The 57,671-nt window shown below is 39.6% G+C and carries 51 protein-coding genes (1 of these 51 running past the window's edge); 26 read left to right on the top strand and 25 right to left on the bottom strand.

The window, feature by feature from the left end; genetic code table 11:
- The first annotated feature begins 26 nt into the window (after positions 1-26).
- The 17 genes from xrtA (at position 27) to BZA03_RS15880 (ending at position 19,067) form a co-directional block, all read left to right on the top strand.
- Complete coding sequence (xrtA, locus tag BZA03_RS15960; RefSeq protein ID WP_110289300.1) at positions 27-1,475, top strand: exosortase A; 1,449 nt, start codon at positions 27-29, stop codon at positions 1,473-1,475.
- A complete protein-coding gene (locus BZA03_RS15955) occupies positions 1,472-2,554 on the top strand; it encodes a glycosyltransferase (RefSeq protein ID WP_110289299.1) in 1,083 nt (360 codons plus the stop codon). Before xrtA ends, BZA03_RS15955 begins: the two co-directional genes overlap by 4 nt.
- A gap of 9 nt (positions 2,555-2,563) precedes the next feature.
- Positions 2,564-4,465 carry an XrtA/PEP-CTERM system amidotransferase gene (locus BZA03_RS15950; RefSeq protein WP_110289298.1) on the top strand — a complete coding sequence of 634 codons (1,902 nt, stop codon included), beginning with the start codon at positions 2,564-2,566 and terminating at the stop codon, positions 4,463-4,465.
- Positions 4,408-5,703, top strand: coding sequence for a TIGR03087 family PEP-CTERM/XrtA system glycosyltransferase (locus tag BZA03_RS15945; RefSeq protein ID WP_146212371.1), 1,296 nt, complete (start codon positions 4,408-4,410; stop codon positions 5,701-5,703). Before BZA03_RS15950 ends, BZA03_RS15945 begins: the two co-directional genes overlap by 58 nt.
- On the top strand, positions 5,687-6,721 hold the full coding sequence (locus BZA03_RS15940) for a dehydrogenase (protein WP_110289296.1): 1,035 nt from the start codon (positions 5,687-5,689) through the stop codon (positions 6,719-6,721). The genes BZA03_RS15945 and BZA03_RS15940 overlap by 17 nt, the downstream gene beginning before the upstream one ends.
- Positions 6,700-7,296 (top strand): SIS domain-containing protein, encoded by a 597-nt coding sequence (locus BZA03_RS15935; protein ID WP_110289295.1) that lies wholly within the window; start codon positions 6,700-6,702, stop codon positions 7,294-7,296. Before BZA03_RS15940 ends, BZA03_RS15935 begins: the two co-directional genes overlap by 22 nt.
- Positions 7,297-7,298: 2 nt before the next feature.
- Positions 7,299-8,024, top strand: coding sequence for a sugar phosphate nucleotidyltransferase (locus BZA03_RS15930; RefSeq protein WP_181417306.1), 726 nt, complete (start codon positions 7,299-7,301; stop codon positions 8,022-8,024).
- 5 nt (positions 8,025-8,029) lie between these two features.
- Positions 8,030-9,223 (top strand): glycosyltransferase family 4 protein, encoded by a 1,194-nt coding sequence (locus BZA03_RS15925; RefSeq protein ID WP_110289293.1) that lies wholly within the window; start codon positions 8,030-8,032, stop codon positions 9,221-9,223.
- Positions 9,220-10,422 carry a hypothetical protein gene (locus BZA03_RS15920; RefSeq protein ID WP_110289292.1) on the top strand — a complete coding sequence of 401 codons (1,203 nt, stop codon included), beginning with the start codon at positions 9,220-9,222 and terminating at the stop codon, positions 10,420-10,422. The genes BZA03_RS15925 and BZA03_RS15920 overlap by 4 nt, the downstream gene beginning before the upstream one ends.
- Positions 10,395-11,585, top strand: a complete 1,191-nt coding sequence (locus BZA03_RS15915) for a glycosyltransferase family 4 protein (protein WP_110289291.1) — start codon at positions 10,395-10,397, stop codon at positions 11,583-11,585. Before BZA03_RS15920 ends, BZA03_RS15915 begins: the two co-directional genes overlap by 28 nt.
- Entirely contained in the window at positions 11,572-12,513 is a 942-nt protein-coding gene (locus BZA03_RS15910; RefSeq protein ID WP_110289290.1) for a glycosyltransferase family A protein, read from the top strand. Before BZA03_RS15915 ends, BZA03_RS15910 begins: the two co-directional genes overlap by 14 nt.
- A gap of 94 nt (positions 12,514-12,607) precedes the next feature.
- Complete coding sequence (locus tag BZA03_RS15905) at positions 12,608-13,960, top strand: putative O-glycosylation ligase, exosortase A system-associated (RefSeq protein ID WP_110289289.1); 1,353 nt, start codon at positions 12,608-12,610, stop codon at positions 13,958-13,960.
- Positions 13,935-15,026 carry a glycosyltransferase family 4 protein gene (locus BZA03_RS15900; protein WP_110289288.1) on the top strand — a complete coding sequence of 364 codons (1,092 nt, stop codon included), beginning with the start codon at positions 13,935-13,937 and terminating at the stop codon, positions 15,024-15,026. Before BZA03_RS15905 ends, BZA03_RS15900 begins: the two co-directional genes overlap by 26 nt.
- Positions 15,023-15,913: a glycosyltransferase family A protein gene (locus tag BZA03_RS15895; RefSeq protein ID WP_110289287.1), complete on the top strand. Its 891-nt coding sequence runs from the start codon at positions 15,023-15,025 to the stop codon at positions 15,911-15,913. The genes BZA03_RS15900 and BZA03_RS15895 overlap by 4 nt, the downstream gene beginning before the upstream one ends.
- Positions 15,910-17,388 carry an oligosaccharide flippase family protein gene (locus BZA03_RS15890; protein ID WP_110289286.1) on the top strand — a complete coding sequence of 493 codons (1,479 nt, stop codon included), beginning with the start codon at positions 15,910-15,912 and terminating at the stop codon, positions 17,386-17,388. Before BZA03_RS15895 ends, BZA03_RS15890 begins: the two co-directional genes overlap by 4 nt.
- On the top strand, positions 17,381-18,052 hold the full coding sequence (locus BZA03_RS15885; RefSeq protein ID WP_110289285.1) for an SGNH/GDSL hydrolase family protein: 672 nt from the start codon (positions 17,381-17,383) through the stop codon (positions 18,050-18,052). The genes BZA03_RS15890 and BZA03_RS15885 overlap by 8 nt, the downstream gene beginning before the upstream one ends.
- Positions 18,053-18,056: 4 nt before the next feature.
- Positions 18,057-19,067 (top strand): acyltransferase, encoded by a 1,011-nt coding sequence (locus BZA03_RS15880; protein ID WP_146212370.1) that lies wholly within the window; start codon positions 18,057-18,059, stop codon positions 19,065-19,067.
- Here the strand turns inward: BZA03_RS15880 and BZA03_RS15875 are convergent.
- The 4 genes from BZA03_RS15875 to BZA03_RS15860 all read right to left on the bottom strand — a co-directional run bounded on the left by BZA03_RS15875 (position 19,064) and on the right by BZA03_RS15860 (position 24,313).
- A complete protein-coding gene (locus BZA03_RS15875) occupies positions 19,064-20,236 on the bottom strand; it encodes a glycosyltransferase (RefSeq protein ID WP_110289283.1) in 1,173 nt (390 codons plus the stop codon). The two genes, BZA03_RS15880 and BZA03_RS15875, sit on opposite strands and share 4 nt — an antisense overlap.
- Before the next feature lie 51 nt (positions 20,237-20,287).
- Complete coding sequence (locus BZA03_RS15870) at positions 20,288-21,064, bottom strand: hypothetical protein (RefSeq protein WP_146212369.1); 777 nt, start codon at positions 21,062-21,064, stop codon at positions 20,288-20,290.
- A gap of 9 nt (positions 21,065-21,073) precedes the next feature.
- Complete coding sequence (locus tag BZA03_RS15865; protein WP_110289281.1) at positions 21,074-23,161, bottom strand: DUF6077 domain-containing protein; 2,088 nt, start codon at positions 23,159-23,161, stop codon at positions 21,074-21,076.
- Positions 23,162-23,308: 147 nt separating this feature from the next.
- Positions 23,309-24,313 carry a glycosyltransferase gene (locus BZA03_RS15860; RefSeq protein WP_110289280.1) on the bottom strand — a complete coding sequence of 335 codons (1,005 nt, stop codon included), beginning with the start codon at positions 24,311-24,313 and terminating at the stop codon, positions 23,309-23,311.
- A gap of 151 nt (positions 24,314-24,464) precedes the next feature.
- Between BZA03_RS15860 and BZA03_RS15855 the strand changes: the two genes are divergently transcribed.
- Positions 24,465-25,316 (top strand): O-fucosyltransferase family protein, encoded by an 852-nt coding sequence (locus tag BZA03_RS15855; RefSeq protein ID WP_110289279.1) that lies wholly within the window; start codon positions 24,465-24,467, stop codon positions 25,314-25,316.
- A gap of 4 nt (positions 25,317-25,320) precedes the next feature.
- A complete protein-coding gene (locus BZA03_RS15850) occupies positions 25,321-26,556 on the top strand; it encodes a glycosyltransferase (RefSeq protein ID WP_110289278.1) in 1,236 nt (411 codons plus the stop codon).
- Between the two features lie 45 nt (positions 26,557-26,601).
- Here BZA03_RS15850 and BZA03_RS15845 read toward each other — a convergent pair whose 3' ends face one another.
- The 15 genes from BZA03_RS15845 to BZA03_RS15775 all read right to left on the bottom strand — a co-directional run bounded on the left by BZA03_RS15845 (position 26,602) and on the right by BZA03_RS15775 (position 43,268).
- Positions 26,602-27,603: a glycosyltransferase gene (locus BZA03_RS15845; protein ID WP_110289277.1), complete on the bottom strand. Its 1,002-nt coding sequence runs from the start codon at positions 27,601-27,603 to the stop codon at positions 26,602-26,604.
- Positions 27,593-28,900: a polysaccharide biosynthesis C-terminal domain-containing protein gene (locus BZA03_RS15840; RefSeq protein WP_110289276.1), complete on the bottom strand. Its 1,308-nt coding sequence runs from the start codon at positions 28,898-28,900 to the stop codon at positions 27,593-27,595. The genes BZA03_RS15845 and BZA03_RS15840 overlap by 11 nt, the downstream gene beginning before the upstream one ends.
- Entirely contained in the window at positions 28,893-29,867 is a 975-nt protein-coding gene (gene murB / locus BZA03_RS15835; protein ID WP_110289275.1) for a UDP-N-acetylmuramate dehydrogenase, read from the bottom strand. Before murB ends, BZA03_RS15840 begins: the two co-directional genes overlap by 8 nt.
- Positions 29,864-31,138, bottom strand: coding sequence for a UDP-N-acetylglucosamine 1-carboxyvinyltransferase (locus BZA03_RS15830; protein WP_110289274.1), 1,275 nt, complete (start codon positions 31,136-31,138; stop codon positions 29,864-29,866). The genes murB and BZA03_RS15830 overlap by 4 nt, the downstream gene beginning before the upstream one ends.
- A 68-nt stretch (positions 31,139-31,206) precedes the next feature.
- Positions 31,207-31,968 (bottom strand): glycosyltransferase family 2 protein, encoded by a 762-nt coding sequence (locus BZA03_RS15825; RefSeq protein WP_110289273.1) that lies wholly within the window; start codon positions 31,966-31,968, stop codon positions 31,207-31,209.
- A gap of 23 nt (positions 31,969-31,991) precedes the next feature.
- Positions 31,992-33,023 carry a glycosyltransferase family 4 protein gene (locus BZA03_RS15820; protein WP_110289272.1) on the bottom strand — a complete coding sequence of 344 codons (1,032 nt, stop codon included), beginning with the start codon at positions 33,021-33,023 and terminating at the stop codon, positions 31,992-31,994.
- On the bottom strand, positions 33,010-34,239 hold the full coding sequence (locus BZA03_RS15815; protein ID WP_110289271.1) for a glycosyltransferase: 1,230 nt from the start codon (positions 34,237-34,239) through the stop codon (positions 33,010-33,012). The genes BZA03_RS15820 and BZA03_RS15815 overlap by 14 nt, the downstream gene beginning before the upstream one ends.
- Positions 34,239-35,225, bottom strand: a complete 987-nt coding sequence (locus BZA03_RS15810; protein WP_110289304.1) for a glycosyltransferase family 2 protein — start codon at positions 35,223-35,225, stop codon at positions 34,239-34,241. Before BZA03_RS15810 ends, BZA03_RS15815 begins: the two co-directional genes overlap by 1 nt.
- A 9-nt stretch (positions 35,226-35,234) precedes the next feature.
- Positions 35,235-36,230, bottom strand: coding sequence for a glycosyltransferase family A protein (locus tag BZA03_RS15805; RefSeq protein ID WP_110289270.1), 996 nt, complete (start codon positions 36,228-36,230; stop codon positions 35,235-35,237).
- Positions 36,227-37,207, bottom strand: a complete 981-nt coding sequence (locus BZA03_RS15800; protein ID WP_110289269.1) for a hypothetical protein — start codon at positions 37,205-37,207, stop codon at positions 36,227-36,229. Before BZA03_RS15800 ends, BZA03_RS15805 begins: the two co-directional genes overlap by 4 nt.
- A gap of 87 nt (positions 37,208-37,294) precedes the next feature.
- Positions 37,295-38,296, bottom strand: a complete 1,002-nt coding sequence (locus BZA03_RS15795; RefSeq protein ID WP_110289268.1) for a glycosyltransferase — start codon at positions 38,294-38,296, stop codon at positions 37,295-37,297.
- Between the two features lie 71 nt (positions 38,297-38,367).
- Positions 38,368-40,101, bottom strand: coding sequence for an ATP-grasp domain-containing protein (locus BZA03_RS15790; protein ID WP_110289267.1), 1,734 nt, complete (start codon positions 40,099-40,101; stop codon positions 38,368-38,370).
- A gap of 2 nt (positions 40,102-40,103) precedes the next feature.
- Complete coding sequence (gene gmhB / locus BZA03_RS15785; protein ID WP_110289266.1) at positions 40,104-40,667, bottom strand: D-glycero-beta-D-manno-heptose 1,7-bisphosphate 7-phosphatase; 564 nt, start codon at positions 40,665-40,667, stop codon at positions 40,104-40,106.
- Positions 40,667-42,136: an oligosaccharide flippase family protein gene (locus tag BZA03_RS15780; protein ID WP_110289265.1), complete on the bottom strand. Its 1,470-nt coding sequence runs from the start codon at positions 42,134-42,136 to the stop codon at positions 40,667-40,669. Before BZA03_RS15780 ends, gmhB begins: the two co-directional genes overlap by 1 nt.
- Complete coding sequence (locus BZA03_RS15775; RefSeq protein ID WP_146212368.1) at positions 42,123-43,268, bottom strand: GNAT family N-acetyltransferase; 1,146 nt, start codon at positions 43,266-43,268, stop codon at positions 42,123-42,125. The genes BZA03_RS15780 and BZA03_RS15775 overlap by 14 nt, the downstream gene beginning before the upstream one ends.
- A gap of 91 nt (positions 43,269-43,359) precedes the next feature.
- On the opposite strand from BZA03_RS15775, the gene BZA03_RS15770 reads away from it, so the two are divergent.
- Together BZA03_RS15770 and BZA03_RS15765 are read left to right on the top strand one after the other, a co-directional pair.
- On the top strand, positions 43,360-44,613 hold the full coding sequence (locus BZA03_RS15770) for a hypothetical protein (protein ID WP_110289263.1): 1,254 nt from the start codon (positions 43,360-43,362) through the stop codon (positions 44,611-44,613).
- A gap of 88 nt (positions 44,614-44,701) precedes the next feature.
- Complete coding sequence (locus BZA03_RS15765; protein WP_258364653.1) at positions 44,702-45,571, top strand: ThiF family adenylyltransferase; 870 nt, start codon at positions 44,702-44,704, stop codon at positions 45,569-45,571.
- A gap of 120 nt (positions 45,572-45,691) precedes the next feature.
- Here BZA03_RS15765 and BZA03_RS15760 read toward each other — a convergent pair whose 3' ends face one another.
- The 5 genes from BZA03_RS15760 to BZA03_RS15740 all read right to left on the bottom strand — a co-directional run bounded on the left by BZA03_RS15760 (position 45,692) and on the right by BZA03_RS15740 (position 52,150).
- Positions 45,692-46,555 carry a PEP-CTERM sorting domain-containing protein gene (locus tag BZA03_RS15760; RefSeq protein WP_110289261.1) on the bottom strand — a complete coding sequence of 288 codons (864 nt, stop codon included), beginning with the start codon at positions 46,553-46,555 and terminating at the stop codon, positions 45,692-45,694.
- A gap of 196 nt (positions 46,556-46,751) precedes the next feature.
- Positions 46,752-49,409: an XrtA/PEP-CTERM system TPR-repeat protein PrsT gene (gene prsT / locus BZA03_RS15755; RefSeq protein WP_181417304.1), complete on the bottom strand. Its 2,658-nt coding sequence runs from the start codon at positions 49,407-49,409 to the stop codon at positions 46,752-46,754.
- Between the two features lie 117 nt (positions 49,410-49,526).
- On the bottom strand, positions 49,527-50,396 hold the full coding sequence (locus BZA03_RS15750; RefSeq protein ID WP_110289259.1) for a hypothetical protein: 870 nt from the start codon (positions 50,394-50,396) through the stop codon (positions 49,527-49,529).
- 142 nt (positions 50,397-50,538) lie between these two features.
- Entirely contained in the window at positions 50,539-51,324 is a 786-nt protein-coding gene (locus BZA03_RS15745) for a PEP-CTERM/exosortase system-associated acyltransferase (protein WP_110289258.1), read from the bottom strand.
- A gap of 43 nt (positions 51,325-51,367) precedes the next feature.
- Positions 51,368-52,150, bottom strand: a complete 783-nt coding sequence (locus BZA03_RS15740) for a YdcF family protein (RefSeq protein ID WP_110289257.1) — start codon at positions 52,148-52,150, stop codon at positions 51,368-51,370.
- A 72-nt stretch (positions 52,151-52,222) separates the two neighbouring features.
- Between BZA03_RS15740 and BZA03_RS15735 the strand changes: the two genes are divergently transcribed.
- The 5 genes from BZA03_RS15735 to BZA03_RS15715 all read left to right on the top strand — a co-directional run bounded on the left by BZA03_RS15735 (position 52,223) and on the right by BZA03_RS15715 (position 57,208).
- Positions 52,223-53,011 (top strand): serine protease, encoded by a 789-nt coding sequence (locus BZA03_RS15735; RefSeq protein WP_110289256.1) that lies wholly within the window; start codon positions 52,223-52,225, stop codon positions 53,009-53,011.
- 157 nt (positions 53,012-53,168) lie between these two features.
- On the top strand, positions 53,169-54,008 hold the full coding sequence (locus BZA03_RS15730) for a hypothetical protein (RefSeq protein ID WP_110289255.1): 840 nt from the start codon (positions 53,169-53,171) through the stop codon (positions 54,006-54,008).
- A gap of 233 nt (positions 54,009-54,241) precedes the next feature.
- Positions 54,242-55,114: an HprK-related kinase A gene (locus tag BZA03_RS15725; RefSeq protein WP_181417303.1), complete on the top strand. Its 873-nt coding sequence runs from the start codon at positions 54,242-54,244 to the stop codon at positions 55,112-55,114.
- On the top strand, positions 55,098-55,991 hold the full coding sequence (locus BZA03_RS15720; RefSeq protein WP_181417302.1) for a nucleotidyltransferase family protein: 894 nt from the start codon (positions 55,098-55,100) through the stop codon (positions 55,989-55,991). Before BZA03_RS15725 ends, BZA03_RS15720 begins: the two co-directional genes overlap by 17 nt.
- A gap of 200 nt (positions 55,992-56,191) precedes the next feature.
- Positions 56,192-57,208, top strand: coding sequence for an NAD-dependent epimerase (locus tag BZA03_RS15715; RefSeq protein WP_110289252.1), 1,017 nt, complete (start codon positions 56,192-56,194; stop codon positions 57,206-57,208).
- Between the two features lie 33 nt (positions 57,209-57,241).
- Here BZA03_RS15715 and BZA03_RS15710 read toward each other — a convergent pair whose 3' ends face one another.
- Positions 57,242-57,671, bottom strand: partial view of a patatin-like phospholipase family protein gene (locus BZA03_RS15710; protein ID WP_110289251.1) — the 3' portion only. It continues 455 nt past the right edge of the window; 430 of the gene's 885 nt are visible here — the last part of the coding sequence; its start codon lies off the right edge, out of view; its stop codon occupies positions 57,242-57,244.

Raw genomic sequence — 57,671 nt, 5'->3', positions numbered from 1 at the left:
GCTAATTTTTTCAGGATTATAAGTCAATGAGGCAAAATTCAGTAAATTTCTATTTGACTCTTGGGGGATTGGCGTTTTTAGTTTGGGCATTCGTTTATTTCCAAACACTACAACACATGGTTATGGTGTGGTCTCAGTCCGAAACCTATAAACATTGTTTCTTTATCATCCCTATAACAATTTATCTTCTATATGAAAAGAGGGCACTTCTCAAAAGCTTAGATTATCGGCCTACTTGGTTGTTAATTGCACCGTTGCTGTTCATTCAAGCGTTATTTGTTTTAGCACAGCAATTAAATGTACAACTTGTTGCTCATTTTTGTGCTGTTACTTCTCTTATAATAATTATCTGGACGCTGGTCGGAAATCATGTTTTCAAAGCCGTAGCGTTTCCTATTTTCTACCTTTATTTCGCCGTTCCTTTTGGCGAAGAGTTTGTTCCACATCTGCAAGTAATTACCGCAGATATAAGTTGCCAACTTCTAATCGCGGTAGGCATTCCGGTCTATCGGGAGGGATTGTATCTGTATTTACCAAACGGGACCTTCCATGTTGCAGAAGCTTGCGCTGGAATACGATTTTTAATAGGCACTTTTGCACTGGGCGTGCTCCTAGCGTATCTAAACTATCAGCGCGTATGGAAGCGGGTATTATTTTCATTGGTTTGCGCTTTTGTACCAGTAATCGCGAACGGAATTAGAGCATTTGGCATTATGGTTATAGGGCATGTTACTGACATGCAGCATGCGGTAGGAGCTGATCACTTGGTATATGGGTGGTTTTTCTTTTTATTTGTCCTAGTTATTTTGTTCTTTTTAGGAAATGTTGCTAACGATGCTCAAGCTAATTACTCAAGTAACGGAGAAGTTGGAAAAATAGAAGCTCGTTATCCCGTAGTTCTTACGTCCGTGTTAGTGCTTCTTTTGCCATTAGCGTCGAGCTTCAGCGCGAGTAAACACAGTTTATCAAAAGATATTAACGTCAGTCAGTTACTAGATTCCTATTATCAAGTTGGAGAGCAAGCTTCATTTAACTGGATGGAAGTTGGCGATGATACTATTCAACCGTCATGGACCGGTATTTTGAATGAAATCCCATTGAGATTAACCTATCGAGATGATAGCGACGAGCAGGAATTAGTCAGCTCTTTACATCGACCATTTAACGATGACGAATTCAGCCTTCTCAAAGCTAAAGAACTAATTCGAAGAAACAACGATTCTTTCGAAATAATTAAGATTCAAAACGTACATGGACATAGCAAGAGCCTATTGATTTGGTATCAATTGGAAAACCGTTCCGTAGCACCTGCTTTAACCGCAAAGTGGCAGCAGTTTCTCAATCGTATGTCTGGCAAAAGAGCCGATGGTTACTACGTCGTTGCAGAGATACCCGAAAACCTTTCAGTTGATATAGTATTAAAGCGGTTAGGCACTCTACCTCTACCTCCGACTGAAACAAAGGCTGCGCGATGACTAAGACTATTTTTCACGTAGTGTATGGACTTCACGTTGGTGGTCTTGAAAGAGTACTAATCAACACCGTCTCTCGTATGCCCAATAATTATGCACATACAGTAGTCTGTCTAACATCTTATTCTGACTCTTTTGCTTCACTCCTTCCTAGTAACGCAAACGTAATAGCGTTGGGAAAAAAAGATGGTCAAGACTTTGGACTTTTTTTTAAATGGTGGAAACTTTTGCGAGCTTACAAGCCGGACGTGGTTCACAGCTATAACCTCGCGACGCTTGAACTTCAAGTATTATCAGCCTTATCAGGCGTAAAAGTTCGGGTTCATGCAGAGCATGGACGAGACGTATATGATCCTTTTGGCGATAATAAAAAATATCAGTTGCTAAGACGGTTAGTTTCACCGTTCATTCACACTTGGGTTTCAGTTTCAACAGAGTTACATATGTGGCTAATGAATACTGTTGGTCTTCCTAATAGTAAAACAAAGTTAATTAGAAATGGTATCGATACTAAACTCTTCACACCTCAACACAAGCCGAGTGACGAGTTTGTCGTTGGTAATGTGGGTCGCTTGAACCCAATCAAAAATCAGACCCTCTTAATAGATGCGTTCTGCTTAGCGGCTTATCGTAACGCTGAGTTTGCGCAGAAAGCGAGACTGAGTATTGTAGGCGAGGGAGAAAGCGAATCGATTTTACATGACCACATTACTTCAAAGAATATGGCTAAAAAAATAAGCTTAATAGGGCTTCGAGAGGACATGCCTGACGTGTACCGAAGCTTTTCCGTATTCGTTATGTCATCTATCGGTGAAGGTATACCAATGACATTGTTAGAGGCCATGGCTAGTGGTGTACCCGCTATCGTTACGGACGTTGGCGGGATGCCTGAGGTCGTTACGGGAAAGGAAGGTATAGTTGTCCCTTCGCAGAACGCAGATGCGTTGGCCGATTCACTGATACTGCTTTTCGAGTCGTCGGATTTACTTAACAGTTTCGCAAATGCATCACGTGAAAGAATTTGTAAATATTTTGATGAAGATAAGATGGTCTCTGATTATTTATCGTTATACAACCAATGAGAAGCCGGTATGTGTGGAGTTAGTGGAATATTTAGTTTTAATAAAGAGCAACATGTATCTAAACAAGTGTTAGAATATATGAACAACGCTCAAATGCACAGAGGACCGGATGCTGAAGGTTACTTCTATGGAGACGGAGTTGCACTAGGGCACCGTCGTTTATCAATAATAGATATTACTGGCGGCGGTCAACCTATCTACAGCGAAAATAAGGATGTTGTAATTGTTTTTAATGGTGAGATTTTCAATCATCATGAAATTGCCGAAGAGCTTAAATTAAAAGGCTACTCCTACCAAACTCACAGTGATACTGAAACGATATTACACTCATGGAGGGAATGGGGAGTAAAGTGTCTAGATAAGCTGCGAGGAATGTTCGTCTTCCTCATATGGGACGAAGTAAAGCAACAACTTTTTGTGGCAAGAGATAGGTTAGGAATCAAGCCTCTACATTATTCTCAATTGGCTGACGGTAGTGTTATTTTTGGCTCAGAGCTGAAAGTTTTAAAAGCGCACCCTGAATTAGACCGAACACTAAATTATTCAGCAATCGAAGATTATCTTACTTTTGGTTATATACCTGACCCAAAGAGTATCTATTCTTCAGTTCAAAAGTTAGAAGCGGGCCATTACTTGTTATTTCAGCGAGGGAAATCAGGAACTTTGCCCAAGCCCGTGCAATATTGGGATTTACCCTGGGACCAACCACAATATGATGAACTAGACAAAGAAATTTTAACTGAGCGTTTTCGCGAAGCCGTGGATATCCGTTTAGAGTCAGAAGTTCCTTTGGGAGCGTTCTTATCAGGGGGGGTTGATTCAAGCGCGGTCGTAGCTATGATGGCCGGCCTGCAAAAGGAGCCTGTTACAACATGCTCAATAGGTTTCGATGTCCCTGACTATAATGAGTCCGAATTTGCGTCACTAGTTGCTAAGCAATATAAAACCTCACACCATTTAGAGGTAGTCAATCATGAGGATTTTACGTTGATTGATAAAATGGTTGAGTTATATGACGAGCCCTATTCTGACTCATCGGCCCTCCCTACCTACAAGGTTTGCGAGCTAGCAAGAAAACATGTGACAGTAGCGCTTTCTGGAGATGGCGGGGACGAGCTTTTCGCAGGCTATCGGAGGTATCGCCTTCACATAAACGAACAAAAAGTACGAGATGTTATTCCCGACGCGATTAGGCGACGCGTTTTCGGTTTTTTAGGCAGTATCTATCCCAAGCTCGATTGGGCCCCTCAATTCTTACGAGCCAAAACAACCTTTCAATCTTTATCAATGAGTTCTTCGGAAGCTTACCTGAATAGTGTAAGTAAACTGCGATTCGATGAGCGAAGAGCTCTTTACCATAAAGGCTTTAAGAGTCACATTGGAGAATACAACTCGAATCAAGTATTTGACAACGTACTTAAAGGTAAACGATTTAAAGATAAGCTTAAAGAAGCACAGTATCTCGATTATAAAACTTGGGTAACTGGTGACATCCATACAAAAGTAGATAGAGCAAGCATGGCGCATGGACTAGAGGTTCGAGTTCCAATATTTGACCATAAACTAGTAGAGTGGGGGTTCAGACTGCCCTCAAAGCTAAATTTGAATAACGGTGAAGGGAAGTTCAGTTTCAAAAAGGCGCTAGAGCCTTTCCTATCAAAAGACACTCTATATCGAGAAAAAATGGGTTTTAGCGTACCAATGGCTGATTGGTTGCGCGGGCCGTTGAAACAAAAAATGATGGATTTGTTATCATCTGAATGTGTTTCTAAACACGAAATTTTCGACAAAAATGCATTGTTAGAGAAAGCTCAACAGCACATTAGTGGAAAATACGACCATGCAGCTGCGTTGTGGACAATAATGATGTTGTGTCAGTTTTTAGTAAAAGAAGAAAAAGAGAGACATTAATGAAGCCTCCTTTGTTGTTCCTGTGCCACAGAATGCCCTTTCCTCCAAATAAGGGGGACAAGATTACCACTTTTAATCTTATGAATTATTTAAGCAAGCGTTTTGATCTTTATTTGGGAAGCTTTATTGATGATGAATTTGATAAGAAATTCATAGACGAGGTAAAAGCCTACTGTAGGGAAGTTAAATTTATCGACATCACGCGCAAACGATATCTAACCAGTGGTTTAAAATCCCTGGTGTTAGCCGAGTCTGTTTCTACTGCACATTACAGAAATGAAGAATTACAACGATGGGTTCACAAGGTTATTAATGAGCACGGTATAGACTATCTGTTTGTATATTCTTCAGGGATGGCTCAGTTTATTGACTTTCCAGAATACAAAGACAAAAAGCGTGTTTTAGATATGGCTGATGTGGATTCAGATAAATGGCGTCAGTACTGTGAAAACAAGCCCTTCTATTCAAAAATTATTTATGCACGAGAATATAAACTACTAAAAACACTAGAGCAAAAGATTCTTTCAGAGTTTGACGCAATAACGTTAATAACGGATGAAGAGCGAGACTTGTTTAAGTCACTTTCTCCAAAAGCTTATAGTGACAAGATAGTTACGCTTAGCAATGGTGTTGATACTGATTATTTTGACCCTTTAGCTAAATTTGATCACACTGACAGCCCATGTGCGGAGAGCTTGTCAATTTGCTTTACCGGCGCAATGGATTATTGGGCAAATGAAGATGCGGTGGTATGGTTCTGTGAAAAGGTGTGGCCGCTAATAATAGAAGAGCACCCAGCACTGATTTTCTACATAGTTGGTGGGAAACCCACGGAGCGTGTTAAAAAACTGGCCTCAATTAAAGGCGTTTTTGTAACAGGGAGAGTCGTAGATGTGCGTCCTTACATCGACAAAGCTCTAGTCGCCGTGGCAACTTTGCGTATCGCTCGAGGAGTCCAAAATAAAGTACTTGAAGCAATGTCTATGGCCAAGCCGGTAGTTATGACCTCTATGGCTCAGGAGGGAATAGCCTTACCCACAGAGCAAAAGAGATTAGTTATTGATGATGAAGCTATTATGGCTCAGACTATCCTAAATTTGGTCTCCGACAATGCGCGCTCTACCGCAATCGGCGAAAAAAATCGCAAATGGATAGTTGAGCGATATAGTTGGGAAGGTGCACTTAAGCCTCTCGATAAACTTTACCCAAGGAAAGATAGAAATGATAGTACGAGCTAAAGCGCCACTTCGTATAGGGTTAGCGGGAGGCGGCACGGATGTATCCCCATATAGCGATAAATATGGTGGTTTTATACTAAATGTCACACTCGACATGTTTGCTTACGCGACAATACAGACAAGGGATGACGATAAAATCTGTTTTGCAGCTCAAGATATAGAGCAAAAGTATACACAAAACATACAGGATGAGCTTATAGTTGAAGATGAATTAATTCTTCACAAAGCTATTTACAAACGAGTCATACAAGACTTTAACGGTGGCAAGCCTATAGCTCTTGATATTATAACGTTTTCAGATGCTCCTCCGGGGAGTGGCTTAGGCTCTTCTTCGACTATGGTTGTAGCTATTCTCGCTGCCTTTAGGGAACTACTTAAATTACCTCTTGGTGAATATGATCTAGCGCATCTCGCTTATGAAATTGAGCGAGAGGATTGCAAATTGTCGGGGGGTAAACAAGACCAATACGCAGCCACATTTGGTGGTTTCAATTTTATGGAATTTTACCAAGATAGAGTTCTAGTCAATCCGCTGCGTATCCGAAATGATATACAGAACGAGCTCGAGAGCCAGATCATACTTTATTTCACGGGGCTGTCTCGAGACTCTGGTAAGATAATAGATGACCAAATAAAAGCATCAACCAAAACAGATAGTGACAAGTCATTGGAAGCATTGCACAAGGTTAAGCAGAGTGCTTTTGAAATGAAAGAGTGTCTACTGAGAAATGATATAGAAGGTATGTCAAGAGTTTTAGAGGCTTCATGGTTGGCTAAAAAGTCAACGTCATCTTCAATCTCAAACTCCTACATTGAAGAGGTAGCTTCTATGGCTATCGAAAATGGTGCAAAGTCTCTAAAACTATCAGGGGCTGGGGGAGGTGGTTTCATGATGCTTTTTGTTGACCCTGTAGACAAGCAACCGCTCATAAAAAAGCTAAAGCAAACTTCAGGGCAAGTACATAATTTTCAATTTACAAATTTTGGGGTAAAAGCGTGGACGGTACACAATATATAAAAAGCCACTTTGAAAAGAGTATTGAGGTCAAACAGAAAATACTTGCTGATGGTGTATTGATTGAGCGAATTGTTAAAGCTAGCGAATTGTGTATCGAAGCGCTGCAACGTGGAAACAAAGTAATGTTTGCAGGAAACGGCGGCAGCGCTGCTGATTCTCAACATCTTGCAGCTGAATTTGTTAGCAGGTTCAACTTTGACCGCCCTGGTTTGCCTTCGATTGCTTTGACTACAGACACTTCGATGCTAACAGCTATTGGTAATGATTATGGCTTTGAAAATCTATTTTCTCGTCAAGTACAGGCGAATGGCAGAGAAGGCGATATATTTGTTGGAATAAGTACATCTGGAAATTCGGTAAATGTTGTGAAGGCAGTAGAACAAGCGAAAGAGATGGGCATACATACTATTGCTTTATGTGGTGATGCAGGAAAGTTACCTGAAATGTGTGACATAACGCTCAACGTACCTTCAACGTGCACGCCTTATATTCAAGAGTCACACATCATTATTGGTCACATTATTTGTGCTATTGTCGAAGAAACACTGTTTGCTAAATATAAACCTAAGGAGTAATTGTGGAAGCCATTCTTCTTGCCGGTGGTCTAGGGACTCGGTTGTACAGTGTGACTGGAGACAATTACCCCAAGTGTTTAGCGAAGGTAAATGATGTACCTTTTTTACACTACATACTCTGGAATTTTCGAAACCAGGGTGTAAAGCGATTTGTATTAGCAGTTTCTCATCTTTCTGATATGGTAGAACAAGAAGTTAGGCATCATTTCGCAGATTGGGATATTGATTTCTCTATTGAGCGAGAACCACTTGGGACCGGTGGAGCAATAAGGCAAGCGCTAGCGCTTTGTCGTAGCGAACATGTGATAGTTGCAAATGCAGATTCTTTTATTGAATTTTCTTTACTGAAATTCGTTCATGAAATGCGTGAAAACGAAAGCGAGCTTGGGCTTGTATGCACAGAAGTTGATGACCTGTCTCGATTCGGCGCTGCCAATATTGAACAAGGAAAGCTCATAGGTTTTTCTGAAAAAGGGAAGAGCGGCAAAGGGTTTATTAATGCAGGTATATATTGGTTGAACACTTCTAACGACGCCTTTTTAGGCCAACCGGAGTGTTTTAGCTTTGAAAAAAATGTACTAGCTAATAGAGAGTTACATATAAATGTGTTCAAAACGAAAGGTTTATTCTTCGATATTGGAACCCCTGGAGATTTTGCTGGTGCTCAACGCCTTGTAGATTTGAATAAGGGGCTCTTTTCCACATCACCTAAGATAGTAGAAGAGTAAAGCTGATGGAAATTGTCACCATTAGCACACTTTATCCAAACAAGAACGATCCGAAGCATGGTGTTTTTGTTCATACGCGATTAAAGCAACTTTTGCGTGCTTACCCAGAAATATCAGCTACCGTAATTGCCCCTGTGCCGTGGTTTCCTTTTTCATGGAAAAAGTTTGGAGAATACGCTAAATATGCCGGTGTTCCATACAGCGAAACCATAGACGGTATCACGATATTCCACCCCAAATATGTGGTCCTACCTAAAGTTGGAATGTATATAACTCCATTTTTCTTATCGAAAGCTATCAAAAAGACATTACAAAAGCTTCTAAAACGTAAAAATGTCGATTTGATTGATGGACACTACTTTTTCCCTGACGGAGTTGCTATTGAAAGCGTGGCAAGTAGATTTAATATTCCGTTTACCTGTACTGCTAGAGGTACAGATATCAATTTAGTACCCACATACCCAAAAGCTCGAAAAATGTTACATTCGGTTTTCGCAAATTCATCCCACATGATGAGTGTTTGCCAAGCACTTAAGGATGAAATGATGACACTAGGAGTTGAAGATAGCCGGGTAACTGTTGTAAGAAATGGAGTGGATCTATCACTTTTCAGTGCTAGTGATGATGATACTCAGAAAACTTTGAAAAGCTCCTTGGGATTAGATACTCCGCATTTAATTATCTCAGTCGGTTGGCTGATAGAGCGAAAAGGTCATCACTTAATCATTGAGTCACTAAAAAAGCTAAATGACGTAACTTTGGCAATCGCAGGAGATGGTCCCGATCTAAAGAAACTGCAATTACTTGCTAAAGAGTCCGGAGTGAGTGAAAGAGTTAAATTTCTAGGGGCGCTAAGCCAATCGAGTTTAAATGAATGGTTTCGAAGTGCGGATCTTTCAGTTCTTGCTTCAAGTCGTGAAGGCTGGGCAAATGTACTATTGGAGTCAATGGCATCAGGGACACCTGTTGTTGCAACGAAAGTTTGGGGGACGCCCGAAGTAGTTAAAACAAAAAGTGCAGGAATTTTAGTTGATCGTTCAAGTGATGCTATCGCAAAGGGAGTTCGTCAATTGCTTGAAGAGAAGCCTTCACGAGTCCAAACGCGTAAGTACGCTGAGCAGTTTTCATGGAGTGAAAGCTGCGATTCTCTTTATAGAATTTTTCTTTCGATTGTTGAAAACAAGGAAAGCCCATCATGAGCGTTAAAGAAAAGACGATCATCACGTTTAAAAGGTACTTTCTTATTACGGGCTTGTTAGGTCATATTGTGCTGATTGTATTTTTTGTATTGCGTCCAGACCTAGTTGATAAAGTCTCAAGCAAAGTTTTGAGCAAGTATTATGCGTCGGCAAAAGCTAGTGAGCGTAAAGAAATGCTCAAATTTCCGAACCTTCAACAAGAAATAGAAGCAGTTATTTCACCTTGGCAGCCAAGCAATGAATACAGTGTTTCTAACTTACACTTTGTTAATGGGAAGCCTTTCGAATCTCTCCAAATTGCACTCAAAAGCCTGAACGATGGTGACACACTCGAAATCGCACAAGGCGTATATTCTGAACCTTTTGAAGTACATCAAAATCGTCTTACCATCATTGGTAGGGGACATGTGGTTTTTGAAAAAGCAGCAATAAGAGGAAAAGGGTATATTGTTAATTATGCTGATGATTTAACGATTAAAAACATTGAATGCAGGGGGGTTACGGTAGGTGACCGTAACGGAGCTTGTATCCGCCAAGAAGGGGCAAATTTAACCTTAGAGCATGTGTATTTTCACAATAGCGAAAATGGAGTACTTGAAGCCACTGGCAAAAATAGCAAAATTCTTATTTACGATAGTCGTTTTGAACAGTTGGGGCGTCTTGGCCGGGCTCATGGTATCTATACTAACACAGCTGAGCTTTATATTTACGATAGTATGTTTATTGCTTCGAAGAGTGAAGGACACGAAATCAAAAGTAGGGGACCAGTTACCGAAATACATGGCAGTATTATAGCCTCTCTATCAGGTGTAGATAGCCGGCTAATTGATGTTCCAAATGGTGGTAAGCTCGTTTTAGATAAATCATTGCTTCAGCAAGGGGCTATGTCATCGAATGGACAAGCGATCGGTTACGCTCAAGAGGGGAGAAAGCATACCGAAAATAGCATCACACTTAGAGAGAGCGTCTTTATATTCGACAGAATTGGCTATGACAGTATGTTGGCAACAGACAACCAGTTTGTAGAAACCGCAATATCGCAAAATATTATAGTAGGTGAGGTTGACACACCGGATTTAGATACCTCAAATTTAATATATGAAAGTAGGGAGGAAATTGGTTTTCCTGAATACCCGTTTCTTCCAAATGCTTGGTGTGCTGAGCAAGATAAATGTCCAATAAGAACGCAAAGTCAATGAAGATACTCTATCACCACAGAGTTGCCAGCAAAGACGGGCAATATGTTCATATTGAGGAAATCGTAAATGCACTTCGCAAGCTAGGTCACAACGTTCACATCGTAGCACCGAAAATGACTGAACAGTCTAGTTTTGGTAGCAATGGTGGGTTGGTGAGTAAACTAAAGAACCATTTACCCCAAATGCTATATGAGTCTATTGAATACTCTTATAGCTTTTGGGCGTTTTTTAAAATGCTGTGGTCTATCTGGAAATTCAAGCCCGATGTAATTTATGAACGCTATAACTTGTTCTTTACGGGCGGAATTTGGGCAGCGAAACTTTGCAAAGTGCCTTTGCTGTTAGAGGTCAACTCTCCCTTGTACGAAGAACGGATTGACTATGGTGGCCTTTCTCTGAGGCGGCTCGCAAGGTGGTCTGAGTATTATGCTTGGCGTAATGCTGACGTTGTATTGCCAGTCACGCAAGTGCTTGCGGAATTCATATATGTTGCAGGGGTGCCTAAAGATCGCATTGAAGTAATTCCTAACGGGGTCGATGAGGCGCGTTTTAACCCGTCTTTGTATTCTCAACGGCTACCTAAATTAAAGAACAAATGTGTAGTAGGCTTTGTAGGATTCTGCAGGGAGTGGCACCACCTTGATAAAGTCATGAGATCGTTAGCTTCCCTTGATAGTCAAGATATTGTTTTTCTACTTGTGGGAGATGGTCCCGTGTTGCCTCGTCTAAATAAGCTTGCTGATGAATTGGGTTTTACGGAGCAATTTATATCCACAGGCCTAGTTTCTAGAGATAAAATGCCATATTGGTTGAGTCAAATAGACATTGCACTGCAGCCAGCGGTTACTCCATGGGCGTCGCCTTTGAAGCTGCTTGAATATTTAGCGATGGGGAAAGCGATACTGGCAGATGATAGCCCCAATATAAAAGAGTTGTTAACTGATGAGCACAATGCGTTACTTTTTCAAAGTGGAAACCTTGAAGATATGGTTGATAAGTTAATTAGAATGATTTCATCGCCTGCACTCGTCGACAAGCTTTCTAAGTCTGCTTCACAAACAATTGAGCGAAGATCTTTACAGTGGATAGGAAATGCCCAGGTAATCGAAAATTTAGCAGAGGAAAGGGTGCTGAAGAGAGGTCAATTTGATGCCTCTCAATAACCTACAAGCTAAAATAAATAAAGCACGATTCCAGAAGGTTGCGTTTAACGCACGCTCTACAGGTATGTATCCATCGAATAAAGACGCTAATGTTGTATTATTATCGCAAGTTTATCACGGTGCGGTAGATATGGCTCTTTTGGCGCTTAAAAGCTTCGCTTACCAGTTGGGAAGTTGCGCAATAGAAATTGTTGATGATGGCTCTCTTACGAATGAAGATAAAAACCTGTTCAAAGAACACTTCTCCGATTTAACAATTACTAACATTAACGACATCTATGTCGGTCACTGCCCTCGAGGCGGGACATGGGAGAGGTTAGTCAGAATACTCGAACTCTCCAGAGAGCGCTATGTAATCCAAGTAGATACTGACACGTTGACCATGTCCGCTATTCCCGAAATTTCCAAAGCGGTTAACGAGAATAGAGCATTTACGATTGGAAACCCTATTTTCAGTTTTCCTGTGTCCCCTGAGTACATGTCAGCCCTCTCAAAGAGGTGGAACGGTGCTCATGTACAAGTAGAAACGGAAAGAACTCTCACAACCCTGCAATCTGAAAGATTTCAAAAATACTGTCGTGGATGCTCCGCTCTCACTGGGTTTCCTATAATGGGGCCCAGTTTTGAGAGGCTAGAAGCGCTGTCTCAAGAGCTAGAGAGTAAGTTGGGGCATAAAAAGTGGAACGAGTGGGGCTCAGAGCAAGTTGCGAGTAATTTAATGGTTTCATTGTCAGACGATCCCTTCATTCTGCCATGGCCCAAGTATGCAAATTACGGCTTCCCATCGACAGGAAAAGGGAACAAAGACCCTGATAATTTTATAGGCAAAGTGTCTACACTACACTTTATAGGAAGTCATCGCTTCAGTTCGCGAGTATACGAAAAGTTATCACAATACGTAATTAATGAGTTTTTGAGGCATCTGTAGTGATAGACAATACCGTTTTTTTACTTGAAATTGTGCTTCTAGTTTGGTTATCGCTTCAGGCTATAAAAATAGACAATCAGGACGATGATAAGTAATGCGTGATTATCTTTTAGTGTTAATTTTACCGCTTTTACTTTACGCAGCATTGAGAAAACCATTTTTATCAATATCATTCTGGATTTGGTCTGCCCTTGTGCCTCCCTTCTTATGGGCTCATGGCGGTTTAGCGACATCAGTGCGTTGGAACTTTCTTTTCGCAGTGGTGACGATGGCGAGCTTTGCGATTAACAAGGGAAATAAGAAACCTCCAAGTGGCGCCATCTTCGTTCTTTGTGTCATCTTTTTTGCACATTGTGTCATCAGTACAATGCTTAACAATGGTTATGGTCCTTATGTTTGGTTTAGATTCGATTTATTTTGGCGGACCTTACTACTTTTCTTTTTTATTGCTGTAGTTATAAGAAAGCAAGTTCACTTTGAGTCTGTTGCTTGGGGGATTACTCTATCATTCGGAGCGCTTGCAATGATAGAAGGAGCGAAATTCGTTATATCCCTAGGTGGTCATAACATTTTTGGTTTAACTCCAGCATTTAATGATAATAATCTATCAGCATTAGCGTCCTTGATGTGTATTCCTATAGCAATTTTTCTGGCTCGCCAATACAAAGACAACTTTTATTTTAAAAATGGATTATATGGCGTAGCGTTTTTCAATGTCATGTTCGTGCTCGGAACTGATTCTCGTGGTGCGTTTTTAGGATTAGCCGTGTTCAGCATTGCATACTGGTTAAAGTCAAAAAACAAGCTTCGTGATGGGTTTGTGATGTCGTTAGGCGGATTAGTGGCACTAGCCATCCTATCTGACGAGTGGTTTAACAGAATGGAGACTATTGGCGATGCGGGTGAGGATGGGTCGTTTCAAGGTAGATTGAAATCTTGGAAGCTTGCTATGTTAATGGCAATTAGACATCCATTTTTTGGAGGGGGATTCGATTCTACATTCACCAATAGAGGAACTATTAACAGTCTTATTGCAGATTGGGAGACGTTGTCTTGGATACCTAGTGCGACTCTTAATGTTGGTGATACGGTTTTTGTAGCCCACAGTATTTACTTTCAAGTGTTGGCTGACCACGGTTTTCTTGGTGCTATCTGGTATGGTTTCATCGTATTAATCACGTTGAAAAACCTCAGCAGTATAGCAAAGACAAGTAAAGTATTCTGGCATGTTAATTTAGCAGAAATGCTCAGGCTCTCGCTTATTGCCTTTCTAACTGCTGGCGCAGCTCTTAGTTCAGCCTATAACGATTTGTTTTTTGCGCTCGTAGGAATGACCGCTGCACTTTCTGCTGTCGTTAAAGGTGAAGAAAAAAGAGTCGCAGAAGTGCGAGTGAAGACGATGCAACAAGTAAGGTTTGGTAATGAGACTGGCCATATTAATACATGACTACACTGCTATGGGGGGCACGGAGAGAGTCACCCTTCAGCTTTGTAATCAATTAGCAAAACACCACACTATTACTTTAATTTCGGTGCAGCAAACAGGTAAGGAGCCTGCTTTTATCTTATCAGACAACGTTCAAGTTAAATTTCTCAGCGATGACGCTGCCAATATGCTTAGAACTTTGCCACAGAAAGTCTATGTGTTAAGAAAAATCTTAGGCGAAATTAAACCGAATGCCGTTATTGCTTCAGACTCTCAGATGGCACTATTGAGCCTTCCGGCAACAATTGGTAAACGTTATCAGAAGATTGTGTGGGAGCATTTTAATTCACAAATTGAAACTCGGTTTGGTAGTCGTTGGTTTGCTAGGAGACTGGCTGCCAGATTTGCTCACACTATAGTTGTGTTAACTCAGCAGGATAAGCGAGAGTGGGAAAAGAAATATCATTGCAAAGCTTCTGTTGTCGTGCACGCTAATCCCTGCGCATTACCACTGCCACTACTTAATCCATATAGAGATGCCCACGTCGTATTGTCTGCTGGACGTTACACTGAGCAAAAGGGGTTTGACCTTTTAGTGAAAGCATGGAAGTGCTTGTCGAGTGAAATGCGACAAGGTTGGGTTCTTCGAATAGTAGGTCCTAACGGCAGTGCGAAAACAGAACTCTTGGCCGCAGCTAAAGACGATGAGAGTATTCGAATTGAAGGCCCTTCTTCAAACATGAAAAAATGTTACTTAGATGCTGGGATTTTTGTTTGCAGTTCTCGCTACGAAGGGTTCGGCTTAACCATCGTAGAGGCTATGACGCATGGTGTGCCAGTTATTGCTTTCGATTGTCCTATGGGACCAGCCGAAATAATAAAAGAGGAATATGGCAAAGTCGTTGAATTGGCAAATATAAGTGCCTTGTCTAGAGAACTAGCATCAATGATTGAAAGTAAATCAAATCGACAATATTACTCAGAACGTTCATTTGAACGTGCATCCCATTTCACACCGGAGATAACAATAGGGCGCTGGGAAAGTTTGTTAGAAGTATGTGCCGATAAGGAAATAAAAATACCATGATACGTCACATTGAAGTGTGTGTGGTTGCACATAATGAAGAAGACTTTATTGTTTCATGTTTAGAGAGCATAGAAGTGGCTTTAGCTAATATGCCAGAGTCCATAGCTTTCAAAGTCCATATTGTTAATAACGGAAGTTCAGATAGCTCAGAATCTATTATTGATAGTTTCTGTTCCACCCGAGATGATTTCGACGCCAAACATATTAGGCTAGGCGATAAATCCAACGCTTGGAATGTTGCTATATATGAATTAGTGCAGAATAGTGAAAGTCTGATTGTAATGGTCGATGGTGACTGCACAATAAGTGCAGATAGTTTAGTCGCTTTGTTGGAGGGCGCGAAATTAAACACTGATGCATACCTTCTAGCTGCTATACCAGAGCCTATAGGCCGCTACAGTGAAAGTATCACCAGAAATACTCTAAACGGTAAAGCACTAAGTGGTAACTTTTACGCTATCACGCCATTATTCTATGAGAAAATAAAACAAACCGGCTTTATGCTACCTGTCGGGTTAATTGGCGATGACAGCCTTTTAGCTTGGGTTGCTCAATGTGATTTTAAATTGAGCAATGGAGTTAAAAATGGATTGATGGTTGGAATAAAAGGGGCCCTATTCGGTTACCACAGGCTGGTCCCTAATACGTTTAAAAATATAAAGATGTACTGGCGTAGGCTACAACGCTATAGCTTGAGACACATCCAACAAAACTGTATTAAAGCGTATCTTACCCTTGAAAATGACGACTTTGCTTCATTGCCTAGTCATGTTGTTGAGCTATACCGTTACCACAGGCCAGAACACATTAGGACGGATAACAGACTGAATACTTTTTTAGACACGCGGACCTCAAAGCAAATAAAAACTATTAGTGTCGAAAAATGAGTATACAAAAAAAGTTAACAGTGGCTTACCTTTGGAATTTGCTCGGTAAGTGGGGTGTTCGTTTTATTGGGATAGGTAGTACGCTTGTTCTAGTTAGGTTGTTGGACCCTTCTGCGTTCGGCCTAGTCGCTCTTGCAACTATTTGTATCGGCTTTTTTGAAACCTTGACAGACATTGGTATAAATAGGTATTTAATATCTCAGACACAGCTCGATAAACAAGCAATGGACTCGAGTTGGACAGTCGCTTTGCTACTAAAGATCGCTTTAATTTTTTTGATTATAGCGTTGTCTGGCTTTCTTGCTGACTTTATGAATGCTCCTGAAATTCAGTTGATAATTGTAGTTGTGGCTTGTTCGGGTATTTTCTCTGCGCTTAATAATATTGGCTTAGTCCAATTTGAAAAAGAGCTTGATTTTAAGCGCGTTTCTGCTTTGCTGCTCAGTGCAAAGCTAGTGTCAACAGCGGTTATGCTAGTGATTGCCTTTTGGTTACAAAATTATTGGGCTCTAGTGGCGGGTGGTGTTTGTAATGCTTTGGTTTATTGTATCGGATCTTATCAAATATCATCCTATCGACCAGAGCTTAATTTCAATATTGCGAAAGGTCAGTTGAGATTTTCTGGTAAAATTATGGTTCGTGCTGTACTGGGGTACACTCGAAATAAACTCGATACATTTCTTGTGGGGCGTTTATTCGATAATGGCGCTGTAGGCAAATATAGCATTGGCCTTGAATTCGCAGTACTGCCTCTTGCCGAAGTGATTACCCCAGCGTCTACAGCAATGTTCCCTGCCTTAGCGGGCTATAAGAACAATAAACAGGAACTATTCGATAAAACCTACAAATACTTTGGTCTGGTCTATGGTTTTGTAATGCCTTGTGTCGTTGGAATTTGGTTTGTTGCCCCTCAATTTTGCGACGTTATTTTAGGGCCGAAATGGGCAGATACAGCCCCGGTAATGGCAGCCTTGAGTGTGATGATGTTACCTTATCCACTAACGGCAATTACTAACAACTTATTTGATTATCTCGATAAAACCCAGTATAGCCTGTTTAGTGATTCGATGGGGATAGCACTTCTAGTCGGTGCTTTCTGCTTTTTTACATTTAGTGAACTGTCTGATTTTGCTTGGGCTAGAGGTGTTGTTGCGCTTATTGCCTTCCTATGTATACTAATTTTTACACGGCTCACGATTGGCTTGTCTATCAAAAAAATGTCGAGCGTTTTATTATTACCATCTTTAGCCGCTTCGGCAATGTGGAGTTGCCTAGAGTATGGCTATCATTTTACTGAATTGTCACTTTTAGCGCTTGTAGGAAATATAACAATTGGAGCTGTTGCTTATTCAATGGCTCTATCAATACTCCTCAGAATATTCGCGAAGTTCGACCCTACATGGGAGTTTTGGTGGATAAAACTTAAGACTTTACCGGTAAAGCTTTACACAGAGTTGAGCAAAAACCATGCTTAAGACAATCATTAGGCATTTAAGTTTGTTTTTGTTGGGGGCAATTATAACTGGCGTAGCGTTTCTATCTATTGATAAAGCAAGACGAGCAGTTTTAAATTACTTATCTCTTCACACTTCCAGCCCGGTTGTGCTTATTCTTGGAGATTCACACTTTGCTAGATCTGACGTTTGGTCAGATATTTGGTCTTTAAAGCCATGGCAAATCCGTAACCTAGCCGTTGATGGTTATCAAGCTCGTCAAGTTTATGCATTATACCGGGACCAAGTAGCGAGTGACGACCATTGTATAGTGATGGTTATGGTTGGCATTAACCGGACAGATAAAGACAGGTCAGATGATGCGGCACATGCAATCGATAAACTAATCCGCCTTGCTCAAAAACGAAAAAAAAGGCCCGTTATTTTAGAGGTTATGTACACTGAAAACCCGCATGATAGTGCGTACGTCAAAAATTTAAATGAGCAGTTGCAAAGCATCACTGAATCAAATAATACTAAGTTTGTAAAAGTAAATCATGAGCTTAGTAACGGGGGTAAGCTTCTGCCTCAATACAGCCGTGATGGATTACATTTAAATAATGCAGGCTATTCCGCACTTTTTAAAGAAATACGGGCGCAAACACTGCAATTTATATCAAATGAACTAGAACAATGTAGAGGCTAAATTCGTGTTTGGCACATACCGACTAATATTAGCGTTCATGGTGGTTTTTTTGCACTTGGCAGGTTGGCCAGGTTTTGGAGAGTATGCAGTTTTTACTTTCTTTTGTTTAAGCGGCTATTTAATGACTTTTATAATGCAGCAAAACTATGGTTATGGAAGGCAGGGGGTGAAAAAGTACGCGTTTGCTAGAATGCTTCGTATCTATCCATTGTATATCGCTGCTTGTTTACTGAGTGTTGTAACTTTAATTATTATTGGAGAGGAAGCTACCAGTGCAGTTATATTTAATTTACGTTGGCCCGAAGGAATTATTAATACGCTCTCCAATCTTACACTAATGAACTTCGATCATAAATCACCTGCGCTTGTCCCCCCCTCGTGGGCATTAACTGTAGAAATTATTTATTACGCTTTAATCGGGCTGGGGCTCTCAAAGACGAAGACTAGAACCTGGTTATGGTTTGGCGCAGGCGTGATGTATACAGTTGCTATATTCGCAACAAACCTTCCTTGGTGGGACTATGGCTATTTTCATCCAGCTGCTGCCTCTCTTCCCTTCGCTACAGGAGCATTAATGTACCACTATAAAGATGAGATAGGGAGGACCATAGGAAGGTTTGCGCGACTTGATGTGGCTATTCTTTTATACGGCTTTGTTCTATTAAATTGGTATTGGCAGTATAAAAACGGGTCAGGTTTATCCATTGGCTTTTATATCAACTTTTTGATTAACTGCCTTCTTCTTGCTGTCTTAACTCACGTAAAAGTAAAAAACAAAAGATTGCTAAGTTTTGATAAAAAAATGGGTGACCTTAGCTATCCTATATACCTAATACATTGGACTGTCGGTGTGCTCGTGTTTTATGGTTCTGCACAGTTAGGGTTTGAGCTTACCAAGCGCACTGAAATGTTTGCAATAGTTTCGATACCTTTCATGCTGTTGTTTGGTCAACTGACTGTAATGAGTATCCATAAGCCTGTAGAGACTTTAAGAGACTGGATAAAAAGGAATTAATTATTGCATATTGACTTGATGCGCTTTGCGATTTCTTGTTCACCACGTGCCTTGCGAATTTTTATAGTGTTTCTCTTCCAATCTTCATAATTGGCGAGAGACTGCTCTGGCTTGTCTGCTAAATCTTTAAAAAAATTAAACAAACCTGACTGATCAGATCTCAATATCCCAAACTCGCCATACTTTTCCCCAATAGCTATATGTGATTGATTTGAAGTCGTTATCAGCGGTTTAGCTGCAGCGAAAGCGTCAATTATACTTCCACTTGAAACATAAGATACTGAATTTGGAAGTGGAAGGCACACAAGATCCATTGTTCCGAGCAACTCGACAAACTTTTCTCTTGCTAAGTGGGTTTTGTGAGGGGGCAGTGCTAGTCCAGAGGTGTCAAACTCTGAGGCTTGACCAGTATTTTCTTTTCCTATTGCGTAAAATTTTAAATTATCGCTATTAAACTCTTTAGCGATTTTGCAAAAGACATCAAATCCTTTACCTTTTCCGCAATGACCCAAGAAAGCAATTTTAATAGGTTCTCCAGCAATCAAAGTCTTTGGGGGTAACCATTCAGATTCGAGTACAGGATGTTCAACAACTTCTACTGAGCCTTTCATAGCAGGAGCTATGTCTAAAATAACGTCATCCAACCCCAGTTCCAGTACTAATAACTTTTGATTTTTTGGCAATCCGCGCCTTAAGACTGAGATATAATCGAAATAGCGCTCTATAGGGTTTCGAGAACGCCAGCTTTTGCTTATTCCTAGTTGATTATGCTGTAAGAAGTGGCATTCGCCGGGCATGTTTTTCCAAAACTTCTGCACAACGCTAATTACTGGCGCTCTGGCTCCAAGTACGGTAAGTAGGTCAATATTTTCTAAATCGAAATTTTCGGAAAGCCACTTTGTATAGTAACGAGCAGCTCTTCTGCCATAGAATGGGTGATGATAAGAATGACTAGAAAGCAATTCATCAAATTGTGGTATGACTTTATAGTTTACGTTACAAAGCGTACCAACTTGTGTTTTTAAATTTTCTACATGACCATCGCATGCTGCAAATGTGATGCGTTTTTCAGGGTATGCTAAAGACACAGCTTTTAAGTAACCTTCATTAAAAGGTAAGTGCATTTCACTATGGCTAACCATATCTATTAAAACAATTTCTTTTGTCATTATTTTGTCATCGTCTTCTTCAAAATTTACAAGCTTTAACCACAGTTTTTGTTACAAAAGTACGCTTTGTTGAGCTTTAGAATCTAATAATATTCTTACTTTGTTATAAGTACTTTGGCAATCTTTGAAATATTGACTCTTTGCGTAAGGAACCTGAATGGGTATAAGTCCCGACTGAATTATTTCCCCTTTTAAAAGCGAACTTGAAGAGTCTCCTGCTTTTTCTCTACCCGTGTTATGCATTTTTTCATATTTTGTTGATAACGGGGGGGTAAGCTCAAGGAATTGAGAAATTTTCTGCAGCGTTAAAGTTGGTTTCGATTTGATCGCATCCGCATCAAAGTACAAGTAGTTGAAATTTTTAACCGACGCAATTTCAGCAAGTAGGTCAAGCCTTTCACAGTAATAGGCAGCAGCAAATTTAGGGTTTGTAAGTTCATGGCCGGGATTTAATTTTTGGTACAAAGATACAATGCTTGGAATGGTGAATTCTGGCGCTCTGATACTTATGAGAAAGTGGCTTTTAGGATGCTTTTGTATGCGCTCGCTTATGTGGTGTTCGTTGTGCAGAACTTTATCAAACATATATACACTGTTTTTCTTTAAACTATGTTCTTGAGAATAAAGTATCTTTTGGCGCATTAAGCTTTTTACACTGTAATAACCTATGTGCATTTCGTAATAGCCATTAATGTGCTTATGGCTACCGAGTAAATGCCCCATTAAACTTGTATTAGCTCTCATATGGCTAAGTAAAAAAAGGTGCTTCTTACTAGATAGTAAAGAGGGAGTAGTTATTATCGAGCGTAAAGCTTGGGAGTACGACATTAGCTTTGTTTATCCTGTAACTCTATAGATACCCCAAGCATCTAATTGTGCTAAAGGCTTTAAGGAAAGAGACTCTATGATTTTCGGAGGTAAAGATTCGGCCACAATAACAGTTATACCTGCAAGCTTGATAGACGATTGGTATAACACTAACTGCTCGGCCGTTAAACGATCTAGATTATCTGTTAGCGTTTGTAGGCGCTCCCTTAATTTCGTTTCTTTTGATGAAAAATATGGCTGGCTCCAATATAGAGGTCGTGAAGCTATTAGCTTTGCATCTCTAACTATCATGGGGAGCATTTGTGCGACAATATCTTGCGCAATAATAGTATCGGATTTTGATGTAACTCGAGCCGTTTCTTTCGCAGCACGCATGGCTTCGAAAGGAACTTTGTGAAGAATGAAGGATGATGAATATCTTTGTAAAGCATAGCCGCCATTAAGTGCTATAAAGACCGCAAAGATTGAAAATAAAACTGAATATGACAGTGTTTTCGCATTCTTGGTTAACAAAGGACTATTCGGAACGAACAACTGCATTATTGCGGTTGAATTTTGAATTATCAACGCACTGCTAAGCGCGATGAGCAATGATAGCGGAGCTGCCCAATGAAAACGCCAGATGAGGTTTCCAGGGCCTATGGTATTACCGAGAAAGGTCGCTAATGGATGACTAAAGCAGAGTATTAATATTAGGCTGAGCCAGCGAAGTGAAAGTTGTCGCTCTTCAGTTTGCGAAGCGTAAGAGACTATAAGGGCAACGAAAACGATACTCAATATGATAAAGAGCGAATAATTATCGCCAAACAACCAATACATTGACGATATTGGACGTTCAGCAGGTTGCATCGGTGGTACTGTAGATAACGTAGAAGTTAACGCTAACGTTTCATTGATGTTAGCTAGCGTAGAAACAGGAGAGAATGAGTTTACGTCGGCGATTGCCGTTTTGACGACTACTAGCATCACCAAATTAGGTAAACTAACCAAAGCTAAGAGTACAAAGTTCTTTAATAATGCCTTTATATTCCATTCGGAAAATGCAAGAAGTGAGATACCGGCTACAAGCCCTCCAATGTAGAAGCCAGTGCTTGAAACACCACCGCAAGCAATCATCGCTAAACCTGTTGCGATCAAGTAACGACGCGAGTTAGTTCGACACCATAATAAAACCATTAGGCAAGTCAATGGCGCATAGAGCATGAGAAGTAGGGCTTTACCTTGGAAAAATCGAGGTATAAAGAAAAAACCGTGCATGTGATTATGGGTAGACCAAAGAAGTAAGAAAGCTAGGGAGAAAAGAGTTCCCATCAGTGCTTGTTGCGGTACAAAATGTCTGACAAAAGTATAAGTTACCCAAGGTACAAAAATAACCATAATGCATGGCGCAATTGTATAGTACCAAGTGAGGTGATTAATGCCGCTAGAATACGATAACGCAGCAATAATAAACTCCCAACTTTGGCCAAGGTTTAGTGCAAAAATGTGGTTCGGTAAGTTTTCATTGTAAATGGTATCAACAGAAAACACCGGGGCTTGGGGATGTTGAAAAAGTCCTACGATATAAGAAATGAAATGTGTGTCGTCGGCATTATTAACATTGCTCAGTAAATATAGTAAGACCAAAAATATAGAGCACAAGCTTAAACATAATACGTGACTTTTTGGTGCTTGTTCTGAAGAGACGATAGCTTTGTGGTAGCTCGTAGTTACCTGAGATAATAATAGTGTTGCACTACCAGTTGCAGCAATAAACCATGTGTAGCTAAATTCGTTATCAATACCTAAAGCCGTAATTAAAAGCGTGATTGCAAATGTAATGGCGCTGAAAATTAATAGGCTCTTTGAGCGTGAATTAACTGTATCGGAGGGAGAGATAACCGTTGGAACAATGATTGCGCTGAAAGTATGCAATTTGATTGACACCGCTAATACAGCGGAAAAAAAGACAACAAACGGAAAGAGAGCATTCAAATCTGCAAATGACATTTCCAAGCTTTGCGCCGGCCACAGAATAAGACAGCTAATCGTTATCAAAAACAACAAAAAACTAAAAATAGTTTCCAAAGCACGCACAAAGTACAAAGAGAGACTCATTATGTTGAAAGTCCATTTATTCTATTCAATGCAATAGCATACAAACAAAAAGGCTTACTTTAAATTGGTAATTGCAGATATAGTAAGAGTTATTGAAATGAGTATTCGTTGGGGACGATCAAGTTTTAGCCTTTATACGCTTTGATACTAATCCTTTATTACTTTTTGTAACACCACGTTCGAGACAATCTTCGAAACAGAATCACGAAACCTAGCGTTTATTTCTATATATCTTTCTCGCGACCCTTCGCCTCTGATTTTCAGTTGCCTAATATCTGTTTGCAGTATGTCTTCAATCTTTTCTTCTAAATCGGATTCACTAATTTCGTAAAGATCGCTGAAATATCTTTGCTCCTTGGCGCTAGCCTTAATAAGGCAGCCTTCTTCTGTTACCAATTCGGCCATCACACCGTTGTTAGTTGTTAAAACAATCGCGCTTGTAGATAACCCTTCTACGATTGTATGCCCAAAACCCTCTGCTTTAGATGGACACAAATGAATACCGTGTGTGTTAGCTATATGTACCAGTTCTTTATCTGTTACAAAATTAGTTATTAGCCTTATATTGTTGTGTTCAGAGAATTCTGTAGCTTCAGGTAAAGAAGATACTACGGTTAATTGTGGCCACTCAGGGTGCTTAGCCCAACATTCTAAAACTGCTAAAGTACCTTTTTGAGGGCTTTTACCTCCTACATGTAGAAACTTGCCGTAGTCTGGTTTTACATTTGGTAGATTTATATCTCTGGAAGAAAAGCCTAGATAATAGATTTCAGAAGCTATACTTTTTACTTTAGCTAGTGCGTACTTACTTTTTACCAACGTTATTACATCACTTTTGGCCATTTCCGCAGCACTTAAACTTCTTAGCCACTCTTGATTTGGTATAAAAATGTTTAAATCATTAAATCGTTTCAAGCCGCTTTGCACCTCTTCAAGATGAAATGCGATTTGTTTTCTAAAGGTAAACTTTCGAAAGACGATTCCAATAAGTTGAAAGAAAGCGAAGGCAATACCTTTGTTTTTAGATACTATATGGACAGTGGTGTTGGGTAGGCATGAACACCATGCAGAGGAAAGTATCTCTGCGTCGTTTAATAGCCCTTTCGAAGCCACTGGAAGAAAAATGTTAAGATGTACTTTAAGGCTTTTCATAAAGTGTTTATTATTTTTCTATTCATGAATAATAACTTAGCGTTCTTTGCAATTAAATGTAAAACTAGTCTTAGTATTACACACTTTACCTCAAAAGGGAGTTTTATGGAGATTTGTAAATGTCTCAAGTGGCGTTCATAGGTGGGCGATAATGAAAAGAATTATAATTTCTGCACATATCTTTTTAAGAAGATATGTTTTACAAAGCAGTAGATTACATGTCCATATAGATTCTTCACACGGTTTGTTTGCACAATTAAATTGGTGTGTGTATATTGCTTATTACTGTGAAATAATAGGTCTCAGACCTACTTTTAAACTCACTAATGCCAATTACTCTGATGACAGTTCATGCTTTCTAGGGAGCGTTTTTGAACACGAGTGTGGCAGCGATTCGCGGTTTTTAAAAATTAAACATATTTCTGAATTTCCTATTTCCCCAAGGCTATACCAAGAAATAAGTATTGCAAAAGCTCACTTGCTTTTTTTTGATTTATTTTCGTTACAAGAAAAAATAAAAAAGTATACAGACGAGTTTGTATCTAAAAACTTTGGGAAGTCCGTTTTAGGTCTTCATTTAAGAGGTACTGATAAAAGAGCTGAAGCACCTCCAATCACTGAAGAAATGATTTGTCAAAAAGTTGATGCTTATCTGGAAAAAAACGAAGTTGATACAATCTTTGTTGCATCAGATGAAGCACGGTTTATATTATTGATTAAAGAGAAATATGACTCTAAAGAAATAAATGTCTGCTTTCATGAAGATCTAGTTAAAAGTCAAAGTGGTCAACCTATACACCTTAATAATGAGCATGGAGATAAAGAGCGGAAACTTTTTGAAGCTGTGGTCAATAGCGTATTGCTCTCAAGAACCGATTATTTAATCAAGAGTGCTTCTTTTCTTTCTGCTTGGTCCTGCATTTTTAACCCAACTCTTTCAGTTGAAGTAATTAATATCCCTTATAAAGAGAGCCTTTGGTTCCCAGATTCTAAACTAGTATGACTCTATGAAAATATTACACCTTTGTACAAGCGACTTGGCTGGAGGGGCAGCTCGAGCAGCATTCAGGTTACATCAAGCGCAACGAAAAGCGGGGATTGAGAGCTTTATGTTAGTAGTTAACAAAGCTTCTGACGACCCGTTTGTTTTATCCGTTTCAAAGACAAGGTTTATTTTTATTACTTTGGCCAATGCAGTTCGAAGGTTTATTGTACAAAAACAAAAGACTAGCAATACAACGTTGCATTCGATAAATTTTTTTTCTAGTGGTCTACACAGAGTTATTAATAAACTGAAGCCTGATATCGTCAACTTGCATTGGATCTGTGGTGAGATGCTTGCAATTCAAGACGTAAAAAAAATAAAGGCGCCAATTGTGTGGACAATGCATGACATGTGGGCATTTTGTGGAAGTGAGCATTACGGAGAAGAAGGCCACGATGTAAGGTTCGAAGAAGGATATACTCCTCTAAACCGCCCCGATAACCATACAGGGCTTGATATTGATAGCTGGACATACTCGAGAAAGTGCAAGCACTGGAGTAAACTCAGAATTAATATAGTGGCGCCCAGTAGGTGGTTGCATCAATGTGTATCAAGAAGCAAATTATTGTCAAATCAAGATGTAAAAACGATCAGTAATTGTATAGATCATAGAGTTTTCAAGCCCCTTGACAAAAGGGCATCAAGAAACATGTTGAATTTACCTGTAGACAAAAAATTGATACTTTTTGGAGCGTTCAATAGTACATCGGATCCTCGAAAAGGAGTTCATGTTTTGAGAGATGCTCTAAAGTCCTTAGTTAAGTCAGATGTTGAACTCGTTGTTTATGGTGCTAGTCATGGGGATATAGAAGGACAGACAGGTATAAAAACCCATTATTTGGGAGTCTTACACGATGAATTTACTCTTGCTGCGGCTTACAGTGCAGCTGATGTATTTGTGGCTCCTTCATTACAAGATAATTTACCTAATACTCTTGTTGAATCATTGGCATGCGGGACTCGCTGCATTGCTTTTGATATTGGAGGAATGCGAGACTTAATTCCTAACGACAAATTTGGTCAGTTAGTTTCACGAATCAACTCGGAGGACCTTACAGAAGCTATTTCTCAAGAATTGTCTGTCCAGTATTCACCTTCTATCGTGGCAAGTCTTTCCGCGGGCTTAAGAGACGAAAAACTAATTGTGAAGAGCTATTTAGAAATATATAAAAAAGCAATAACCGATTACACAGATTGAAGTTGAAGTTGTTCTACATGTTTTGATACTCAGAATTATTTTATGCTAGGAGCGAATCCACGTAGTTCGTTTTGGATGTTTCGCAAGAATCTGCATCAAAACGTGACCTAGTAAGGGTAGGGATACTAATCGAGAGAGGATATCTACTAAAAACAGTCGCCATGTATTCTTTTCTTTTCTAGCAAGACACATAAAGTAATGTGCAGTTCTTTTGTCACCTTTCACTAGCAATTCTAATACTTGACCTGAAAGAAAGTTAGCCATTGACGCAGTGGGAAGCCTGTAAAATGCAGCTGCATTTCCCTTGGTGGATATTAAGTCTTCATTTATCGTATTGGATTGCATGAAGCACTGTTTTGCAAGTTCGGCATAGTATGCCTGATCTAATGCTCTAAGTCTGTTTGCTGACACCCCTTCTTTTCCAAAAATTCCCCTTTCATAAAGAAATTCAGGGACTACATAAAAAGACCCAAGTCGAGATAAGCGAAGCCACAAATCTATATCCTGTGAATACTTAAAAAAATCTCGATAGCCACCTACTTCATTATATGCGGTCTTTCTAAACATAACTTCGCCATGGCTGAAAGGATTGTTCCCTGATAAAAAGTCTTCCGCTTCTGGGGTTAACTTTGGAAAAGTAACTGGGGTTTTTAACTCACTTTCGCAAATTGCATGGACATTGTGGTAAAAGCAGCCCACCGCGACATGTTGGGGGTTAGTCGCCAATATCTTATGCTGCTTACAAATTCGTTCAGGCAGTGCTACATCCCCATTTCCTTGAATTGCAATAAACTCCCCTTGGGAATTATCAATAGCTAACTTGATTGCACTTGTAAAGCCTCTATTCTCTGAAGTTATAATGCGAAAGCGTCTGTCATCAATACTCTGAAGTATGTGATTTACTTTGCTGTCTGTGCTGCCGTCATTAACTATGACAACTTCAAATGAGCAAAAGGTTTGGGTTTTTAATGACTCAATAGTCTTTTCGAGAAATTCGCTTCTGTTAAAAACAGCCATACATACGGATACACTCGGCTTATCCATCATTTGCGCCTCTACTTTTTGGTGGTATGTTTAGGTCTGCTCTCTCAACCGAAAAAAATTTTCTAATCGATAGTTGGCTGTGTGTTTTAAAAAGGTTGATAGTTACTATTGCTGAAAAAAAGTAACTGATACTTGTTGATACGGCTGCTCCAGTTGCTCCATATTTAGGAATTAATAAAAGGTTTAAAACGATATTAAGGCTGACCGATATCGCCATTATTATGAGGCTGTACTGAGGCTCTCCCCGACCTGCGTAAAATGCATTGATAACCTTAAAGTAAACACCGAATGCAATACCGGGAATGAGCCAAAGCATTACATCAGGAACATGCTTGAATGATTCTCCAAATATCGGCACTGTTAGCCAAAATGCCCCAATGTAAACAAATAAGCTGCAGATCAACGTAGCCCAAAATGTCAGTCTGGCAGATTTTGCTACCGATGAATAAAGATCTTGAGTCGTACTGGAAGAGCTTGCTGACATTAATGCAAAAACAACGGCGGTGACGAGTTGCCAATTCAATTCCGAGAGTTGTACGCTAAGAGCATATAGTCCTAATTCATGTTCTGACGACAAATAAGTCATGAGCAAAATGTCAGCCTTGTAATTAGCATCAATTAGAAACAATGCTACGGCATATACGATGCCTTTTTTAAACATCCCACTAAAGACACGCCATGAAATTTTGAGGGATTTCTTTTCGCTTTTAGCAAAATATAAGTACAAAGTTAAACTGAAGTTCAGAATTGAAGAGACAAGCGTGCTCAGAACTGCGAGAAATACTGATAAACCAAAGACGACTTCAAATAAAATGAGTAAGAGTAAGTTCAAAGCTTTCTGCCACCAAACTACTCTGTTAAAAGATGATATCGCGCCTTTACCCAAGAATACACCACGAAAAGCATTCACTGAGAGAGTCAATGGGAGTGTACTCGCAACCGCTACTATAAGGGAAAGTGTGAGATACTCAGGTCCGAACAAGTACATTGTCGTAATAACTAAGCCAGTACCGAGAGAGCCAGCCAGCACTATGTAAATAAATAAGCACCCTAAAATGGTGTCATCTTCAGCTAATTTTTTACCAGTAAAGTACATAGCTGCTTGGCGCATGCCACCTTCGACTAGAGCACTAAAAAGCTGCGGGTAAACAAATACAGCCGCTAGCATACCTCTACCTTCTGCACCCAAAAAACGCGCTACGATTATTGTTGAGAGCAGGCCAACAAAAAGCGATAGCATTTGTGTTGAAAAGATAGCGGTTATATTTTTAAAGAGGGGCGATGAGAGGTTCTTAGCCATATTTTAGTTCGGCAATTATATGGGCTGGCGTTAAATCACCAAAAGAGTCAACGTAATGGGCTTCTGCATCCATTAGATAACCTGTTCTTTGGAAAACGGCTTTGCGCGACAAATGGATTAGATAAAGAATATCGTCGCTTGAAGCTTGCCCATTATTAACTATGAAATTAGCGTGAACCTCAGAGATCTGCGCACCGCCTCTCCTAAACCCTTTTAAGCCAGCCTTTTCAATCATCATGCCTGGGGGGCCGAACTCTTCGTACATCTTTGGATTACTTATGAATACTGAGCCACAACTTGGTAGCTTTCTTGGAAATTTAGCTGAGCGAGCCCTTAATATTGCAAGCATATCTCTCTTGATTTTTTTTGAAACGCCCGATTGAAGCTTCATCTTCGCCGAAACAATAATCTCACTATTCTTTTGAAAGAGGGATTGGCGATAAGAAAAATTGCAATCTTTGACATCTCGCTCAATGGTGTCGCCTTTGGGAGTTAGTGATTTTACTGACAAAAGAGTTTCAGATATCGATCTTCTCAGGCTTCCTCCGTTCATGTAAATTAACCCGCCAAAAGTCCCTGGAATCCCACAAATATGTTCGACACCTTTAAGGCCTTTTTCTGCCAAGTTACGTGCAAGTTTAGGTACCCAAACACTACTACCAACTAAAACTACATTCGGCTCTACGTAATCAATAACGTTTAAAGCTTTTGTCATAACGATAATAGGAACTTTTATTATATCATCCGTAAACAAAAGGTTCGAAGTGCAGCCCACTAAAAGGTATGGCAGATTCTCTTCATTACACTTCATTAGCGCACATTTAAGTTGTTCGAAGTCCTTTGGAACAATCACTAACTCAGCTTTACCGCCAGCTTTCCAGTAACTATATTCGCTTAAACTAACATTGCAAAACGAATCTCCGATTCTAGAGGCGCTTTTTAAGAATAGTTTCTGGAGAGGTGTCATTTTATGATTTCTATTTTTGCGCCTAGTGAGCGCATTTTTTCGTAGAAACGGTCATAGCCTCTTCCAATTTGCCACGCGTCGTCAATCAAAGTCGTACCATCAGCAATAAGACCTGCTAGGCTTAGTGCAATACCTGCTCTCAAGTCTAATGCTTTGACCTCTGCAGCAGACAGTGCATCACCACCGTTAACGACAAGCATATTGCCATTTTCAAAGGAGTTTAATCCCATTTTATTTAGCTCTTTTGCGTACGCATAACGACCGGGAAAGCGGAGGTCTACGAACTTAGATTGACCTTTTGCTTTTGCTGCATATACGGCTAATATTGGTTGCATATCAGAATTAATGCCAGGGTAGGGACCAGTACTCAACTCAAGGGGAAAACAGCGAGAGCCCTTTACGATCATCGAATTTTTGTGCTTGTAAATTTTCGCCCCGGATTCTCTCAGGTAAATCAAAGGAATCTCAAGGTGCTCGTATGGAAAATCAAGAATCTCAACTTCTCCATTTGTAATCGATGAGCCTACAAGCCAAGTCAACGCTTCGACATTATCAGGGATAACCTCGTGAGTAGCACCTCTTAGATATGGTTTTCCTCGAACTTCAATGTGCTCTTGTCCATGGACTATAATTTCGGCGCCCATAGAATTCAAAAGCGAGATTAAGTCTAAGATTTCGGGGCGCACATGAGGATTCCAAATTCTTGAGGTACCCTCAGCCAAGCTACTTATCAAAATCGCATTCTCTGTAGCACCTGTCGAGCGCATGGGTAACTTTACTTCACAAGCCTTTGTCCGCCCTTTGTATTTTTTCTCTGCAATTAAAAAACCATTAACTTCGGATACACTTGCGCCGAAGGCTTCAAGTACCGTGATATGTATGTCATAAGCTCTAGATGACCCTTTCTCGCCAATACTACATCCCCCTGGCAATGGAACCGCACCATAACCGAACCGAGTAAAAAGAGTGCCCAAGATGAGTAATGTATTTCTAATAGATCGACCATCCCAGTCTAGTGTTGTCTTGCACTTTTTCTGCTCTGACACAATAAGCGTATCACCGAGTACATTAGTGGTTTTACCTAGCTCATTAAGCATTTCTTTATGGACTTGTGCATCCAATAACGATGCTGGATAATTGCTGATTGAAACATCTTCATTAGTCAGTAACGTTGCAGCCATCAACCTAAGGACAGAGTTTTTTGCTCCACTAACTTTTACAGTTCCTTGTAGCGTAGAATTTTGGATCGCAATTTTATTGAACGTTTTCATCTTCTTCCGTTTATTGTATTTGAATTTTTTATCAAACTAACCAAAAAATTTTCATTATGTTAGTACATTCAACGAGGAGGTTGTTGGTATTGGAAAATGTGTTTAATTTTTCTGTATGGAAAATAAAGGCTCCAGTATAGTCCGTAAACAAGCTTCATTGAAACTGAATTGGCGTGAATACTGTGGATTTTTTTCTCATCATTAAATCGTTTTTTTAGTGTTTCCCAATCATTTCTAGAACTGATTCCCGTATCGCGCATCACGGCTAGAATATGTGGACAAAAAGCCACACGAACGTCCTTTAAGTACAATCTCAAAAAAAACTCGTAGTCCATTGCTATCGGAATGTCTTTGTTGAAATTACCATACTTTGTAAAAACACTTTTAGCGCATAGACAGCCCTGATGCCAAATACCAGTTTTGAATTTTGTTAACCAATCTAAACCTCTAGAAGTCTTGCGCTGCATGTTTTTTCCAAAAAGAATGTCACAAAGTACTAAGTCGTATCCACTTTCAATATAAGGTGCTACATTCTCAAGTGCATGTTTGTCATAAAGAAAGTCATCAGCATGGATGAAGGCAATATAATCCCCAGTTGCCAATTTAATTGCCTTGTTCATAGCGTCAGCGATACCGTCATCTTTTTCAGATACGACGATGTCTATTTTATCGTTATACTTTTCAATGATCTCTGGGGTAGAGTCTGTAGATTTTCCGTCAATTATAATGTATTCGAATGCATCGTACGTCTGCGATATTACACTTTTAATACAGCCTTCTAAGTGAGTTTCGTTATTATAAACAACTGTAACTATAGAAATTTTTTTCATTCAGTTTTTCTTCTATTAGCCTTTTAAAACCGATGTAAGATATTATGGTAGAGTTCGATGTATCGGTGAGTCATCTTTTCTATTCGGAAATTTTCTTTGGCGAATTGAAAATTTTGTTTACCAATTCTTTCTCGAAGCTCTGAGTTTGAACTGAGTTTTTCTATTTTTTCTACGAAATTATCTATGCAATTTAGGTCGCATAGAAATTCTTGTTGTGGAAATAGTTCGGGAAGTGAAGAGACATTGTGGGATATTACAGGTTTAGCGCAGAACATTGCTTCGACTGCTGTTAACCCAAACCCTTCCATTCGAGAAGGAAATAAAAAAATATCACAATAGTTATAATATTCATTTAGTTGGTTTTGATTGAGTTTACCAATAGATATAATCTTAGATGAAACATTTTTCTTTGCTTTTGTTCGTAGACCAGAGGTTGTGAGTAAAACGAACCTGTCATCTAATCTTTCCATTATTTTTTCTAATAAGTCGAAGCCTTTTCTTTTTGTCTGGTTACCGACATACAGGAGTTTTATCTTATCACTGGTATTAGGTATTAACTCGTTTTCAAGCTTTTTTCTATAAAAAACGTCATCACTAACTCCATTGTGAACAGGTACACATTTTTTTTTAAAAATACTATACACCTCTTTGGCCGCATAATGGCTGACAGCGGTGACCGCATCTGCTCTGTCAAAAGACAATTTCTCAAAGTGCTTGACAAGAAGTTTGTGAAATATTCTTTGTGGCACACTCTTGAATTTATCTAGTTCTCTATTGTGAACCACAAGGTGCTCAGTGACAAATAGGGGCTTATTTTTTTGTTTGAACACAAAGCCGTTCCAACTATTAGTATGAATTATATCCGCATCTGTTTTAAAATCTTTTTTCAACAACCAAGGTACATACTGATAAAAATGTGGATACTTCTGTATTTCCACATTTATTCCGTTTTTAGTCAAAGAGTCAGCAAGATTATATGTCCAAACGTCGCTTCCAGAACCGCATTCAACAAGAGGAAAGCATATTTTGAGATTATCATCTTTATTTATTGACATGGTTAAACTCAAAGTTATGTAGCTTAGATCTAAACTTTTCGACGGTATTTGAAATAAGATAGTTTTTCTTCGCGAACGTAAACGCTTCCGCAGTTAAAGATTTGCCTTGGTCTGACAGGGCTAGTGCCAGTGCATTAGCAAGATTATCAGCGTTACCAGGCTCAGAGAGCCAGCCCGTTTTACCATGAATCACAGCATCAGGAATGCCACCGCTATTGGTGCCAACTACTTTGCACCCAGCAAGCATGGCTTCTACAAAGGTTAAACCTTGTGCCTCTATCCACCCGTCGTTAGATTGTTTCGAAGGCCCAGCAAACACATCTGCCGCTGCGTAATAGTTGTAAATTTCTTTGCTATTCACCCACCCTACAAATGTTACAGATTCAGTAATATCTAAGTTTTCAGCCAATTCTCTAAAACGACATTCATCATGTCCGCTTCCCACAATCGCTAAATGCACCGACTTTCCACTATCGATAAGTTTTTTTGTAGCATCTATTAACTCTCCAACGCCTTTTTCTTCGTTAACTCTCCCCACAAAGAGGATTAAGTGTTTAGTGTTTTCGGGTAGTAGCGCTGCTCTTAACTTAGAAACTTGTTCATTGCATAAAGTAGGTAAAGGTAAAATGCCAGTGGGAATAAGGATCACATTGTCCGCTGAAAGTGGAGAGAGTTCTTCTGCTTTTGCTTTCGTTACTGAGCTATTTACTGTTACTACATTTGAGTGTTTTAGAGAAAAAGATTTAAACTTTCTCAGTGTTTTACCATCTAGCGCTAATACATCACCACCATGAATGGTTGCGACGTGCTTTGCCCTCGTGAGTTTACTCACTAGCGCACATACAAAGCCCTGAGGAATAAGCCAGTGAGAATTTATCCAAGTAGGCTTCCAAAACAATGTCTGAATTAGGGTGAAGAAAAACTCGCAGGCCACTAAAACAGGTAATTTAAGCTTGTTAACCCAATTTTTCTTTAAATTCCCCAGCGCGCCACCTTGGTAACATACCGTTTGCCCTGATTCAGGCAGCCAATACCGAAAACGACGAATTTCCACATCGTCCATAATGTCTTTGCGTTTAGCTCCTTCAAAGTGCGGTGCCAACACCCTTACTTTTACCCCTTGATTTACCAATTCACGGGCAAAGTTATGAACGAACGGCGTAGTGTTATCGCCAGGCCAGCGTGGGTAGTTAGAAGTAACAATTAAAATTTTCATTAGGGCTTAGTGTTGCGCTCGTTATCGCGTTCTTGGTGGTCATCAAGCATCTGCAGTTCCATTCTGCGCACCTTCTCTAGCGTTTGCTCAATAAGCTGGCGATTGAAGTTTATTAGGTCGGCAAGTATGGCTATAAGAAACGTGATAATACCCAGTACTGTTAATACACCACCAAGTATCAAAGACTGAAGATGGCCGTTACCGTCACCCATCAAATAGAAAATGAGAAAGCGTATAATGGGTATAAGGCCAATTAAGGTAATTATCGCCCCAATTAGCACAAAAACTCTTAACGGTTGATACATGGTGTACATGCGTACTATGGTGGTTAATTGGCGCTCTATAAATTTAGGAATGCTGGTAAAAAGGCGAGACTCTCGAGTTTTTGCATTGGTCTCTACGGGAACATGGGTAACAGCCATGTGCTTTTTACCTGATTGAATAAGCGCTTCAATGGTATAGCTAAAAGGGCTGATAATATTAAGCTGCAGTGCCGCTTCTCTGCTGTAGGCGCGAAAACCGCTTACCGCATCGGGTACTTGAACACCCGACACCTTCTTAACCACATAGCTGCCTACTTTCTGAAGCAGCTTTTTTAACGGGGAAAAGTGTTCAATATCTTGCGTGTTTCTGTCGCCTACTACAACGTCGGCTTTGCCTTCAAGTACCGGAACAACAAGCTTAGCGATATCCCAGCCCGCATACTGATTATCACCGTCGGTATTGACAATAATGTCAGCGCCACGTTTCAAACATTCGTCTATGCCTTTGCGGAAGGTGCGTGCAAGCCCTCTGTTATTTTTATTTTTTATTATATGGTGCACACCAAGCGATTTCGCTACCTCAATGGTATTATCGGTAGAACCGTCATCAATTATCATGTATTCGATAACGTCAATACCATCAATATGTTCCGGCAAGTCCTTCACGGTCTGGGGCAATGTACGTTCTTCGTTGTAGCAAGGTATTTGAATAATTAGTTTCATAATTTCCACTTAGCTAAGCATTGCTTTTATTTTCAGCCAATAAGTTCGTATGAACCACTTAATGCTAAATCGGCAGGCCAGTGCTTTACTGGCGTATACTGCGGCGTCTTTTGTTCTATTAGTTGAAAGTAACTCGTGAGTAATGTGTTGATAAATAAAGCCTAGATACGCTAAGCAATAGGTACGCAGCGAAGAACGTTTTAGCAGTAGGGCTCCTTTTTGGAATACTGTTACCTGATACAAGCGTTTTTCCAGCATGTTTACCACGGTTGTCATATTATCTTTTTTACTTGTATCAGGAATTAAATGTCGAGAGACTACGCAGGGGTTGTACAGTATTGTATCTGCTCGGTCTAGCGTTCGAAGATATAGGTCTCGGTCGCATTCCCAACGAATATTTTCGTCCATTCCGTTTATGCTTAAATAAAGCTCTCGTCTTATAATAGAGCAATTCAAATGCGCGAAACCATGGCTTTCGAGCAGTTCAGGAACGCTCACGACCATCGTTCCTTGAACGTCAGACTGCTTATATTGTAGTCTTTCAGCTAAATCTTCTAGCCATATAGGGCCTTGCTTCACGACACCGTCTACGAATACTGCTGTTTGATTCGTGTAATAGGCATCTACTGTAGCTTCACAATTGGCAATGCTTTCAAATGCTCGTGCTAGATGATCAGGATCAATCCATTCGTCGTCGTCATCGAGGAAGCAAAGGTATTTTCCAACGCCAACCAAGGCACCAGTGTTCATTGAGTAACTTTGACCGTGTCCAATGGGGCGTTTTATTTGATATCTAAAATAAACGTTTGAAGGCGTTTCCTTTTCAAACTGCTTGTAAGCTTCAAGAAACTCTTCATCAGAACCATCGTTTACAACAATTACTTCAAAGTTAGTGAATGTCTGAGATAAAACCGAACTTAGTGCCTTTTTGAACAGGTCGACTCTATTTCGAGTAGGGATCACGACACTAAAAAATGGGGTGTTTTTTACATCAGTGTTCGTCATAGCTTGCGTACCAATGGGTGTTCGTTGATAGTAAAAAAATCACCATTCAATGATTCTTCAAACCAATTAACGAAAGACAGTATTTTTTCTATAAACTCGCCACGTTCCCTATCATTTTTGACATAGGGAGTAAGACCAGCTTTCACACTAGGCGAGTGAAAAGATAAAATAAAATAAGTTTGTCCAAGTGCATTTTGAAATTTAACGACATTCTTCATATCAGTAAGCGAAAAGCCCTCTGGGGAGAGTCTATGTAGCTTAGCTCGGAAAACCTTCTTCAATACTTTTATAAACAAGTTTTCACTTGAGTATGAAGTTGGCGAAGAGTTGAAATAGTTGCGAACAAAAGAGAAGGGCGAAACAACAGCACTTGAATGTGGCCAGCTTAGGATTTTGTTTTCTAATTTTATATCGTTATTGAAGTTTCTAAAATCAGGCCCATGTTGATGTCGGTAATCAGCGAAAGGACTAATACTTACGTCAATCTTGTACCCTAATTCATTTAAAACTTGGTGCGTGTTATCCCCGATACCGTATCTTCCTGCGAGATAAGTTACTGGACGAGTTCCAGTTTGCTCGGAAATTTTGCTTGTTAGTTCTGCAAGCTTTGCGCGTTCTTGTTCGTAACCTAAATTACCTGGATAAGATAGATGCTCCGGAACGAACCCTACCGTTTGTTCAAAAGGAGGGTTGACCCATGGATGCAGGTGAGCTGCAAACTCAACTTTCTTTGATATCTCTTTACTTGCTTTAATATTGGCAATGCAATTCTGGCCTTGCGCACTACTTACAAATGGATAGTCCATTGCAAGCGTTGTTTTAGCGCCCATCAAAGAAAGAGACTGCACTAGGGCAAATAATTCTTCGCCATGAGATACAGAAGTAGCGTCAACGTTAAAGCCGCCTCCCCAGTCAAACTCTTCTTCCGTGTGAATGACTATTGCTAATTTAGGAGGGCATACATCGCCATCAGTCACTATAACTTTATTCCGTGTTTTAAAGTAAAAAGTAATCGTATCTATTCTTCAAATAGGAGTAAAGCGTAAGCTATATCAACTGAGCGTTTATTTTAGCTTTACTAGGTTTGCTGAGCTCGTATTTAAGCATTCTCTTAAAAGTTTTATGAAATTTCTATCGAATGCTAACTTTTGCTCTTCGTATCGAATTCTATTTTTTCTGCCAATGTCTTTTAGCTTGTCTAAGCCTGTCGATAGTATGAGTTCAATTGTGTTCTCTATATCTTCGATTGAACATTCGTTAATACTGCTGAAATATCGAGTACTCTTGCGTGAAACATTAAAGAGAAACAGGTCCTCACCAAACTCATTCATAGGAGCAGCATCAGTTACAGCTAACACTGCACTGGTTGACATAGCCTCGTTTATGCTGTGACCGAAGCCTTCAGCTTCAGATGGGCATAGGTGTATGCCACATTTGTTCATCAAAAATTCCAGTTCATCTTGAGGCAAAAATGAGCTAAGAATTTTCAAGTTTTCTGCCCTAAATTTCTGGTGCTCCTTCAGTCTGCTTACCACGGTGAGAGTGGGCCATTCAGGGTGCTTTTGCCAGGCTTGTAATAGTGGGATGGTGCCCTTTTGTTCGCTTTTTCCTGCTACGTGAAGATATTTACCGTAGTCTTTTTCGATAGTTTTATCTTGAATATCATTAGAGGTAAAGCCTGCAAACTCACAATGTAACCATCTAGCGCTGAGTTGTTTCAATGCGTACTTTGTTTTACAAAATACATGTACATTGTCGTCTATTTTTTGCTGAGTTTTGCTACGTAACCATTCTTGATTGGGAAAAAAAATATTGACATGAGTGTTAACCATTACCTCGCTATAAATTTCTTCAAAATGAATGGTAAGTTGCTTTTTCCCTAAAAAAATGGAGGAGAAAAGTTTTTTGAGAAGATTCCAACAGTTTACAGAAGTATGTTTAGTCCCATCAAACTCTCTAATTGTAATATCAGGGAAATGCTCCTTTATAACTTTACTCACGATCAGAGCATCATTTTTTAATCCTTGCGAGGAACCAAATACAACATTTATTTGCCAGTCGTCCATGAACTAAACCTAAACTGTTGGTTGTTTTTTGTTCGGTTTAGGTTAGCTCAAGTTGCGTCAAAATTTATATATTATTTTGTTATAGAATTCGAAGCCGTTAGAGTAATTAAAAACTCATCGAGTGCACTACTTATATTCAAATAACATTGCTCAAGCGCGTCGGGAGAACCGTCATACGGATCAGCGATTTCCTCTAACGGCCCGGCCGGAGGCGGTACGAAATGAGCCAAATTTAAAGCTCTATAACTATGATAATAACTGTTTAATAAATACTCATGTTTCAAGTCAAAGTAGATGACCAATTGTCCATGACTTTTTATCATAGATTGTGATAACCAACTAGAACGATGGCTGCTTAAATCTACGCCCCACTTATTAGCTTCCAGTATACACCGTTCGGGAGAAGGGCGGCTCTCTAGTTGATGAAATCCTGCTCCTTTTACAACTACGTTTATTCCTTGTCGGTGGAACTTTTTCTTTAACAGGTTTGCCGCAAACGGAGAACGCATTATATTCCCATAACAGACAACCAAAATTTCATTAATTGGTTCAGCTAGTAAGTTGGCGTATTGCTTTGCATTGTTAGAATGTTTTGACATCCTGAATCTTCGCTTTATTTTTTCTCCTATAAGTTCATTAATCTCACTGAAAAACGGACGAGTATCTCCCCATTGGAAGGTATCGATAGTATCGTTTCCTGTTAGCAGCCTAATGAAGCCAAATAAGCGAGGAAAAGCATTAGATAAAGCTTTAGCCGTTCCGTTTTGTGTCCTATTGCGTTCAAAACTGGCTTTTATATCGTAAAGATCGGATGTTAGACTTCTTGCGTGCGCTTTTAAATTGTACGTAAGCTTATAGCTTTTTTCATTAGTTAGTAGATAAGTAGCAAGAATTTTGGGGAAATCAACGCCCGCGAAAATAGCAAGTGGAAGGCTCCCCCAGAAGCGTGCATTAATTTCGATAAGAATCCATTCGTTCGAGCTACTGTTATATTTAAACTCAAACATGGCTACACCGCTATAGTTCAAGTGGATACAAATTTTCTGGCATGCATCAAGCATATCTGGCGGTAATAGGCATGCTTTTCTATATGAGCTTCCTCCACCGTGCTCAGGCTCAGACACTCGTTTGTGAGCAAACGCTGCCCTTACCTTACCTTTCCAAGAAAAGACAGATACTCCCATGCCTGTCCCTTCAAAAAACTGTTCAACTAAGCATTGATCATTTTGTTGTTTAAATAGTTCAATATCAGAGATTGAGCGGGCTATAAGAACGGTATTTCTTTGATTTAGCTGTTCACTTTCGTATGATTTGGTTGGTTTTAATACGAGAGGGAGCGAGTATTTAGAAATTAATGCTTCTGAAGAAGTATCATTAAACTCACAGTGTTCTCCTGAAGCGACATTAATTCCCAATTCTACGGCTAATTTTCTTGTTTCTTCTTTGTCAAATAGTGGGCCGAGAATATTCCGATCCGGGATTGCAAAGGTCGCCTTTGTTTTTTTAGCTTCTTGAATGTCCAGCAGTGGATACAATGATCTTTCATCACAAGGAACAATTAAATCATAATCCCCATCTTCTATAATGGCAGTAACTTTCGCCGAATATTCAATTTGAGTAAATGCCTGATAGTTTAGCTTGTAAACTTTTTTAATATACTTTGATCTTAAAGCAGGGGTAGTATTTATAAGCGTAACTATATCTACTTCCATACCGGCTGCCCCTAATGAGCGGATTACAGAGAGGAAACTCCTAGTATCTTCACCTAAAACTAACACGCGTTTTTGTATAAGTAACTGAGTCACACTTAAGAGTCCTGATTGAGTTTCTGGGCGAAAGAAAAAAGTGAATCAAAAATTTGCCACCTTGAAGGAGTATTTTCTGTTCGGAAAGCATGCCCCGTTTTTACTAGTATGCATTTCTCTATTCCAGCCGCTTCAGCGGCTTCCAAATCGCTGAACTTGTCGCCAACCATAAAACTTTTACTTACATCTACATCATGTTTACCGATGAGCTTGAGAAGCATCCCTGGCTTAGGTTTACGGCATGTACAGTATCTTTTATAGATGCCAGTTGCACCTGTAGGATGATGGGGACAGAATTCGATATCAGTGATATTAACACCATGTTTTGCGAGTTCTGTATTAAGCCAGTTCATTAAGTTGTGAAAATCCGATTCAGAGTAATATCCTCGCCCTATACCGGCTTGGTTTGTCACAATGAATAAGCTGTATCCAGCGCTCTGCAACAGTTTAAGGGCACTAATACAATTGTCAGTGAATTTAAAGTCCTCGATTTTGTGAAGGTAATTAATTTCTTGGTTTATTACTCCGTCACGGTCAAGGAAAATGGCTTTTCTATCAGTACTCATTACAAAGCCTTACTATTCATTTTATTTTTTATAGAAAATGCCACTTGGTTCAACAATTTTCTATCTTCGGGGGAAAAAAGAGGAAAAAATGTGGCTAAGAATATTGATATGAAGTAGGTCGTCGCGCCAACAATTGAGGTGAACAGAATTCTTACGATTAGATCGTTAAAAGTGCTGTAGGCCATGAAGATAAAAAACGACATTACTATCCCACAAATAAAGATAATACAGAACATTCTAATCAAACGCTTTGCACTCATTTTAACTACTACTGAAAGCCAGGCTAAGCTGCTCAAAAACATAAATACGCTAAATAGCGCCCTAAATTTTGCCAACGAATCAGGGCTGGTAAGAAGTTGATAAGTGAAGGAGAGAGATATAAGGGCGACAAAAAGTGTAATTAAGTCGTAGAGGAACACATGCCTTACTAGACCGCGGGACAATAAAGCATCGCTGACAAAGTCTCCTGTTGTAGCGCTGAGGGTTAAAATTGCGAGTGTTGCTAGGATAGGGGAATAAGCTACCCATTGTTCACCTAGTAGCAACATCGTTATGTCTTTTGAGAGTAGGAAAAGTCCTATCGACATTGGCGTACATAGAAGTAGCATAATGAAGCATGTTACATAGATACGATCAAAACCTTTATCTTGCCTGTTACCCATAGACATAAATGAGAAAAATACTTGGAACAGAGGTCCTACAAGCTCTCTTGATGGTAGCATAGCAATATCTTTTAACGTGTTGTAACCGCCAACATTAGATAGACTGAAAAACGAAGCAGCAAACCATACGTCGAACTTCGCGCGGACATGTGCAACGCCATTTCTCAACAGTAACCATTTCCCAAAATGCAGAGGTTTTCTGAAATGTTTGAAAGTGAAAGTCGTACGCTCATTTAAAAACACATAACTCATGCAACACTGAGCTAAAGCGTTGCTTAACATTCCTATTACGAGTGCCCAGTAATTCGTATAAAGGTAAGCAATGGTAATCGATATAACGCTACCTGCAATTTGCCCAAATACTGCAAACTTAGCAAAGTGGTGAAACGAAAGCTCGCGTTTCAAATGAATAATAAAACCATTGTTGGCTGCGTTGACTAACGGTAGAAAACTTAGCGTGATAAGTGGAAACAATAAATCTTCCCTTTCTAGCAGTGTTACCACAAAGGGCGCGAGACATACAAGCAGAATAGTGAGACTTGTTTTGATTCCAAAATTTAAAGTCCAGCAGGCACACAGTTCTTCCTTTGATACCGTTAATTTTTGAACGTAATATTGATCGACACCAATATCAGTAAATACACTCGTGGCCTGAATAACTAGTAGTAATACAGCGAAGGCACCAAAGTCCGCAGGGGTAAGTAGCCTAGCCAAAAGAAAAACGGAAAGAAAGCCTAAAATTCGGTTAAACCAAGCTGCACCTAATACCCAAGTGGAACTTTTTAAAAGTAAATTATCCTCGCTCATTTAAAAGGTTTTCCGAAAGCCTAAAACGGGATCTAGATTCGTCAATCCAGCGTTTTAAAAGTAAAAGAGGGCGTTTTCTTTGGAAGCTAGTGATTATCAAAGTTTCTTCATCGCTACATAATGAAGCTTTGTACTGACCTCGTCCACCCATAAAATCATATGTAGTCTTGCCTTCTCCTGCATAAAGAGATATCGCAAGCGCATGAGCTACCAAACCCGGTTTTAATTTGTTGTCATCTTCATATTTTATGCCTGATAAGTAGAAGTATACGTAACCATGGTGTATAAAATTGTAGAGAAAGCAAGCAGACACACCATCTACACTTAAAGATAATATATCTATGCATCCGCTACTAAAGTTACGCTTTATCAGCTCTTGGTGAAAATCTTTAAACCGTTGATTATTGAACCCACTTTTACTTCCTGTCCATCTCATACGATGAAGTTTTCCCGCGTCCGAGAGCATTTCTAGCGCTTCTTCAAGAGAGTCTGCACGTTTTAATTTGACGTCACCTTTCTCCTTTAGAAGTTTTATTGAACGTCTGATTTGATGTCTGGTGTTCTTTGATAAGGTAGCAAGATAGTTATCTAAACACGCAAACTCAGGTTTCAAAGTTGTTGAATAACTTTTAGTTTCCCAGATTGTTCTTGGAAAAAGGTGTGTAGAGCAGGGGGTTTCAGAAATTTCTTGTCTGCTAACCCCCAATATGAATTCATCTACAAATGGATATTCTGCGGTTAGATGGTCTAGCACAACAGTTCGAATAGACCATTCTCTTCCTCTTGGGCATAGAACGTCGTTGTATTCACTCCAGATTTGGTCAAAACTCTGTTTCCCAGTTCTGTTTATCCAAAGTTGATTCGTAGAGTAAAAGGGTTTGTTTTCTTTATGGATAGAAAAGAACGCCATACCAACAACTTGGTTGTGCTCATAAACAGTAATCAAATTAGTATCGTAGTTGACCATTTTTAGCCAACAACCGATCCACTTCCAGCTAGTAAAAAAGCTTTTACTCGAAAGTTTTTCCAATTTGAGCCATTCATCTGCAATATAGGTTAACTGCTCTTTTTCTAATTTTTTAGTTGTTACGGCTAGAGAGTTCATAAGAAGTGCAGTCTTTTGCTTATCCAATCCATTTTTAGGCTTCTAGAATAGAGCCATTAGAGATTTTAAGCAATCGCGGACTCGCTCAGTTTAGTATTCACCACACGTTGGAGCTTCGATGAAATTGTCATTACAGCTGTTTGTAAGTTTTTTGACTGTGTTAACAGTTTTTATAGTGTTAATGATTTCTACAAAGCCTATTTTGACCATTAGTAAAAATGTCTCTGGCAGTGTTGTTAAGAAAGCGTATAGCTCTCTTACAGAATTAAGAGAAGAGTTACTAAATGACGACCAAAACTTTGCAGTTAGTCTGTCTGAAGATGAACTTAATAGCATGCTTTTGTTAGCCAATGACCTGGCGGGTGTCAATATGAGGATAAATCTTGGTGTAAATAATGGGATTTTTGTTTTTCAATTGGACACTAGAATGCTTAGCCAGCCTCTTTACATAAATGGGCTTTGTTTATTAGGGGGGGCCGCAGAGAAATTAATAGATGAGTGTAAAATAGGAACAATTCCGATAAATGGAAAAGTGGTGGAGTTTTTTATTGCTAAAAGCGCTCTACTTTTCGGAGGGAGAGAATTGGCGGAGTTACTTGAAGATTCATTCAGTTCGGTACAAGTAGACCATGGGTACCTGGTTGGGGAAATGACAAAGTCTCAATCACTAGGAGAGGACATTCGCCAAGGAAAGAGACAATTCGTTAATGTATCTAAAAGGTTATTTCAAAATGCTACTGTACACAAAGACGCGGTAGCAGTTTATATTGATGCGTTAAATTCTATTCCACATTCTGAAACCCGTTTAAGCGTCTATATAGCTCAAGCTTTTAAAACTGCTAAAGCTTTGCCAAATGCTATGCCACCGAAAAAAGAAAATGAAGCTGCCCTGTGGGCAGTTGCGATCTTAGTTGGGTCGAACAAGTTTGCCGATATGATTGGACTAGATAGTTTGCCCTATAACTTAAGAAGCACTCAAATAAATGGTCGTTTCGACCTTAGCCTACATTATGTTTATTCCATGATTATCGAAATGACCACTAATGTTTCGTTGAGTAATAAGATAGGGTTGTATAAAGAGCTGCTAGACAGTGAAGGTGGAAGTGGTTTTAGTTTTGATGACTTGGTTGCTGATAGAGCAGGAACAAAGTTAGCTCACGTTGCTACATTGGACAATAAGCATGCTGTTCATATGCAGACGTTGTTTGCTTCAAATGAAATTATTCTTCTGCCAAAGTTAGACTTCCCTAAAAACAACTTAAAAAGTAATAACTTCGAATTATATTTTGGAGGGGCTAGGAATAGTGAACTTGAAGCTATAATAAAACGCATTGAAGCAGCTATCGAAAACTTAGAAATATATAAGCTTTAAGTCAAATGCTTATTTTAACCAGTACGATAATCTGTTAAAGAGTGCTATAACTACATAACGCTATTTATCTTTGATGAGGGAGTATGAAGTGGGGTTTGACTACAATGAAGCCTTTTCTAGAAATATCGGGTGGGTAACCGAAGAAGAGCAAACAAAGTTAAAGAATACAAAGGTAGCAATCGGTGGGTTAGGTGGTGTTGGCGGTGACCATGCTATTGTATTAGCTCGTTTAGGTATTGGTCATTTTCACATTTCTGATATGGACGCCTACGACTATGTTAATTTCAATAGACAAGCCGGAGCTAATGTAAATACGGTTGGTAAAGACAAATCGTTAGTTATGGAAGAGACGCTAACCTCAATAAACCCATCCGGAAGTTTAAAGAACTTTCCTTGCGGTATCTCTGAAGATAATTTAGATGAATTTTTAGATGGCGTTGATTTATATGTTGATAGCTTAGATATATTCAAGGTCGACATACGTCGAAAAGTTTTTCAAGCATGTTATGAGAAAGGTATCCCCGCCATTTCTGCTGCGCCAATGGGTATGGGCACAGCATTGATGTGTTTTTTACCAAATAAAATGAGCTTTGAAGAGTATTTCTGTCTAGAAGGTGTTGATTTCGAAGAGCAAATACTCAGGTTTGTGGTAGGTATGTCACCGAGTATGCTGCAAAGGCATTACCTTGTAAAAAAGGCGAGTGTTAATTTCACAGAGGAAAATTCTAAAGTACCTTCTACTTGTATGGGAATATCTCTTGCCGCAGGAGTCTTATGTACTAATGCGTTAAAAATTCTTTTAGGAAGGGGGGATGTAATTCATGCACCGCAAGGGCTTCATTTTGATGCTTACCTAAATAAACTTGTCAAAACCAACCGACCAGGTGGGAATAAGCACTGGAAACAGCGCTTTATGTGTTGGTATTTGAAAAGGCTTCTTGCAAAAGGTGATGATTAGTACGCTTGGAGTGTGTTCACAGAGAAGCATCTAGAGTTGAGAAAGGCAAAATAAAAAAGCCCCAGTGATTATACGTTGGGGCTTTTTTAGATTTAAAAAACAGCTATATCGTTTACTTAATTACTTGCGACGACGGCGGCTAGTACTTACTAAACCAAGCAGACCCAAACTCATAAGGGCTATTGTTGAAGGTTCGGGCACTGCAGCAAAAGATATCGAGCCGTCGTGATTTCCCGCTAATGTTGTTGTGCCATCTCCGTTGTCTGTTATAACTACCTGAGTTGCATCAGTATTGTAGTCTACGCTAGCAACAATATTAACAAAAGAAGTAATCAGATCATTAAACGAACCCGTAGCGAAATTAAACATATCACCTACCATAACGCCGTTCACTGTTCCTGTTCCTACTGAGCTCAAGATCCCAGCTAGGTTTTGACCGCCAGCAGGTGTGTTTATAGTGTCATATACATCAATTGTAAATAGCTCGGTAAATGTGTCAGCTATCGTAGCTTCTAGTGCCTCATAGTAGTAAAACGTTATAGCTCCACTATCATAATCAGTAACCAGTTCAGTACCAGATATTGTACCCGATAGATTGAACTGAAAAGTTAGCCCCCAATCTGCCTCATAATTGTTATCACTAGGGCCAAACTGATTTAGGGAATCCCGGGGGGATAAATCGCTGATACCGTTTAGGCCTAATGAATCAAATGCATCCGCCACTGAACCTGATAAATTTACTCCACCGGACGTGTTAATGTTGCACCCTGAGGAAAGTGATAATGCATTACAGTCGGCAACAGTGGTTGATTGATAATTGTATAGTAATTCGTTTAGCCAGCCAGTTGTAGTTGGTCCAGCGGCGGTATTCGGGTTTAGGCTGCTATCGAAATCTACACCTACATCTATATAAAACTCTTCAGCAGATAAAGCGGTAGTCGCGAGCGTTAGCGCAGCGCCTATTGTAATGTGTTTTAATTTCATTTTTGAATCCTTGTAACAAAACTAAATATTCTAGTAAGGCTGCGACATCAAACACTTCAAATCCTTTCTGCAACCGTTCGGTGATACTTAATGCGAAAAGCGCGCCAAGTAATTATTCTTTAATTATCATAGTTTTATAAAACAGGTTCTTCGTAGATGTAAAATTGTCTGACAAATAGTATTATTCGAAAAACAATTAGCCTGCGCTTTTTGCCGTGTTGGCTTCATTTAAATGCTTCAATATTTGCTCATTGTCTGGGGCAATCTCAAAAGCTTTATTCAAAATAACGGCTGCTTGTTCAACGTTGCCACTTTTCAAAAGTGCGTAACCATAAGTGTCTAAAACTGTAGCACTCTCCGGGGCTATCGCAAAAGCCCTCTCCCCATACTCCAGAGCTTCTTTAAATCTCTCTTGCTTAATCAACTGCCAAGATAAGTTGTTAAGGATGATGAAGTTGTTAGGTTCTGAATTCGCTAATACTCGATAATGCATAATAGACTTTGTTACATCGAACTTTGAAAAAATGCTTGCCAAAGTTAACCTAATCGTTGCGTCATCAGGTCGGATTTCGAGGTGTTCTTCTAGAAATTTAACCCCTTGACCTGGTGTGTTATTGTTGACGTTAGCACTATATATAATTGAAGCCGTCCTAGAAGAATAAGAGGTGTTATAATAATCAGTTAGAGCTTTAATTGCCGAAGGGAAGTCTCCTTTTGCATAAGCTATATGTCCTATAATACTTTTATATTCAGGAGTATTTTTCGACTCTTCACTAAGTAGTTCTACAGCTCTTTGCGATTCTTTAATTTGCTTATTTAATATCAGATAGTGCGCCCGCAATAGTTGAAATTGCGTAGAAGTAGGAAATCTTATCAGCGCTTTTTCTGTTTCTCGTAGCGCTTTATCAAATTTGCCAGTTTTATCAAACAACATGACAGGGAATAGCCATGGCTTGATGTTTGTAGGCGTTGTGTTTCTCCAATCTTGATAAACACCTAACGCCTGCAATTCATCCCCGTTGATTAAAAAAGCTTCGGCCCATAATTGCCAGAACTTGTCTGGGGCGTGTCTCCTCGATTTTACTAATTCAAAGGTATCAATAAGCTCTTGTGACTTACCCTCAGACAGCAATGCTTGCGCATAGCTCGTAATGTATTGAAAATTTTCTGGCGACTCTTTAATTTTTTTCCGGTAAAGGGAAAGAGCCGATTCTATTTCTCCATGTTCTTTCTCTAACGAAAAATAATTAAACAAAGTAGTGCCTGTAGCTTTTGCAGATTTTGCTAACTTTTTTTGCAGTTCGATAGCTTTGTCGAATTTTCGCTCCTCAATTGCTTTTTTTGTGTAAAAATTGATGGAATATAAATTTAAACTATCGAGTGAAAGAGCCTTGGCATGTATTTCTTCTACTTTTTTAAGGTCACCTAGTTTCAAGTACACAGTTGCCGCAGTATTGAGTGCTTGAAGATTGTCGGGAGATTTTAGTAACCAATCATCTACTTGTCCTTTTGCTAATGATAATTGGTCAGTGTTAATGTAGCCTTCGATTAATGCAAACCTTGTGATAGTTTCATCGTCTATCGATAGTGACTTTTCTAAATCTGAGATACCGCTTGCGTCATTTAAACTTAATTTGAGAATACCAATTTTCGCTAGAGACCCTGCGTCATTTAGATTATTGACTTTTATCTTTTTTAGCAAACCTTTTGCTTCGTCGGTCATTCCCTTATTGACTAGGTCAGCGCTTAACTTAAATAAAAGTTGTTTGTCCTTATCGTCAATGAAGGAATAATTACCCATATCCTTTAAAGCATCTGAGGTATAACCTAAGTTTATCTTAATATCAGATAAAATTTTGTTCACTGGGTGAGTGGCAGCTACGCTTTTGCTGACTGGAAGTAAGTATTCAAATGCTTGTTCGTTTTTCCCTAAATTATAGGCAGCCACTCCAGCATATAATTTCGCGATGACATCATCGGGCTCACTGAGAAGTGCGATATCCATGTGCCGTATCGTCGATTCAAAACTATCTTCATTAAACAAAACAATACCTTTCAATATATTCGTATAATGATGATTTGGAAACGAGGATAGAATTTGATTAATGAGAGTATTTGCCTGCTCAAATTGGGCTGTTTTAGTATAGCTGTCAGCTAATAGAAGCTTCCCCTTGTTGTTTGATGGCTGATTTTTATTAAATTGTTCAAAGCTCTTTACTGCATTTTCATAGTCACCTTCCTTGGCGTACAGTTGCCCTTGAAGAAGTCTTGCTTCATAAAAATTCGCATTAGTGCTAAGTAAATCCTCAAGCAAAATTTGAGCATTAGCATAAGCCCCTTGCTCACTTAAAAGATAAGCTTTTCCAAATGATGTATAGTCTGCTGCATCTGCAAAAATTTCTGCTTGTTCTAAAGCTTGTTTAGCTTTGATAGGATTATCTAGAGCTGAGAATGCGATGGAGCGATATACATAAATTTGGGTAATTAAGGCGTTGGAGGCATCTGGGAGGGTTTCCGACTTTTCTATTATCCCTTCGTAATCTTCCTGAAAATATAGAACGCGATAGAGCAACTCTATTACTTTATTATTATTTTTTTCTTTTGAAAGGATGAATTCTAACTCTTTTCTTGCGTTAGCATACTGCCCGCTTTGCAAATAAACATTTGCAAGTAATTTTCTTCCTTCAAGAGAATCTGGATTGTCTTTTACGAGATTTTTTAGCTTTATTTCGGCTGTTCTAAAGTCGTCTGATTCTAGTGACTTCTCAGCATCATCCAACAAATTTTGCGGTGTTTGCTTAGAGCAACCTGCATTGATTGCTAAGCACACAAAGAATATCAGTAATTTGTTCATTTTCATTCCTTCGATAAGCGTCAACGCTGCTAACAGGTAGATACTAACAGTTATGTCTTATAAAACAAAAAGCTCGCCTAAGCGAGCTTTTTGTTTTCTATCGAATGTTACGAACGCTTACTTAATAGCTTTTTTGCGAGACAAAGTGCCGATGGCAAACAATGATAAACCAAACAAAGCGACCGAAAATGGTTCTGGCACGACCGCAAAACTAACTGAACCGTCATGAGTACCACTCAAAGAAGTCGTTCCGTCACCATTATCGTTAATTGTCACGAGGTTTGCGTCAGTGTTGTAATCAATATTCACAGCGAGGTCTTGCTGATTTTCTAATACTGAAGCAAACGTACCAGAACGCACATTAAAAAAGTCGGTAATCGCTACGCCGTTTATAGAGCCTGAACCAAATGAAGAGATAAAGCCTCTCAGAATTTGTCCGCCTGGAGAATTAGATGTTCCATATACGTCAACGGTAAATAGTTCAACAACTGCTGTTGAAATATCACCGGTCGCGAGTGTTGCAGAGTCGTAATAGTAAAAGACTACAGCACCGTCAGAGTAGTCTGTGACTAAATCTGATCCACCGATAGTACCCTCGACATTAAAATTGAATGTGATGCCCCAGCTTCCAGAATAATCGTTATCGCTTGGGCCGGATACGTCAAGAGTATCAAACGGACTAAGGTCTGTAACCCCATTTGTACCGAGCGAGCTCAAAAACGCACCAAACGACGTTAGGTCCGCGCCTCCCGATGTATTGATGTCACAACCACCAGCAAGTTCTGCAGCAGAACAAAAGGCCGTAGTGTTCGATTCGTATTTGTGAAGGAGTTCAGTAACCCAACCAGTGGTGTTTTGGTCAACGGCAACGTCACTGTTTTTCGATGCATCGAAATCAGCTCCGTTATTAATGTAGAATTCATCGGCTAGTGACGACAGTGAAACTACGGGCAGAGCGAGTATTGCTACCAATTTTAATAAACGCATGATTTACCTCAATACATCAACAAAAAATCATATCATTGCTGTTGAAAGCAAACGGCGCGCCAATTTTGCAACATGTTGTGAATGCAAACCTTTTTGCGCATTTTCCGCGATTTGATAGCGGGGCTGTAAAAAAAGTTGACAATTATAGGCGCAGTCCAGCGTGCTTTGTAGAGGGAGTGATACAGGTCTGGTTAGCCTCGAAAATTTCCCGTCTAATTTCAGTAAGAAGTTCCCCAAAACCCTTTCTAAGGTTCGCAGGCACTTCCATAGGATTAATAATAAATGGTGCTCTTTGACCATGATAGTCAACTACCGAGCCAATTTGTTTAAATGGAAGCCCAACCAATCTCATACTTCTAGCCAGTCTAGGTTCAACCATAACGTAACAATGATGGATATTTTTCTCGATTAAAACAGCAGTTGCTGAAAGGTACAATCCTACTGCAATAAATGGAAAGCAGCGTAACTCAGTCTCTGAATATGTATGCTCGTTTATTGCACCGATGGCTGCGCCGTCGAACTCATCCATTTGTCTTCTACGAAAATGTTCCGGAACTGCTAATCTGGAAATTTCTACAATATCTTTGCGCTCGAAGTTTGACGGTAAGAATTCTTCATCTTCTATACTATCTTTGCAGAAGACTTCAATTGGAAGTCTCTCTTCTTCTGATTGAGAGGTTATTATACGAACTGTCCCTGCAAATGTAGAAGATAACCTATGTTTAATGAGGCAGTGGATCGAATGTGAGTCGAAGTCGTCGGTTTCTAGTTTATTTGCTCTCATCGGTTCAAGTTTAAGTTCTTCTGCATATACGTTATGGCGTATACCAAATGAAGCTTTGATACTTTCCGTGCTGTTAGAAACATCAGGCTCAAAATAGGTGGCGAAATGCGAAGCAATCGATTCGGCGTCTTGTCTGTTTCTCATTTTGATATTCTCTACATTTTTCGTTATATATCTTAATACGCACTCAGCAATACTTACTAAGTAAACCAAACCTTCTTTTGAGTTTGAATTCGACTAGGCCAAAATATTCATGTAAAGCCCTTTTTATTATAGTTAAGTTCTTGGGGTCTGGTAAATTAAGCTTAAGTACAATTTTGGGTTTTACTAAAAAGTCGGTGGGAGCAGCGTTAATGCTTACTCCACAAAATTTGAGGTAGCTACTAGCTCTCAGCATATGGCTTGCCGAAGTGACCAAAGTTAAAGATGAGAGGGTTATATTCTTAACAATACCTTGAATTTCGGATTCAGTGTCATAACCTATTGGAACTTCGATAATATCTTCACTTTTAACGTTGTGGCGTTCGAGAAATTCGCGGGCGTAGCGGCTATAAGCGCTTGGCCAATTTCCAAATTTTCCGCCGGCAACAATTATTTTGGCTTCACGAGTTTGATAGATATCAGCCGCGTGTGATAATCGTAGATAAGAGCATGGCGGCCACCTGTTTGCGTATGGAACACTCATTTCATCGTAATAGTTACATGCCATTACTAAAATAACTTGCTGTCCGTCGTTAGTGTTTTTCTTATTCTTAGCGTGTTCGCTGTTAACTGAGTGGTGCTCTAATGGATGCAATAAAGCTGATGAAAGAAAAGATTGACTACAAGAGAACAGTAAAATAAGAGCAAATAAGATAGTATAAAAAGAGTAATTTTTCTTTTTAACTAGTAACAACAGTCCTGATATTATTACTAGAATAGAAAAATGTATCAAAGGACTGGTCAATATATTTGCAAAAGTGCTCAACATTCTATTTTTGATTAAATTAACCTTTGCTATTGTTTTACCACCTATTTGTGTAGCAACGCCAGAGATAATATTATGAAATCAACGTTTTTTTTAATTGTTTTGTCTATATTTCATATTCTTAATACTGTTTATGCTAGTGATTCTCTTTCACTCCCACTTATAATAAAAAAAGTGCAACCATCAGTTGTAGGTGTTGGGACGCTTACTCCTATAGAAGGAAATTTAGCACAATTAAAAGGGACAGGATTTGTTATTGGGGGAGGGCGCTATATTGCAACAAACTATCACGTTGTATCAGAAACACTTTCCCAAGAAAAAATTCAAAAGCGTGTTGTTTTCGTCGGTACTGGACGTAAATTTGAACTGCATGAAGTCGAAATAGTAGACTTTGACCCAGTATTCGACTTGGCGATTCTCGAAATTGTGACAGATAAAGTTGTACTTCCTTCAAAGTTCACGTTTCGCGAGACTGAAAGCATGATTGAACCAGGCGTAGAAATAGCTTTCACAGGGTTTCCGATTGGTAGTGTTCTTGGATTGTATCCGGCTACTCACAAAGGAATTATTGCTGCAGTAACACCTGATTCCAATCAAGCAAATTCCTCATCTCAACTCAATTCCCAACTTATTGCTAGACTACAGCGAAAATTCGATGTTTATCAATTAGATGCTACGGCTTTTCCTGGTAATAGCGGAAGCGCTTTATATGTAGCTAATTCAGGTGAAGTTATTGGCATTATAAACAAAGTAATGGTTCAAGGGGGGAAAGAATACGCGCTTTCATCTCCAAGCGGGATTACCTACGCAATACCTGTAAAGCATTTGCGAAATTTGGCGAGTAGGAATAATATAAAACTATAAATAAAAGAAAGCGTCAAATTCCTTTACACTTTTTATCAATGTAATAGTTAACCTTTTGTTTAACGTGCATAAAATATTTTGGCTGACTTTTTGCATCAGGTTTTGATATTAGTGTTATTGGACAAACGTATTCAAATGATGGGTTTGGATTAGATATATGCAAAAGTTATCAAGACGTAAATTGTTAAAAGGGACAGCAAAATCAGCCCCTTTACTTGCTTTGGCAAGTAGTAAGTCGGTTTGGGCGTCTGGCTGTATGTCTATGTCGGGTTCTCTGTCAAACAACTTCTCTAACAAAGTTACATACGAATGTAACGGCTCGGCTGGGTGTACTCCAGGTTTCTGGAAAAACCATGTTCAAGCATGGCCGAAATTCTTGTTTCCGGGAATATTTCTATTTTCAAGCGATAAGTTTAAAGTTGCGTGGGATTGGACGATGGGCTCGCATGCTCATTTAAGCAATGATAAAAAGTATTATGGCTGGAGCAGTGACTCAATACGAAAATATGCAAATATGGACAATCATGGTAGCTATTCTCAAACATGGGTTGGGCTATTGGAAACCATGTGTCCAAGCTTCATAACCAAAGAAACACTGTGGCAATCTTTGAATGAAGGTTTCGAGGGGGGGGAAAAAGAGGCGGAGTACCACATGGCAGCTGCTTTGTTAAACGCAGCGCATGATGGAATAGATTATGGTTATGATATGGTTCAGTTGCTCACTTTTTGTAAAAAAGCAGAGGAATCGAATAGTAAACAAACGCTTCATCGATTCATAGATTCTCTAGTGTCTTTGAATGAACGTGGAAATATTGATGCTCCAGAGATTCAAACGTTTTCTACTTCGGATCTTGAAGAGTGTTATAGTCCTTTAAGTCGACGAAAGAAACGTAGCCGTTTTTCATATAGTAGTTACACAGCGCAGAGTAGTTCCGAAGATACGATAAATACGTCTAGAATTATAGGTGACTCTTCAGATTACCCTTCAATAAGTTAACGATTTTGTTTAATGATTTTATACAAATAACTGAAACTGATTCTATTGTTGTTTTCTATCATAGTGGTACTGGGCAGACGTTAGTTTTTGGTCACGACATAAAACCTCTCATAGCATGTTTGGGGTCGTCTGTTCCACTGGACGATCCCCAAGTTGCCGGATATCAAGAAACGATAAGCACATTGAGAAAATTTGATATGCTAGACAACTAATCAGAAAAATGGAGTTTATTGGTGAGTAGTAACAGTTGTGTAGTCAGAACTTCCCCATTTTCTTTTAAAGTTTCTTCACGTTTCCCTTCTGTAATCAAAAATCTGTCCACACTATATCCAGCTTCGCTGTTGTCGACTTTAGGTACTGCAGATTTCAATGTTTCAATAGATATGCCCTACGTCTCAACTATTCCGCTTTTTAGACGCGCACTATTTACTCTTGACGGTTTTGCTCCCTTTACTCGAGGCCCTAGTAATCACAGTCACGCATTGCTTGAGTGGGGGATGAATTGGTGTGTATCTAAGTATGGTGCAGATAGGCTAATAATTCATGCCGCTTGCGTTGCGAAGAAACACAAAGCCATTTTGTTATCTGGTGATTCAGGAAGTGGTAAAAGCACATTATCTTGTGCATTAATGAATGAATCCTATAGACTATTAACCGATGAACTAACCCTTGTAAATTTAGAAGACTCATCCGTAACGCCCTTTGTAAGGCCAATTAGCCTTAAAGACAAAGCGATAGATGTAATTCAAAGAAGATACCCTTTCGCAGTGATGGGGCTTGTCGCTCATAACACTCATAAAGGTACTGTAAGTCACTGCCGCCCCTCTGACCTGAGTTGGTCAACAATGATGGAACCGGCCGAAATCCGTGGTATTGTCTTTCCTAAATATAGTGCGTCAACTACTGACATTGAAGTCTCTAGAATTTCGAGCTTAGATTCGTTTATGAAGTTACTTGAGCAAGCTTTTAATATCCATATTTTGGGCTCAAAAGCAATCCACATACTTCAGCAAATATGTGAGCGGACACCAGCATACGAAATTACTTATTCCGATACGCAGCGAGCAATTGATTTTGTGAATGAACTATATGAAAGTGACGACTAGCAATCTCCTAATTGATCTCGTTACAAAAAAAAAGAGCACGCTTCAGTTGGAAAAAAGTGAGTGGTGTGATGTCGTTGCGTTATCTAGACAGCTAGGTTTCCTTCCGTTTCTTTACCATATTTCACTTGAAGAAAATACCTTTTCATTAATGCCTAAGAGTGTAGCTAGTCAGCTCAAAAGTGCATATTACGAGTTACTTAAACAGCATGACTCGATTAATTGGCATCTGGCACAGTTGCGCAAAAACAACCCTTCAAGTTTAAAAATTACCCTGCTAAAAGGTGCTGCTTATATTGCTGCTGGCAAAAGAAACGCCGCTTATAGACTGTTATCAGACATTGATTTGCTTGTGGAAAGGAAGTTTCTTAATGACGCTGAGTTTTGGCTATTTATAAATGGTTTTGCTGTTTCAGTTTCTGACGAATATGACGATTATTATTATCGGCAATGGATGCATGAGTTGCCACCCTTTGTTAATTCAAAAAGTGGTTTAATCGTAGACTTGCATCATAATTTACTACCAATAAGCTCTAAACGTCATATAAATGCCTCTCTTATAGTAGACAGTGGTACAGAGTTAGAGGAACATTATATAGTTCCAAGTGATGAAGATTTAATTATTCATTCTGCTGTGCACTTGATACAGGACAGCGTTTTTGACCGTTCACTACGCGACTTGTGTGACCAATACTGGTTGCTAACTGACTATATTGAACAGAATATAACGAGTGCGCAGTTAATCGACCGAGCTATAAAACTGGCGTTAGGCACTGATCTTGCTAAATCTTTTTCGCTGATGAGCGAAGTGCTGAATCTTCCTCTTACTGACGAAGAGTCTGATTTTGTGAAGCAATCGTTAAGACGAAAGCGATTATGAGTCTTGGAGAAAAGGTGCTACATAATTATGCTCCATCAACCAGTGAAGTCAGAATGGAGAGTCAAGCACCATGTTGCATCGCTTTATTTGTTCGTCAAAAGTCACTTGATTAAAATGCCTGTTAAGCTGCTTATCAAACATGCGGGAATGAAATCGTATAAAAGGATTATTGGTTTGTTTAAAAAACAAGAGAAGGGCTCATGAAAATCTTAGTCACCGGAGCAGCTGGTTTCATTGGTGCAGCTGTATCGCAATACCTTATCAATCGTGGTGACCAAGTTGTCGGGATTGACAACATTAACGATTATTACGATGTGAATTTAAAGCACGCTCGTCTAGACGAGATTAAATCATCTACTGCTGCTGATTTATTTTCATTTATCGAGATGGGGGTAGAGGAGCGCGACAAAATGGCTGCGCTTTTTGAAGAGCACAAATTTGATAGAGTGGTGCATTTGGCTGCTCAAGCTGGTGTGCGTTATTCACTTGAAAATCCTAACGCTTACGTCGACTCAAATATTGTTGGCTTTGTGAATATTCTAGAGGGGTGTCGCCATAATAACGTCGAGCATTTGGTGTACGCGTCATCTAGCTCAGTCTACGGTGCGAATGAGACTATGCCGTTTTCAGAACAGCATAACGTAGATCATCAAGTTAGCTTGTATGCGGCTTCTAAAAAAGCTAACGAGCTAATGGCTCATACTTATAGTCACCTGTATAACTTGCCTACAACGGGGCTGCGCTTTTTCACTGTTTACGGGCCTTGGGGCCGTCCAGACATGGCGCTTTTCAAGTTCACTAAGGCTATTTTGGAAGGTAAAACAATACAGGTTTACAACTATGGTAACCACCGTCGTGACTTCACTTATATCGATGATATCGTTGAAGGCGTAATTCGCTCATTGGATAATGTGGCTAAACCTAATGAGAATTGGGACGGCGGCAATCCAGATCCAAGTACGAGTAAGGCGCCCTATAAGGTTTACAATATTGGTGCGCAAACACCAGTGCACCTTTTGAAGTTTATTGAAACCCTTGAGAGTGCATTGGGCATTGAGGCGAAGAAAGAACTTCTTCCTATGCAGCCGGGCGATGTGCCTGACACCTATGCTGATGTGTCGTCGCTCGTTGAAGATACTGGATACCAGCCATCTACCGATGTTGAAACTGGCGTAAAGGCGTTTGTCGACTGGTATCGCGACTTTTATAAAGTGTAAGCGCTAGCGACTTATAATTACTTTCTGAAACTGTTAAAGTGCACTGCTTCTCATAAATCCCGCACACTTTTTGGGCAAGAACTCTTTCGTGGTTGCATAACCGAGCTCAAAAAGTGTGTTCTTAATTTCAGGTGTAAGCGAAAAATCTACCGCGGAAATCTCCCCGGTATTCACTACCACCGTATTGTGCCAATACTTCGCATTGACGTACTCCCTGGATATTGCCGTCATAAACGTGCGAATAAGCATGCTGACGTATTGGGGCAGTTGAAGTAAGTTCTTTTTAATGGCCTTGCGTTTTTGTTCGGTGCTTTGCAGTCTGAAGCATACTGATGGCGTGCCATCGCCTCGCCAATCTTCAAACAGCGCATCTTCAGACAATATAGCGCCGTCTACTAGCAAGTGCTCTTTAAAGGGTTTGAACGAGAAGATGAGCGGTATCGACATAGAGTACCGCACTGCT

Source organism: Alteromonas sp. I10 (assembly GCF_003201515.1).
GTDB classification, from domain to species: domain Bacteria; phylum Pseudomonadota; class Gammaproteobacteria; order Enterobacterales; family Alteromonadaceae; genus Alteromonas; species Alteromonas macleodii.
This window is presented reverse-complemented; position numbering and strand designations above follow the sequence as displayed.

Coding starts and splice junctions, on each gene's coding strand:
- xrtA (WP_110289300.1), top strand. CDS start 27: ATGAGGCAAAATTCAGTAAATTTCTATTTGACTCTTGGGGGATTGGCG.
- BZA03_RS15955 (WP_110289299.1), top strand. CDS start 1,472: ATGACTAAGACTATTTTTCACGTAGTGTATGGACTTCACGTTGGTGGT.
- BZA03_RS15950 (WP_110289298.1), top strand. CDS start 2,564: ATGTGTGGAGTTAGTGGAATATTTAGTTTTAATAAAGAGCAACATGTA.
- BZA03_RS15940 (WP_110289296.1), top strand. CDS start 5,687: ATGATAGTACGAGCTAAAGCGCCACTTCGTATAGGGTTAGCGGGAGGC.
- BZA03_RS15925 (WP_110289293.1), top strand. CDS start 8,030: ATGGAAATTGTCACCATTAGCACACTTTATCCAAACAAGAACGATCCG.
- BZA03_RS15920 (WP_110289292.1), top strand. CDS start 9,220: ATGAGCGTTAAAGAAAAGACGATCATCACGTTTAAAAGGTACTTTCTT.
- BZA03_RS15915 (WP_110289291.1), top strand. CDS start 10,395: ATGTCCAATAAGAACGCAAAGTCAATGAAGATACTCTATCACCACAGA.
- BZA03_RS15910 (WP_110289290.1), top strand. CDS start 11,572: ATGCCTCTCAATAACCTACAAGCTAAAATAAATAAAGCACGATTCCAG.
- BZA03_RS15905 (WP_110289289.1), top strand. CDS start 12,608: ATGCGTGATTATCTTTTAGTGTTAATTTTACCGCTTTTACTTTACGCA.
- BZA03_RS15900 (WP_110289288.1), top strand. CDS start 13,935: ATGAGACTGGCCATATTAATACATGACTACACTGCTATGGGGGGCACG.
- BZA03_RS15895 (WP_110289287.1), top strand. CDS start 15,023: ATGATACGTCACATTGAAGTGTGTGTGGTTGCACATAATGAAGAAGAC.
- BZA03_RS15890 (WP_110289286.1), top strand. CDS start 15,910: ATGAGTATACAAAAAAAGTTAACAGTGGCTTACCTTTGGAATTTGCTC.
- BZA03_RS15885 (WP_110289285.1), top strand. CDS start 17,381: ATGCTTAAGACAATCATTAGGCATTTAAGTTTGTTTTTGTTGGGGGCA.
- BZA03_RS15875 (WP_110289283.1), bottom strand. CDS start 20,236: ATGACAAAAGAAATTGTTTTAATAGATATGGTTAGCCATAGTGAAATG.
- BZA03_RS15870 (WP_146212369.1), bottom strand. CDS start 21,064: ATGTCGTACTCCCAAGCTTTACGCTCGATAATAACTACTCCCTCTTTA.
- BZA03_RS15865 (WP_110289281.1), bottom strand. CDS start 23,161: ATGAGTCTCTCTTTGTACTTTGTGCGTGCTTTGGAAACTATTTTTAGT.
- BZA03_RS15860 (WP_110289280.1), bottom strand. CDS start 24,313: ATGAAAAGCCTTAAAGTACATCTTAACATTTTTCTTCCAGTGGCTTCG.
- BZA03_RS15855 (WP_110289279.1), top strand. CDS start 24,465: ATGAAAAGAATTATAATTTCTGCACATATCTTTTTAAGAAGATATGTT.
- BZA03_RS15850 (WP_110289278.1), top strand. CDS start 25,321: ATGAAAATATTACACCTTTGTACAAGCGACTTGGCTGGAGGGGCAGCT.
- BZA03_RS15845 (WP_110289277.1), bottom strand. CDS start 27,603: ATGATGGATAAGCCGAGTGTATCCGTATGTATGGCTGTTTTTAACAGA.
- BZA03_RS15840 (WP_110289276.1), bottom strand. CDS start 28,900: ATGGCTAAGAACCTCTCATCGCCCCTCTTTAAAAATATAACCGCTATC.
- murB (WP_110289275.1), bottom strand. CDS start 29,867: ATGACACCTCTCCAGAAACTATTCTTAAAAAGCGCCTCTAGAATCGGA.
- BZA03_RS15830 (WP_110289274.1), bottom strand. CDS start 31,138: ATGAAAACGTTCAATAAAATTGCGATCCAAAATTCTACGCTACAAGGA.
- BZA03_RS15825 (WP_110289273.1), bottom strand. CDS start 31,968: ATGAAAAAAATTTCTATAGTTACAGTTGTTTATAATAACGAAACTCAC.
- BZA03_RS15820 (WP_110289272.1), bottom strand. CDS start 33,023: ATGTCAATAAATAAAGATGATAATCTCAAAATATGCTTTCCTCTTGTT.
- BZA03_RS15815 (WP_110289271.1), bottom strand. CDS start 34,239: ATGAAAATTTTAATTGTTACTTCTAACTACCCACGCTGGCCTGGCGAT.
- BZA03_RS15810 (WP_110289304.1), bottom strand. CDS start 35,225: ATGAAACTAATTATTCAAATACCTTGCTACAACGAAGAACGTACATTG.
- BZA03_RS15805 (WP_110289270.1), bottom strand. CDS start 36,230: ATGACGAACACTGATGTAAAAAACACCCCATTTTTTAGTGTCGTGATC.
- BZA03_RS15795 (WP_110289268.1), bottom strand. CDS start 38,296: ATGGACGACTGGCAAATAAATGTTGTATTTGGTTCCTCGCAAGGATTA.
- gmhB (WP_110289266.1), bottom strand. CDS start 40,667: ATGAGTACTGATAGAAAAGCCATTTTCCTTGACCGTGACGGAGTAATA.
- BZA03_RS15780 (WP_110289265.1), bottom strand. CDS start 42,136: ATGAGCGAGGATAATTTACTTTTAAAAAGTTCCACTTGGGTATTAGGT.
- BZA03_RS15770 (WP_110289263.1), top strand. CDS start 43,360: ATGAAATTGTCATTACAGCTGTTTGTAAGTTTTTTGACTGTGTTAACA.
- BZA03_RS15760 (WP_110289261.1), bottom strand. CDS start 46,555: ATGAAATTAAAACACATTACAATAGGCGCTGCGCTAACGCTCGCGACT.
- prsT (WP_181417304.1), bottom strand. CDS start 49,409: ATGAACAAATTACTGATATTCTTTGTGTGCTTAGCAATCAATGCAGGT.
- BZA03_RS15750 (WP_110289259.1), bottom strand. CDS start 50,396: ATGCGTTTATTAAAATTGGTAGCAATACTCGCTCTGCCCGTAGTTTCA.
- BZA03_RS15745 (WP_110289258.1), bottom strand. CDS start 51,324: ATGAGAAACAGACAAGACGCCGAATCGATTGCTTCGCATTTCGCCACC.
- BZA03_RS15740 (WP_110289257.1), bottom strand. CDS start 52,150: ATGTTGAGCACTTTTGCAAATATATTGACCAGTCCTTTGATACATTTT.
- BZA03_RS15735 (WP_110289256.1), top strand. CDS start 52,223: ATGAAATCAACGTTTTTTTTAATTGTTTTGTCTATATTTCATATTCTT.
- BZA03_RS15730 (WP_110289255.1), top strand. CDS start 53,169: ATGCAAAAGTTATCAAGACGTAAATTGTTAAAAGGGACAGCAAAATCA.
- BZA03_RS15720 (WP_181417302.1), top strand. CDS start 55,098: ATGAAAGTGACGACTAGCAATCTCCTAATTGATCTCGTTACAAAAAAA.
- BZA03_RS15715 (WP_110289252.1), top strand. CDS start 56,192: ATGAAAATCTTAGTCACCGGAGCAGCTGGTTTCATTGGTGCAGCTGTA.